45 protein-coding genes, 1 tRNA gene, 2 rRNA genes and 1 riboswitch (2 of these 49 cut by a window edge) are annotated in these 57,671 nt (G+C 52.2%); of the genes, 14 read left to right on the top strand and 34 right to left on the bottom strand.

Annotated features, from left to right (window positions below; genetic code table 11):
- The 4 genes from M1D70_RS00615 to M1D70_RS00600 all read right to left on the bottom strand — a co-directional run.
- Nucleotides 1–507 carry the 5' portion of a hypothetical protein gene (locus M1D70_RS00615; protein ID WP_009595525.1) on the bottom strand. It extends 12 nt beyond the left edge of the window, so only the first 507 of its 519 coding nucleotides appear in the window; it begins with the start codon at nt 505–507; its stop codon lies beyond the left edge, outside the window.
- Nucleotides 508–636: 129 nt separating this feature from the next.
- Entirely contained in the window at nt 637–1,308 is a 672-nt protein-coding gene (locus M1D70_RS00610; RefSeq protein WP_433937956.1) for a GNAT family N-acetyltransferase, read from the bottom strand.
- 91 nt (nt 1,309–1,399) lie between these two features.
- Nucleotides 1,400–2,071 (bottom strand): GNAT family N-acetyltransferase, encoded by a 672-nt coding sequence (locus tag M1D70_RS00605; RefSeq protein ID WP_456290370.1) that lies wholly within the window; start codon nt 2,069–2,071, stop codon nt 1,400–1,402.
- Between the two features lie 49 nt (nt 2,072–2,120).
- Nucleotides 2,121–2,978 carry a carbon-nitrogen hydrolase family protein gene (locus M1D70_RS00600; protein ID WP_009595511.1) on the bottom strand — a complete coding sequence of 286 codons (858 nt, stop codon included), beginning with the start codon at nt 2,976–2,978 and terminating at the stop codon, nt 2,121–2,123.
- Nucleotides 2,979–3,329: 351 nt separating this feature from the next.
- Here M1D70_RS00600 and M1D70_RS00595 point away from each other — a divergent pair, with 351 nt between their 5' ends.
- Nucleotides 3,330–3,839: a phosphatase PAP2 family protein gene (locus tag M1D70_RS00595; protein ID WP_456288866.1), complete on the top strand. Its 510-nt coding sequence runs from the start codon at nt 3,330–3,332 to the stop codon at nt 3,837–3,839.
- A gap of 216 nt (nt 3,840–4,055) precedes the next feature.
- On the top strand, nt 4,056–6,131 hold the full coding sequence (locus tag M1D70_RS00590) for a serine hydrolase domain-containing protein (RefSeq protein ID WP_456288865.1): 2,076 nt from the start codon (nt 4,056–4,058) through the stop codon (nt 6,129–6,131).
- Nucleotides 6,132–6,293: 162 nt separating this feature from the next.
- On the opposite strand, the gene M1D70_RS00585 is transcribed toward M1D70_RS00590, so the two are convergent.
- The 13 genes from M1D70_RS00585 to speE all read right to left on the bottom strand — a co-directional run bounded on the left by M1D70_RS00585 (nt 6,294) and on the right by speE (nt 25,557).
- Entirely contained in the window at nt 6,294–8,768 is a 2,475-nt protein-coding gene (locus M1D70_RS00585) for a glycosyl hydrolase family 95 catalytic domain-containing protein (RefSeq protein WP_456288864.1), read from the bottom strand.
- Nucleotides 8,765–9,910 carry a glycoside hydrolase family 88/105 protein gene (locus M1D70_RS00580; protein WP_456288863.1) on the bottom strand — a complete coding sequence of 382 codons (1,146 nt, stop codon included), beginning with the start codon at nt 9,908–9,910 and terminating at the stop codon, nt 8,765–8,767. The genes M1D70_RS00585 and M1D70_RS00580 overlap by 4 nt, the downstream gene beginning before the upstream one ends.
- A gap of 26 nt (nt 9,911–9,936) precedes the next feature.
- Nucleotides 9,937–11,082, bottom strand: a complete 1,146-nt coding sequence (locus M1D70_RS00575; protein WP_456288861.1) for an oligogalacturonate lyase family protein — start codon at nt 11,080–11,082, stop codon at nt 9,937–9,939.
- A 43-nt stretch (nt 11,083–11,125) separates the two neighbouring features.
- A complete protein-coding gene (locus M1D70_RS00570) occupies nt 11,126–13,204 on the bottom strand; it encodes a glycoside hydrolase family 65 (RefSeq protein ID WP_456288860.1) in 2,079 nt (692 codons plus the stop codon).
- A 22-nt stretch (nt 13,205–13,226) separates the two neighbouring features.
- Complete coding sequence (locus M1D70_RS00565) at nt 13,227–15,500, bottom strand: helix-turn-helix domain-containing protein (protein ID WP_009595513.1); 2,274 nt, start codon at nt 15,498–15,500, stop codon at nt 13,227–13,229.
- Between the two features lie 69 nt (nt 15,501–15,569).
- Entirely contained in the window at nt 15,570–17,765 is a 2,196-nt protein-coding gene (locus tag M1D70_RS00560; protein WP_456288859.1) for a glycoside hydrolase family 88/105 protein, read from the bottom strand.
- Nucleotides 17,749–18,999 (bottom strand): Gfo/Idh/MocA family protein, encoded by a 1,251-nt coding sequence (locus M1D70_RS00555; protein ID WP_456290369.1) that lies wholly within the window; start codon nt 18,997–18,999, stop codon nt 17,749–17,751. The genes M1D70_RS00560 and M1D70_RS00555 overlap by 17 nt, the downstream gene beginning before the upstream one ends.
- A 55-nt stretch (nt 19,000–19,054) precedes the next feature.
- A complete protein-coding gene (locus M1D70_RS00550; RefSeq protein ID WP_456288858.1) occupies nt 19,055–20,596 on the bottom strand; it encodes an extracellular solute-binding protein in 1,542 nt (513 codons plus the stop codon).
- Nucleotides 20,597–20,679: 83 nt separating this feature from the next.
- Nucleotides 20,680–21,549, bottom strand: coding sequence for a carbohydrate ABC transporter permease (locus M1D70_RS00545; RefSeq protein WP_009595532.1), 870 nt, complete (start codon nt 21,547–21,549; stop codon nt 20,680–20,682).
- The gene (locus tag M1D70_RS00540) at nt 21,549–22,514 is read right to left on the bottom strand and encodes an ABC transporter permease (RefSeq protein WP_456288857.1); all 966 of its coding nucleotides are present in this window, start codon (nt 22,512–22,514) and stop codon (nt 21,549–21,551) included. Before M1D70_RS00540 ends, M1D70_RS00545 begins: the two co-directional genes overlap by 1 nt.
- Nucleotides 22,515–22,859: 345 nt before the next feature.
- Complete coding sequence (locus M1D70_RS00535) at nt 22,860–23,345, bottom strand: SRPBCC family protein (RefSeq protein ID WP_009595527.1); 486 nt, start codon at nt 23,343–23,345, stop codon at nt 22,860–22,862.
- 496 nt (nt 23,346–23,841) lie between these two features.
- Nucleotides 23,842–24,711 carry an agmatinase gene (gene speB / locus M1D70_RS00530; protein ID WP_456288856.1) on the bottom strand — a complete coding sequence of 290 codons (870 nt, stop codon included), beginning with the start codon at nt 24,709–24,711 and terminating at the stop codon, nt 23,842–23,844.
- 18 nt (nt 24,712–24,729) lie between these two features.
- Complete coding sequence (gene speE, locus M1D70_RS00525; RefSeq protein WP_009595520.1) at nt 24,730–25,557, bottom strand: polyamine aminopropyltransferase; 828 nt, start codon at nt 25,555–25,557, stop codon at nt 24,730–24,732.
- A 332-nt stretch (nt 25,558–25,889) separates the two neighbouring features.
- On the opposite strand from speE, the gene M1D70_RS00520 reads away from it, so the two are divergent.
- Complete coding sequence (locus tag M1D70_RS00520; RefSeq protein WP_456288855.1) at nt 25,890–27,950, top strand: transglycosylase domain-containing protein; 2,061 nt, start codon at nt 25,890–25,892, stop codon at nt 27,948–27,950.
- 106 nt (nt 27,951–28,056) lie between these two features.
- Here the strand turns inward: M1D70_RS00520 and M1D70_RS00515 are convergent, their stop codons facing one another.
- Nucleotides 28,057–28,935, bottom strand: coding sequence for a hypothetical protein (locus M1D70_RS00515; RefSeq protein WP_456288854.1), 879 nt, complete (start codon nt 28,933–28,935; stop codon nt 28,057–28,059).
- A 408-nt stretch (nt 28,936–29,343) separates the two neighbouring features.
- On the opposite strand from M1D70_RS00515, the gene M1D70_RS00510 reads away from it, so the two are divergent.
- The 3 genes from M1D70_RS00510 to M1D70_RS00500 all read left to right on the top strand — a co-directional run bounded on the left by M1D70_RS00510 (nt 29,344) and on the right by M1D70_RS00500 (nt 33,341).
- Complete coding sequence (locus M1D70_RS00510; RefSeq protein WP_009595554.1) at nt 29,344–29,727, top strand: ArsR/SmtB family transcription factor; 384 nt, start codon at nt 29,344–29,346, stop codon at nt 29,725–29,727.
- Nucleotides 29,728–31,989, top strand: coding sequence for a heavy metal translocating P-type ATPase (locus tag M1D70_RS00505; RefSeq protein ID WP_456288853.1), 2,262 nt, complete (start codon nt 29,728–29,730; stop codon nt 31,987–31,989).
- Between the two features lie 182 nt (nt 31,990–32,171).
- Nucleotides 32,172–33,341, top strand: coding sequence for a copper amine oxidase N-terminal domain-containing protein (locus M1D70_RS00500; RefSeq protein ID WP_456288852.1), 1,170 nt, complete (start codon nt 32,172–32,174; stop codon nt 33,339–33,341).
- 92 nt (nt 33,342–33,433) lie between these two features.
- Here M1D70_RS00500 and M1D70_RS00495 read toward each other — a convergent pair whose 3' ends face one another.
- On the bottom strand, nt 33,434–33,952 hold the full coding sequence (locus M1D70_RS00495; protein WP_009595531.1) for a YwhD family protein: 519 nt from the start codon (nt 33,950–33,952) through the stop codon (nt 33,434–33,436).
- 147 nt (nt 33,953–34,099) lie between these two features.
- Between M1D70_RS00495 and M1D70_RS00490 the strand changes: the two genes are divergently transcribed.
- The 5 genes from M1D70_RS00490 (at nt 34,100) to M1D70_RS00470 (ending at nt 39,415) form a co-directional block, all read left to right on the top strand.
- The gene (locus tag M1D70_RS00490) at nt 34,100–36,091 is read left to right on the top strand and encodes a M1 family metallopeptidase (protein WP_456288851.1); all 1,992 of its coding nucleotides are present in this window, start codon (nt 34,100–34,102) and stop codon (nt 36,089–36,091) included.
- Nucleotides 36,092–36,102: 11 nt separating this feature from the next.
- Nucleotides 36,103–36,930, top strand: a complete 828-nt coding sequence (locus M1D70_RS00485; RefSeq protein WP_456288850.1) for a hypothetical protein — start codon at nt 36,103–36,105, stop codon at nt 36,928–36,930.
- A gap of 345 nt (nt 36,931–37,275) precedes the next feature.
- A riboswitch (cyclic di-AMP (ydaO/yuaA leader) is annotated at nt 37,276–37,411 on the top strand.
- A 4-nt stretch (nt 37,412–37,415) separates the two neighbouring features.
- The gene (locus M1D70_RS00480) at nt 37,416–37,889 is read left to right on the top strand and encodes a C40 family peptidase (protein WP_009595535.1); all 474 of its coding nucleotides are present in this window, start codon (nt 37,416–37,418) and stop codon (nt 37,887–37,889) included.
- Between the two features lie 507 nt (nt 37,890–38,396).
- Nucleotides 38,397–38,897, top strand: coding sequence for a GNAT family N-acetyltransferase (locus M1D70_RS00475; protein ID WP_009595510.1), 501 nt, complete (start codon nt 38,397–38,399; stop codon nt 38,895–38,897).
- Between the two features lie 161 nt (nt 38,898–39,058).
- On the top strand, nt 39,059–39,415 hold the full coding sequence (locus M1D70_RS00470; RefSeq protein WP_036662889.1) for a c-type cytochrome: 357 nt from the start codon (nt 39,059–39,061) through the stop codon (nt 39,413–39,415).
- Between the two features lie 100 nt (nt 39,416–39,515).
- Here the strand turns inward: M1D70_RS00470 and M1D70_RS00465 are convergent, their stop codons facing one another.
- Nucleotides 39,516–39,830 carry a 4a-hydroxytetrahydrobiopterin dehydratase gene (locus tag M1D70_RS00465; RefSeq protein ID WP_009595556.1) on the bottom strand — a complete coding sequence of 105 codons (315 nt, stop codon included), beginning with the start codon at nt 39,828–39,830 and terminating at the stop codon, nt 39,516–39,518.
- A 107-nt stretch (nt 39,831–39,937) separates the two neighbouring features.
- Nucleotides 39,938–40,231, bottom strand: a complete 294-nt coding sequence (locus M1D70_RS00460) for a hypothetical protein (protein ID WP_009595521.1) — start codon at nt 40,229–40,231, stop codon at nt 39,938–39,940.
- Between the two features lie 191 nt (nt 40,232–40,422).
- Between M1D70_RS00460 and motA the strand changes: the two genes are divergently transcribed.
- Together motA and motB are read left to right on the top strand one after the other, a co-directional pair.
- Nucleotides 40,423–41,223: a flagellar motor stator protein MotA gene (gene motA, locus M1D70_RS00455; protein WP_009595558.1), complete on the top strand. Its 801-nt coding sequence runs from the start codon at nt 40,423–40,425 to the stop codon at nt 41,221–41,223.
- A complete protein-coding gene (gene motB / locus M1D70_RS00450; protein ID WP_009595545.1) occupies nt 41,207–42,013 on the top strand; it encodes a flagellar motor protein MotB in 807 nt (268 codons plus the stop codon). The genes motA and motB overlap by 17 nt, the downstream gene beginning before the upstream one ends.
- A 128-nt stretch (nt 42,014–42,141) precedes the next feature.
- Here the strand turns inward: motB and rluF are convergent, their stop codons facing one another.
- Entirely contained in the window at nt 42,142–42,843 is a 702-nt protein-coding gene (gene rluF / locus M1D70_RS00445) for a 23S rRNA pseudouridine(2604) synthase RluF (protein ID WP_456288849.1), read from the bottom strand.
- Nucleotides 42,844–42,877: 34 nt separating this feature from the next.
- On the bottom strand, nt 42,878–45,172 hold the full coding sequence (locus tag M1D70_RS00440) for an ATP-binding protein (RefSeq protein WP_456288848.1): 2,295 nt from the start codon (nt 45,170–45,172) through the stop codon (nt 42,878–42,880).
- A 360-nt stretch (nt 45,173–45,532) separates the two neighbouring features.
- Here M1D70_RS00440 and tadA point away from each other — a divergent pair, with 360 nt between their 5' ends.
- Complete coding sequence (gene tadA / locus M1D70_RS00435) at nt 45,533–46,027, top strand: tRNA adenosine(34) deaminase TadA (RefSeq protein ID WP_009595555.1); 495 nt, start codon at nt 45,533–45,535, stop codon at nt 46,025–46,027.
- A gap of 77 nt (nt 46,028–46,104) precedes the next feature.
- Here tadA and M1D70_RS00430 read toward each other — a convergent pair whose 3' ends face one another.
- The 11 genes from M1D70_RS00430 to M1D70_RS00380 form a co-directional block, all read right to left on the bottom strand.
- The gene (locus M1D70_RS00430; RefSeq protein WP_456288847.1) at nt 46,105–47,190 is read right to left on the bottom strand and encodes a hypothetical protein; all 1,086 of its coding nucleotides are present in this window, start codon (nt 47,188–47,190) and stop codon (nt 46,105–46,107) included.
- Nucleotides 47,191–47,497: 307 nt separating this feature from the next.
- On the bottom strand, nt 47,498–47,647 hold the full coding sequence (locus tag M1D70_RS00425; protein ID WP_009595549.1) for a hypothetical protein: 150 nt from the start codon (nt 47,645–47,647) through the stop codon (nt 47,498–47,500).
- 104 nt (nt 47,648–47,751) lie between these two features.
- The gene (locus M1D70_RS00420) at nt 47,752–48,093 is read right to left on the bottom strand and encodes a hypothetical protein (RefSeq protein ID WP_009595528.1); all 342 of its coding nucleotides are present in this window, start codon (nt 48,091–48,093) and stop codon (nt 47,752–47,754) included.
- Between the two features lie 174 nt (nt 48,094–48,267).
- Nucleotides 48,268–48,356: transfer RNA gene (locus M1D70_RS00415), tRNA-Ser, on the bottom strand.
- A 73-nt stretch (nt 48,357–48,429) separates the two neighbouring features.
- Complete coding sequence (gene serS, locus M1D70_RS00410) at nt 48,430–49,713, bottom strand: serine--tRNA ligase (RefSeq protein ID WP_456288846.1); 1,284 nt, start codon at nt 49,711–49,713, stop codon at nt 48,430–48,432.
- Between the two features lie 194 nt (nt 49,714–49,907).
- Nucleotides 49,908–50,495, bottom strand: coding sequence for a pyridoxal 5'-phosphate synthase glutaminase subunit PdxT (gene pdxT, locus M1D70_RS00405; RefSeq protein ID WP_456288845.1), 588 nt, complete (start codon nt 50,493–50,495; stop codon nt 49,908–49,910).
- Between the two features lie 15 nt (nt 50,496–50,510).
- Complete coding sequence (pdxS, locus tag M1D70_RS00400; protein WP_456288844.1) at nt 50,511–51,392, bottom strand: pyridoxal 5'-phosphate synthase lyase subunit PdxS; 882 nt, start codon at nt 51,390–51,392, stop codon at nt 50,511–50,513.
- Nucleotides 51,393–51,556: 164 nt separating this feature from the next.
- Nucleotides 51,557–52,975 (bottom strand): D-alanyl-D-alanine carboxypeptidase family protein, encoded by a 1,419-nt coding sequence (locus M1D70_RS00395; protein WP_192570132.1) that lies wholly within the window; start codon nt 52,973–52,975, stop codon nt 51,557–51,559.
- A gap of 152 nt (nt 52,976–53,127) precedes the next feature.
- Nucleotides 53,128–54,585, bottom strand: a complete 1,458-nt coding sequence (guaB, locus tag M1D70_RS00390) for an IMP dehydrogenase (RefSeq protein WP_009595537.1) — start codon at nt 54,583–54,585, stop codon at nt 53,128–53,130.
- Nucleotides 54,586–55,005: 420 nt separating this feature from the next.
- A 5S ribosomal RNA gene (gene rrf, locus M1D70_RS00385) occupies nt 55,006–55,122 on the bottom strand.
- A 66-nt stretch (nt 55,123–55,188) separates the two neighbouring features.
- Nucleotides 55,189–57,671, bottom strand: a 23S ribosomal RNA gene (locus M1D70_RS00380); it runs 447 nt beyond the window's last position.

Raw genomic sequence — 57,671 nt, 5'->3', positions numbered from 1 at the left:
TTTCTTGGCCCATTGCTCGCGCCATTCCCCGAAACTGTTGCCCGTGATTTCCTCCAAGGTCTTTCCATCAATAGAATAAGGGGCTCCAGCTAAATCGTTCCGATCAGGGAACGAGGTTCCCCCGATGACCTTCCCCTCCGACATCATCACGAATAAGGCCGTATTCGTATTATACATGCGGTCAAGCGGATGCCCGGAAACCTTGAAACGATAAGTGACAATTTCTTTTCCGTAGTAGTTTGCCGGATCTTGGCTCTGTACACTCCATGTCTGAATATAGGGGATTGCGCCGGTACCGGGTGCGAGAAGAGATTTCTCAAGCGTATAAGTAATCGGTTTACTGGAGTGGCTTACAATCTTATAGCCCAGCGATTTCACGTAAGAGGCCGCTATCTTCTGTTCCTCGGACATGGGTTTGCCGAGATGAACGCTTAGTTGCATGAATGAATATAGGATTACGATGCTTAAACCAATACCTGCCCATAACCAAATACGATTTCGCTTCATAAGCAGCCTCCCCATTGCGTCGACCTGGCCGTTCATAGGATTAGAATACCAAAAAATTGAAATCAATGGGCGGTCAAGAAAAAGAATAGGCCTGATTCAAGAAGAATCAGGCCTGATCCATACTATAGGTTACAGCGGAAGCAAGGATACCTTCTCCCGCACGTCCAGCTTGGCTACCATGTCGTTCCAGGCTTGCGGTTTCTCAGGCAGCACCGAATAGTATCGTCTCAAGAAGTTGGCAATCAGCTCCGCAGGCAATTCATCAACAGCATCGTCGCCCGGCATGAAGCAGAAATCAAGCCCGCTCACCGCCTCGCCATCATTGTTCCAGGAGGGATGCACATAGTCGATATCCGTGCGTTTGTAACCCAGATGCGACAGGACTTCGCGGCGAACGAACGGATCCATGGGTTTCACGCCGCCGAATGCATGGTCCTGCACCCGATATGGATCGTAAATCTCGGCAAACATGCCGAACAGCTCTTTGCCGTTTGCCGCCGCCAATTGATTCAGATCCTTCAAGCGATGTTGTGCCAGGAATCGGCCGATGCCGAGCCCTTCACGCCCGATAATGGTAAAATCGGTCATCGCCACGTTCCAGTCCTCGTAATAGCGGTATTCCGTCGTACCCACCACTTCGTCCTCATGCAGGGCAACAAATACCCGAATGCCCGGATCTTCGAGCGGCTCCTTCCATAAGCTGAATTCCAGCACCTCTTCCGGAGGGAACACTTCCTTCATGAGATCGTGCATTTTGCGGAACAAGGGATCGTCGATGCTCGTAATGCGAATATATTCCATCAATTAAAAGCCTCCTTATATATGTAATGAAAATATCTTTATATTCTACGAAGATATCTGAAGCCGTAAATCACCATCCAATATAAACTCTTCACTCTCGGAACGGATTCTTCCATTCCATCAAGGCCCCGTAATTGCAGGACTCCTCATCCTCCAAATACTCTGCCGCTACCCCAACGGGCGTCCGGCCGCACAGGAGCAGGAAGGTAATTACGGGATCTTTGAGATCTCCCCGTACAACGGCATCCAAATATTCCGCGGCCGACATTTCGTGCGCATGCCGATGATAGCCGGGCATCCGTCCGCCGCCAAGCAGCCGGTCCAGTCCCCGTTCGACGGTCACGTGATACAGCGACTGAATCAGCCATTTGCCGAGTCCCAGCTTGCGAAAGCGCGGCCGGACGCAAATGTCGGCGATGTACAGCGTGTTTCCGTCCGGCTGATGCGTGCGGATGTATCCGTTATCCGTGGCCTCCGCCCAGGAGTGGGCAGGCTCCATCGGATCGTAATCCACAATGAGCGAGGTGATGGAGCCTGCGAGCATGCCATCCACTTCAACGCATAGCGCGCCCTCGGGAAACAAGGTGACATGCTGCATCAGCTGTTCCTTGTTCCACCATTGCTCCGGCGGATACGGAGGCGGGAACGTCTCGGATTGAATGGCGATCAGCTCGTCGAAGTCCGCTTCGGTGTAGCCTCGAATGACAACCGGCACCGGCCGGGCGTCGTCGAATACATAAAACTGTTGATGAAACCGGGCCATTTCCTCCACACCGCCTTTATCCTATTTTTTCAAATCATGATAAAAAGACTTACTCCCAATCTGGATACAAATCCGTACGCCGGTCACGCCATGTCGTGACGGAGCCCTTCTCGCGCACTTGATACAATAAATCCAGATCGAGATCGGCGGTAATGATCATGTCGTTGTTCAGCTCTCCCTCGGCCAGCAGGCCCTTCGGCGGGAACGGAATATCGTTCGGCGTAATGATGGCAGCCTGCCCGAAGTTGGCACGCATCAGATCCACGGTAGGCAGCGATCCAACCGTGCCGGTCAGCACCACATAGATTTGATTCTCGATGGCGCGGGCATGGCTGGTATAACGCACGCGGTGGAATCCGTGGCGATCATCGGTGCAGGACGGACAGAAAATGACGTCGGCCCCTTTGGCCTTGGCCATGCGCACGATCTCGGGAAATTCGATGTCATAGCAGGTGAGCATCGCGATGGTGCCTTTTTCGGTCTCGAATACTTCGAGCCCTTCGCCGGCCCCCATGTTCCAGCCGGTTATCTCCGAAGGCGTAATATGAATCTTCGCCTGCTCCGCAATGCGGCCGTCCGGATAGAACAGATGCGCCACATTGTAAAGCTTCCCTTCCCGGCGAATGACGTGGGTCCCGCCAATGATATGCATGTTATATTGCTTCGCAAAGCCCTGGAACAGCTCGCGGTAACGGTCTGTGAAATCCGGAAGGTCATTGATCGTTAAAGCCTGGCCCTGATCGTCCCCGATGGACATCAGCTGCGTCGTGAAAAATTCCGGAAACAGCACAAAATCGGCTTCGAACTCCTCCGCCGTTCGGATATAATGCTCCGATTGACGGGCAAAATCGTCAAAGGATTGAATCGTGTGCAGATGATATTGCACGGCAGAAACGCGAAATTTCATGCTTCTCCTCCTTATGCATGGTTAGATGCTTTCATTATATCGGATTCCGGGCTTAGAGAACATGGGAACATCAAGTCGCCGTCAATTGGAAACCATAACTTTAATCACGTCCCTTACAGTATACGGTTATCATCGAAAGTACTTATGCCGAAGAAAGCTTGAATTATGAAAAAATACTCGCCATTCATACCCACGCTTAACAATTCTCCTGTATACTGTCGTATGTAAGCCTCTTGTCTACGCGATCAATCCCGGCCCTTACAAGCATACACCCGAGCCCGTTTTGACTCAGGGCTATCAGCTTGCCAAACTATAATGTGAGGTGTTCTGTTCACAATGATAACTCGTTCGATGGATTGGCTTCAGCAACATGACCACCTTATCTTCCGCTGGTTAAACCGCAAGATCAGCAACAAAATGGTGGATTCGATGCTCGCGCTGGTCACCCATATGGGGGGTGCTATCTTTACCATTGTGCTGACACTTTCGATAGCGTTTTTTGCACCGGAGCCGTGGGATACGATGGGATGGCAGAGCTTTATCGCACTGTCCCTCAGCTTCCTGATTACGGCTCTCATCAAAAAGAAACTGCGGCGCATCCGGCCATACCAGGCATTGGAAAAAGTGAGGTTTGAAAAGAAACCGATGAAGGACCATTCGTTTCCTTCCGGGCACTCGACGGCCATATTTTCCATCATCACGCCGTTTCTGTTCGTAACGCCCTGGCTGTCATTGATCTTGATCCTGCTGGCGCTTACGGTCAGCCTGTCACGGGTTTATCTCGGCTTTCATTATCCTTCGGATTGCCTGGCCGGCTGTTTCGTCGGCACCGCTTCGGCACTCCTGATCGTGCTTAGTTAAATAACCAGGCATTACCATACGGTCCTCGCGACTAATGATGGGATGCCTGGTTTTTTTACTCCTTCTCATCTCTTCATATCTCACCTAACAACGATTCAACGCCCGGACTATATCTGATTCATCACAGATTTACGAAAAACATGAAAAAAAGTTCGAACCATTTCGGCTGGTAAATCGTACTAACTTATACATTCATAATAAGGAGGTATTTGTTCATTGAAGAAAAGATTATCACGAATGCTGGTTGCCCTGCTTGCGGTTACGATGATCCTTCCAGCCGGAGCCATGGCAGCAGATAACAGCCAGACTGCCGCTGCAGGAGGGGGTCTTGAGAAGATCGCCGCAGAGAAAGCCAAGCTGCTCACCGAGACGTATGGAACGACAAGCGTCCAATATGCCCTGATCGACAACGGCAAGATTACCGTGTCCGGGCAAGCGGGCGTCAATGATATCGAAGGAAAGATCCCGTTGACCGAAGATACGATGTATGGGATCGGCTCCACGAGTAAAGTGTTCACTGCCGCCGCGGTCATGAAATTGGTGGATGACGGGAAGATCAACCTGGATGCGCCTCTCGTTCAGTACATACCCGAATTCACGATGAAAGACGAACGCTACAAAAAAATCACGCCGCGCATGCTGCTTAACCATTCCTCCGGCCTGCAGGGCTCAAGCCTGAACAACGCGTTTTTGTTCGAAGATAATGACCCGCATGCACATGACACGCTGCTGAAGCAGTTGTCCACCCAAAACCTGAAGGCAGACCCGGGTGCATTCTCCGTGTATTGCAATGACGGATTCACGCTCGCCGAGATTCTCGTGGAAAAAGTGAGCGGCAAGGATTTTACCGCATTCATTCATGAACATTTTACCGAGCCGTTAAACATGGACCACACCAAGACATCCCAAGACACATTGGATTTAAGCCAAATGGCGGGCCTCTATTATCCGGCTCATCAAGGACAGCTGCCTAACGAGACCATCAATGTCATCGGAACCGGCGGCATCTACTCCACGGCCGAAGACCTGGTGCAGTTTGCGCAGATTTTCACCGGGGAAGCCGAGGGAATCCTCTCAGATCAGTCTGTAAAAGCCATGGAGCAGGAAGAGTATAAAAAAGGCCTGTGGCCAGAAGATGCCGATAATTCGTTCGATTATGGACTTGGCTGGGACAGCGTGAGACTGTTCCCGTTTAACCAATATGACATGAAAGCCGTGACTAAAGGCGGCGACACCATTCTATACCACGCTTCGCTCGTTGTGCTTCCGGAGCAGAACATGGCAGCTGCCGTATTATCTTCCGGCGGTTCGAGTTCAACCAACCAATTGCTGGCAAACGAAATTTTGCTGCATACGCTCAAGGAAAAAGGCACCATCAAGGAATTCAAGCCTGAAAAATCGTTCGGCAAACCGGTCCAAGCGGATATGCCTGACAATATGGCGGAATTCGCCGGTTACTATGGCGTGACGAATCAGCAGATGAAAGTCGACATCAAGGACGGCGAACTGTCCATTACCGTACCGATGGTACCGGACTATCCTGCCGAGAAATATGTATACACCGCGGACGGAACGTTTGTCAGCGCGGATGGCAGCATCAAGGTCAGCTTCGTTAAGGAAAAGAATGATCGCATCTACCTATGGGTAAGACAATATGTTTCGATTCCTGGACTGGGACAGATGGCCTTGTCGCAATATTCGGCCGAAAAAATGGAAGCAAACCCGCTGTCCAAGGAAACCGCTGCCGCATGGGCGAAGCGGGAAGGCGAAACGTTCTATCCATTGAACGAGAAATTCACATCGCTGATGTACTTCATTACGAAACCGACGGTAGAGATTAACAGCAAGAGCGGCCTGGAAGGATATCTGATCGACAAGCAGATCATCGATCCGGATACCGCAGTAAGCCAGCACCAGGTTCCGGCGATTGGCAGCCGGGATACGTCCGAATTCCGCTTCTATAAGGAAAAAGGCGTAGAGTATCTCGAGGGTGCTGGATCCCTGTTTATCAGCGGCAAGCACGTGAAGCCGCTGTATAAAGGGAAAAAATCCACCGTTACCCTGCAAGCCGACGGCTATGCCAAGTGGTATACCGTTCCTGAAGCAGCCGCAGGCAAAACCATGACGGTAACCCTGCCGGCGGAAGGCGCATTCGCCGTATACGATGAGAAAGGCACGGTCGTAAACTACACCGTGGTCAGCGGCTCCAACGAAGTTAAGCTCCCGGCTAACGGAGCTGTCGTATTCGCCGGTGCCCCAGGTTCGGCATTCGGCATCACCCTGCAGCCGTAATGAAGGTGGGCAGCGGGTTTACATGATTCCATGTCAATCCAAGATGACCTAAAAATAGAAGCACCTCAACCAAGGGCTCATTCCTTTGGTTGAGGTGCTTTTTTTCAATGAAATGGTCTTCGGCCAATTTCAGTCTCGAGGTCGGCTTACGTCTACTTCGACTTACGGGCTGCAATCGATCAACAGCTGTGACCCCGGGTGCAGACGGACCGCATGAAAAAGGGGCCCTAGCATTGATGGCTGGACGGAGGCTGCCGGGCCGGACATGGAACATTCCCCTGCCCAAGGCGGCAGGGAAACGAGGATGTCCGTCTCCCGTTCAGCCTCAAGCTTGGCGTGGAACATACCGGCATCCCGGTCCCATTCCACGGTGATCCGACCGGTATGGTATCTCCAGCCTGAGAGTCGGCCACTACGCCAGCGCTCCGGCAACGCTGGCAGGAGCTTCACCATATCCGGCGACACCTGCAGCAGCATCTCCTGTACGGCATTCACCCATCCCATGTTTGCATCGAGCTGTATCGGCGCTGCCGGCATATCCATGCATATCCCCATCCCCCTCCAATCATTATGGAGGGTAAACAGATTCGGCAGCAGACATGATTGCGCCAATGTATCAAGACACTCCAGCGCACGATCGCCTGCCCCCAGCCGCGCGTAAATGGAAGCCATATGGGCAAGCGACCAACCGCTTTGGGCTCCGAGTCGGCGCAGACGCACCGCCTTCTCAAAAGCGACGTACAGCTCTGGTGCTGATTCCCGAGTCACTTCATCACCCGGGAACAAGGGATAGATATGGGAGAGATGACGGTGATCGTATCGGTCCTCAAACGCGGGATCCAGCCATTCCGCAAGGGCTCCGTCCCCGTTCGTCCGGTAAGGCGGAATGCGTTCCAGCATTCGCATCCACCGTTCTTCCTCCGAACCGGGTCCGCCGACTAGCCGATTCGCTTGGATCAGATGGGTAAGCAGTTCCTTCATAATTGCAATATCCATCGTAGCATTGACGGTTGTCGGCATCGGGTGTGCCAGCTGCCTTCCGTCCTCCGGCATGAAATTGAGCGGCGTGTTCTCCGGCGAAACCGAAGGATACAGACGGTAGGCGCCGTCCTCACCGACAACTGCGAAGTCCTCGTAGAATTGAAGGGCTTCACGCATGAACGGCAGCGCCTCCTCTCGCAAAAACCGGACATCTCCCGTATACAAAAAATGCTCATAATAATGCCGGGCCAGCCACCCGGCCGCTCCCGTCCAGTTTAGAATGACGGGTACGATTTGATTCGGCGTTCCGATCCCTGGCGTAGTCCCAGCCGGGATGTAGATTCCGCGACAACCATACAACTTGCGGGCATTGCCGCGGAAATCGTCCATTAGGCTTCCGTAGTAGCGGAACAAAGGGGGTACTAGTTCTCCCAAGCCTCCAACATGCGCGTGCCAATACATCATTTGAATATTCTCATTCGCCATATGGTGGCACCAGACAAGCCGGTAGTCTCCGCCCCATAGGCCATATAGTCCGAACGGCCCCGATTCGGCCGCCGTCCCGCTAATAAACAAATACCTTCCATAAGCCCACATTTTACGAACGAGCGAATCGGGCGCCTCGCCCTCGTAAGCCTCCAGCAGCAGTTCCTCGTTCGAACGCACGTCCCCGCTGGTCACGTTCAGCTTCAAGGATGCGGAATGGAACAATGGACCATGAAGCTCGGCGTGGCGCTTGAGAAGCAGGTCATATTCGCAATTTTCAGGGAAGTCGCTGAGCTCACGCTCAAGCTGCTCCCATTCCTGTTCACGCTTGCCACGGATAAATACTTTCACCAGTGCCAGGGCCCGTCGGGCCTTAACAAAACTTAACATCGTTCCTTCCTTGGTTGACTGTAAACTTCCGCCTTCGCAAATAAGCCGCAGCACGGCCCCGAAATCTGTACCGTCATCATTGCGGCCGGCGTACCGGATAAACGTCCCTTTCGCCGAAGTGACCACGGATTCGGCCAGTTCCTTGAATTCCGGCGTATCCCCCAATCGGTTGCTCGGGTAGAGCGCCAATCCAATCTCTCCCGAAATACAGTGACTCGTCCCGGCTTGAACCTCGATATGCTTACCGATCCCTTTCCTGCCTTCTGGGTTTATTTCTTGGTTAGCACATCCCTCGGAGCCAATCTCGTAAACGATGGCCCTATCTGCACGGGAGACGAACAACCGCCTTACGTATCGGATCGAACCGTCCGTCCAGCCAACCGAAACCTCACCGGTCTCCATATTGAGGGTTCTTCGGTAATGGCGGAACGCCCGTGTACTGGGCATGAACAGTTTAATCGCCGCGAGCGGGAAGCGGGAGGCCAGCCTCGTCCCGTATCCCCGCTCCCGTAAAGCGTTCGCCAAGCTCCAGCTGCCCTCCGCATAGTGTCCTTCATCCATCAGCCTGCGCGTTTCGGCAAGCGTCATGCTCACGTCCGGCAGCGGATCCTTCCGGCCCCAATGCCACAACCCCTCATGATTCAGCAGCACCGTCTCTTCATGCACGCCCCCGAATACCGAGGCCCCGACCATTCCATTGCCTGAGGGTAACCCCTCACGCCACATATTACGCCACCAAGATGCGGGATACCTCATGGTCAACAGGTTCTCTTGACTCATCCTCGATGCCCGCTCTCGTCTCCCGCCTGCAGCCTCTCCATTTCGATGCTGGCCAGCAGGAGCGGTGCGACGCCCATGAGCGAGTCACTGACTACCTTTTCACTCAAATAATACTCGTATGATCCGTCACGGTATTTCCGCCCGCCCAATCCGGCGCCGTGGCATATGCCGTGAAGGTGCAGTCCTTCGGCATCGACGGTGAGAAAACGTTTCTTGATGCCGTCATAGGCACGTTCGACCACCCCGATGTCGATCTCGGCCAAATAATGAAGCCGAATGCCTTTGGCCAAGGCATAGGTCAACATGCAGGAGCCCGAAGCCTCCAAATAATTGCCCTGCCGTCCGTTGCAGTCCATCACCTGATACCACAGCCCGCTGTCTTGATCCTGGGCGCGTACGAGCGCATTGGCCATTCGTTCGAAAATGCCCATCAGCTGGCCGCGCTGCGGATGCCTTACGGGGAAATGCTCCAGTGAGTCCACTAGGGCCATCGCATACCAGCCCATGGCCCGCCCCCATACATGGCGCGAGCGGCCCGTTTCCTTGTCGCACCAGCGCTGCTCCCTGCTCTCATCATAAGCATGATGCAGCAGGCCCGTCTGCGGATTCCGCGTGCGCCGCTCGATGAGCAGCAGCTGACGTGCCGCTTCGTCGAACCATTCCGGCGCATCAAACGTTTCTGCGTACTCCGCCATAAACGGTGACGACATATAGAGGCCGTCCAGCCACATCTGAAACGGATAGATTTTCTTATGCCAAAATCCGCCTTCGTCTGTCCGCGGCTGTCCAACCAGCTGAGATGCCAGCAGCTCGGCAGCCCTGCGGTATTTCTCTTCTTCCGTCGTGCGCCACAAGGGGAGCAGATTCTTGCCTTTATTGATGTGATCGAGGTTATAGTCCTCCAGTGTATAGCCTGCTATCGTCCCGTCTTCTTGTATGAAGACGTCCATATGGCGCTTGACTGCTTCATTGAAGCGCTTCTCGCCCGTCCATTCGGCCAGGCGGCCCAGTGCACTCAAAGCCATGCCGGCCACGTAACCCCATTTGTTGGCTATATTCGGATGGTATCCGTCCACGCAAGCGGACAAGATCGTTTCTGCCACCCGGACCGGTATTCGTTCCAGGACCGTTGCTTCAGCCACGGTTGACCCCTCCCCTCTCCTTCGCTTTAGACCGATTGCGGCGGCAGCGAATCGAAATCTTCCGGCATGTCGACCAGATACAGATTGCCATAACCATTTTTATCGCTTGTAAACAAGAGTCGTTTACCGTCCGGATCAAAACGCGGATGCGCATGCACCTTCTGGGAATGAAAACTGCATCGGAGCTCGCACAGCATCCTCGGCCCTTGATAGACTCCTTTGGCGTCTTTACGCCATACGGAGAGGGTTTTGACCGACCCTTTGCCGTCGACAACGGCCTGACCGAGGCCGTCCGCATACGCATGCCACGTATCAAACCCGAAATCCGTCTCTTCCATGGCCGTATTGTCATACCGGATATTTCCGAAGAAATTGGTTCCATCCATACGGAAGCCATGGTAACCGATGGTAACGCCGTCAGGATAAAAAAATTCATGGCCGACCTTTTCTCCGGGTTCAAGGCGCTGGCGAATTCTCCAGGCCTCTCCGTTCCGAAGATCCAGTCCCCATATCCGGTGATCGACCAAATGCCACGGCCCTTCGTGGCAAAAGGTGATCAACCATGGTTCGACGGGTGATGCATTAATATGAGTTATAAAGCGATGGGCTTCATACAGGGTTTCAGGCTGCGTCTGCCCTTCCGAATCGATCCGCACGATCCGGCTGTGAGGAGCAGCCTCCATCAACTCCCTATGGCCGACATAGCCATTGCCGAGGTCTAGCTGCATGCGATGGGACAGATCCTCCTGTATGCAGGTGACGACCGAACGACCATCGGCAGGACAGCTCAGGTTGCCGATGTTGTACCCCTCTGGAGCTTCGTAGACAAGCTCTTCCTCCAATGTTGTCAGATCAAGGCGGCGTACGCTCCGACCCGTTTTGACGAAAGCGGCCCGGCCATCCGGTAACAGACACGCATCCACAAAATCATTGTCCGGGTAATCCGTCAGCTGGAGCATTTCGCCGCTGATGACATCCATGCTGTACAAGTTCGAACTGTTTTCCCTATCCGATACGAACAACAGCCGCTTGCCGCCGTCATACCATCCGTTCTCCGTAAAATATAGATGATGACTATGAGCCTTATAGTCGGTCAGCTGCACCACTTCGACTCCGGTCAATCGGTCGCGATACTGCTTACGTTCCGGCTTCCACACCGTTCCCTTGGCCATATTCAGCCCTCCTGTCCGCAAGTTGTACAAGCCGAAGACGAAGCTAAAGCCACGGCTTCAGCCCCTCCCACTGCACCGTCCAGCCGCTTGCCGGAAATCCCGGACAGTGCAGATCTTCTTCTCCTTCCCAGCCGCAGGCCATCATGGCCACCGCCGTAAGCAATCCGCCGTTACCCGGCAAATAAGCGGTCAGACCCGGGCGCTGATAGTTATGCCCGTTCGGCAAAAACGTGTTTTTCATTTCGTCCATTAACAGAAAATCGACAGCCAGATCTTGCTCGCCGAGCCGAGCAGCGGTCATGGCGCATACGGGAAAATCCCATCCCCAGGCCGATTCCCATTTCCAATCGTCCTTGACCTTCCACAAAGTACGCCGCATGGTTTCCCGGTCGACAAGCTTGCCGGGAAGCACGCCTAATGCACACAGCATGGACGGGTGGTCATGATTATTCTCCGTAAACGTGTCCGGCGCCAACTCATGCGCCAGGTAAACGCCGTCGAGTCGGGGCGGCGCCGCCAGATTATTCGCCACCTCAACCCAGCGCGGATTCGGCTGGATACCCAATCGATCAGCCCACTTTATAGCGATATCCAGGCCATATTTCCAATACTCCAGCTCATAAGGCGGGTTCACGCTTGCATTCATCGGATGGCATTCTTGAGCCGGAATGAGCGGCGGTCCGAGATCGAAGGCATCTTTTGACTCATTCCAGTGGGCAAAGGAAACCATAAAGTCAGCCGATTCAAAGACGATGTCACGGAACCGGCGCAGCGTTTCTTGTGCCGGGTCGGCCTTGTAGCACAGCTCCGCCATGGCGATCGGGTGCGGCTGCTGCCAGATCAAGCCCGGAGCGACCGGCGAGGGGCACGGAATGCCGTCGAAACCGACCATTTTCGGCCAGCGCGCTCCCTCGTATCCCTGCGATAGCGCCAGTTCGCGGGCGACCGGCAGTATACCGTTATACCAGTCCATGCTTCTCCGCAATATGGGGGCCCGGCCCCATAGCGCGAAATGGGCGGCATGCCACCAATGCATCTCCAAATGCGATTTGCCGAACCAGCTGTTGTACATCAGACCGGTCTCCTGGGGGGGCATCGAGCCCCCGCTGTGAATGGCGCATAACCATTGCGACAAGACGACGCGGCGCTCCAGCTCAAAAGCTCGCGGATCGGAGCTGCCTGCGAAGCTGACTGCGCCACCGCTCTGCCAAAACGATTCCCAATGCCGGATGCTCGCCGAAACAATAGCTTCAAAGTCAGCCACACCGGGCGACCCAGCCGCAAAGCCTACGGAAAACGTCAGCTCCTCCGGTGATTCATTGGGGGATTCATCCTGAGACTCGCCAGGATTCAGCGTGAATTCATGTGTTTCCGTCTGCTCCAGCCGGCCAATATTCCAACGCCAGCGGACCGCATAACGCTCCTCGTCCAGAGTCCGCTCCAACAGGGCCGTTCCTTTCTCCTGCCGAACGAGAACGGTATCATGCCGATGATCGCTTTCCCAATCGGGAAACACCGATTTTGCCCAAGCCGAATGAGTCATATCCGGTGCGGGGAAACGGATGAATACCTGAAGCCGCCCTTCCCGGATAAGGGGCGAGATCACCCGCACGCCCAAAATATCGGCTTCGGGGTGGCACGCCGTCGTAACTTCTACCGGCACGCCGCGAATTTCGAACTTGCTCGATAGAATGCCCGTCCACAGATCGAGCTTTTGACGGAATTGGCCTGCATCGCTGTAACCGAGCTCTTCTCCCGCTTCGTCCAGAAATCGGAACGACAGCCGGCCTAGGTGAAGACGGTGGGGATTTTGCCGCAGCCATTGGTAAGCTTCCGGCTTATCCCCCGGCTTCATCGGATAGCCGACCTGCCGGCCGTGGGTCTCGAACATCTGCAACGCTGCATCCTTCGCGGAGAACCTGCCGCGCCCCCCCGTAAAATGCCAGCCCCAGTTCGACTGGGTGCCAAGCGACACCTCATATTGTTCAGGAAAAGTCTGCAGCCCGGTAATATCGGAGGTAAACGCGAATTCCCCGTTGCCTACCGACAGTGGCGATAGCGGATCCAGCCTGTCGAATTCAGGATGATGCCGCCAAACAATCTGCTCTCTCTCCATCTCCATAGCTCCTCCCTTCCCGGCTCCTTCATTCAAACAAGGCGTCTATCCGGGTTCTCATCATATCCCGGTATTTGCCCGGGGTGATATCCTTGAATTTGCGGAAGCTGCGAATGAAGCTGTTTTCATGCTGGTAGCCCACCATTTGAGCGATATCGGATATTTTGCGGTCGGTTTTGACCAGCAGCTCGCTAGCCCGCTCCATCCGCAGCCGGGTTAAGTAGTTATAGATCGTTTCGTTTGTCTCCTGCTTGAACAGCTGGCTGGCCAAGCTGCTGCTGATGCCGGTCGATTCTGCAATTTCCGGAATGCCGATCGGATCGCCGAGGTGCTGCTCCATGAATTCGATCATCCGCTGGCACATCAAGAAATCCTTGCTGCCGATTAAACGGCGGTAACGGTCGGCCAAGACCGAAATCAGGCCGGAAAGCTCCGCCTCGATATCTTCAATGTACAGCGTGCCCAGCCGACCTGCCGGGTCCCCCTCGGGGCCTTCTCCCTCTGGGCATATCCCTTTAAGACGTTCCAGCAGCGCCTGCAGCAAGGCAAGCGCCTCCGAAGGATACCAGTAACGGCTGCGGATATCGCCAATGATACGCCCAAGCAGCTCTATAGCCCGCTCCCCTTCACCGGTCTCCACAGCAGTCATCAACTCTCGTATGCCATCTTCCTGCGGCTGCATATCCGTCACTTCGTGACTGGATACATCCTGAAACGGCACGAGCTGACCGTACCCTTTATATAAACGGTAGGTTAACGCGTTCTCCGCTTCCAGCATGGCCTGCTTTAACCGGCAAACCTCGCTCTGCGGCATGCTCACGCCAGCGGACACGCTGAATTTCAGCAAACGGGACACCGTTTCGATCGCCTCGGCCAGCGGAGGCCGAGTTTCCCCGCTCCGCGGTTGAAACAGGATAGCCATCCGGTCCGCTCCGAAATCGGCACAGGCCACCCTCCATTCGGGCTCATGCAGCTCTGCCATGATATTGGCCAAGGCAAACTTCAGCAGCGAGTGGTCACTGGCCGGAAACCTGCGCGACCACGAATCATAGCGGTCGATCGACAGCACCGCTACCGTGACGGGCGCATCCGTCCATTCCGCAAAATACCGTCTCCACTTCTCGCGGATTTCGCGTCTGCCGCTCATATGACCCGAGTGAATATCATACAAAAACTTGGAAGCCGCATCGGATATCGTCTCGCGGATCAGCTGAGACAGATGCGCATGATTGCTGAGCAGTTCGCCAGCCAGCTTTTCCAGATCGATGCGATCCGGGCTGGTCGCCTTCCCGTTGTAGGCGCTGAACAGCTGCTTAAGCCTGCGCACCGGGCGGAAGGCCGCGGAGTTTACATACAGAATGGTCAGCACGCCGAGCGCAAGTGCCGCCACCGATACATACAGCACCGTGTCTCGCACCTTTTTGGACTGTGCAAGCAAACTATCCTGGGAGACGATGGATACGTATTTCCATCCGGTCAGCGGCGATTCGATTTGATTGACCAGCAGCTTCCGACCCTCATGGGAAAAATCCCCGAAGTGGTCTTCCTTCAGCTCGTGCAGCGCCTGCCTCACCGCTTCCGGTTTGAATTCCGAATTCGAAACCGAATAAAGAATGTTATTATGCTGGTCCACGATGTACCGCATGCTGTCGAGCTGCGACAGCGCCGGCGGATTCAATTTCGCGAACAGTTCAGCATCCAGCAAATTGACCGCTACGACGCCTCTTAATCGGCCCTGGATCATGATTTTGCGGAACAGCGTCAGCTCCGACCCTTTATTGCCCGCCCCCTCGGGGACATGCCTTTTGCGGATCATCATCATGTCGTCTCCGAATTCATCAGCGATACCGGTCCACTCGGAATCCACGAATGTGAGCTTGCTCGAGCTGTATCCCTGCGGAAGCGAAATAAAGCTTCCCCGCTCGACATCGTAAACGTATATGCTGTTAATGTATTTTGAGTTGCTGATCCAGGTTGAGAGCAGTCGGTACAATGTCGATATATTGGACACCGAGTTCTGATTCTCGCTCGTCAGAAAATCGTAGATATCGTCATTCACCGCGACCTGGACCGCAATCTTGTCGCTCTCCCGGATCAAATCGTCGATATATTTCATACTGATCTGCAGCATTTGGTGCTGCGGCTCGCTGAGCTCTTCCTGAAGCACCGATTTGGAGGTGTAATATGATGTCAGGCTGACGGCCAAAATGATCATAAAAACGGAAACGGTCAAAATGAGCACCAGCCTCGCTTGCGTATGGGCCAGCGTGTATTTCAGCCACTTGCCGATCGATAGGAACATATCAACCCCCGCTTTACTACCAGAATGGTTCCATTATAGCTCACGTTCCGCTCCTGCCGTCACGCAAATTTAAGCGTTTACAATTGGGCTGGCCCGCATCAGTCCGAGCAGCTCGACTCCGGCCAACAGCACGATGCCGATTCCGTGCGTATCATTCAAGTTCCACGATAAATCGTGCTTGTAGTACGCATGCGAGGTCGACCAGCTGCTGCCCTTGCACACGCCATACACATTTCCCAGGCGGTCGATGGCCCTGCTGGTTAAACCTTCCCACCCCGCAGCGGCGGATTGCAAGTACGGATCCGGGTCCTCCAGCCAGCCGTGGCGAATCCCCCGCGCCATGCCGAAAATAAACATTGCGGTACACGAGGCTTCCTCATAGGATTCAGGGTCTGTCAGCACTTGGTGCCATAACCCGTTTACTCCCTGCACACGAAGGTACCCTTCCGCCAGCGCGCGATAAAAAAGCAGCAGTCCCTCATAGTCGGGATGGCCAAACGGAAGCACGGCAAGCAGCTCTGACAGCGAGAAAAACACCCATCCGTTGCCTCGTCCCCATACCGTCCGGGAAGGCTGCCCATGACGTACATCGTATACATGCGACATCAACTGCAGGTCGGGCAGGTATAGGTAGGACTTATACAGCAGAAGCTGGCGTGCTGCCTCGTCCAGATAGCGGGAATCGCCGGACAGCTCGGCGTATCGGCACAGGAACGGTACGCTCATGTACATATCGTCGCACCACATCGTAAGGTGCATGCTCGGGGAAACGCCGACTTCGCGATAAAGCGCCCCATCCTCAAGACGTGATTGCTTATCCATGATGTACCGGGCGATGTCGTCCGCTGCCCTATGCACCCCTTTCAAGGATCGAACTCGGTCTGCAAGGATGGCTAGCGCGCCGAAAGATCCGCAATCGTCCAGACTGTCGATGTCGGACAGCTGATTGTTCAGCCCTGCCGCACCGAATTCCTCCCGATCCCATAAGGAATATTCGTAATGCCTTGCGGAAAACTCGACATGGCGGAGCACATATTCCTGGATGTCCAGGCGATTAAGCAGCCTGCCCGTCTCCAACAAGCCGTACATCGTGACACCAAGCGGATAATTCCAGCGGCCGAAAAGCTCATTCTCCAAAAACGGCCTCACACAGGCTCCCGGTTCGCTTCCTGTCCAGAACAGCGTCTGTCCGCCGTCAACAGCAACCGTATCCAGTCCGAAATAGTCGGACAGCTCAAGTTCTGCTTCCGCACGGATCGGACCCAGATAAAGCCACTCGCCGGTCAGGCCGTGCACCCTGCGCGGCGCGGTCAACATCCCTTCAGGCGAGGCTTCGCTGACCTCGAACCCCCAGCCCTCTTGAACGTATTCGCTGCGTGCGGTAAGCTCCCCGCGGCCGGGAGGCACATCGATGGCAATACGGAATGTGCCTGCCTCCCGACTTGTGTAAACCTCCCTGCCGTTCCATTCAAACCGGACCGGTCCATAAGAGGTTCCTGACAAGGTCACCTTCTTGCCCGTTAAGGTCCGGTTGACCACGGCAGTCCAGGCGTAAGCGGCATATCCCGGCTTCCGCCCGTACATTCTCAACATTGGGCCGCCATCTGCTTCCCCACCGTGCTTTGCTGGCACGGGCAGCCACTGTGCACCCGTCCATGATTCGCTTTCCATTGAATCGGGGATGCGGGCAAGCGCCCCGTCCATCGGCATCGTCACAATCCATCCTTCCTCGCCCTCCCGCTCCATGGATGGAGCCAGAAAGTGAAACGGCTTGTTCTTGCGGTTGCTTGTGCCAAATACCGCTCCGCAGCCGTTTGGGCTCCGGCGGAATTCCAGGACGAAGTGATTCCATCCCTTGGTAAGCTGAATCCCAAGCTTCAGAGGCAATTCGCCTGCTGTCGCTTCTTCCCCTGGCGCCGAACCGAACCGCTTCCGGCCGTTATGGTACAGCCGAACTTGCCCCGTCCATTCCATCAGAAAGGGGAAGATCTGCGGTTCGGCAGCCCACAGCTTCGTCCAGGCGTAGACCACCTGGCTCCCCGTCATCTCGGGGAACGTATCCGCGATGGGGAGTTGATAGCAGTGGTCGGCCCGCTTGCGGATCGGACTCTTGCGCGTCACCCGGTAAACCGGGGCATGAGGCGGATTGTCACCGACATAACGCTGGGCAATGACCGTTAGCGCATGCTCGATGTTACTGCCCTCTGTTTGGGAAGCCAGGCTTTCCGCCGGATCAACGTATCCTTTATCATTCAATAGGCTCACTCTCCTTCCACCCGCCCAGAACATCCGCTATCGCCACCGGACGGTGTTCCTTCACGGAACGCCACACGGCTTCCCCCGTTGCCACGGAATAGGCGCCATCCACAGCCCCGGACAAAACCGGGAACGGCCTTTCCCGGTTCTCACCGAGAAACAGGTCGTTCAGCAGAAGCGGGTCGCCTCCTCCATGGCCGCCTTCCCGATGGACGACATGGATGGTTTCCTTGGAGCCGAACAACGGGAAGTAATCGATCGTCTGGATCGGTGTTGGAAAAGGGGTTCGGGACGGTGCATGATATTCGATCGTCTCCAACCGGCCTTTCGTACCGTTGATCGCCAAGCGATACCCTTCATACGGCAGCGAAAAGTTGACGGAATAGCTGAGCAGTGCGCCTCCGCTGTATTTGACGGTGGCCGCATACGTATCCTCAATATCGATCTCATCATCAAAAATACACCGGTCCGGGCGGTAGCCTGTATAAGGAAATTGCGGTCCCCCGCTATCCAGCTGACCGAGATGATCGTCCTGCACATGACGTGCGTTCCAGCGCGAATGATAAGCACAGCGGCTGGCTGTGAGGCAGGTTCCGCAATGGCGACCGTCTTCTTTGCCCGGATTCAGCTCCCCTTGGGCACCGTAATAATGGAGCGCCCCGTAGGCGAAGGCCTCGACCGGCTTTTGACCGATCCACCAGTTCACAAGGTCGAAATGATGCGTGCTTTTATGGATGGAGAGGCCTCCTGACATTTCGCGCCGGCGGTTCCACCGTTTGAAGTAGCTGGAGCCGTGATACGTGTCCAAATACCAGTTGAGATCGACGGATGTAATCCGGCCGAGTTTGCCCTCCCACACCATCTCTTTGATTTTGGCGTGAATCGGGGCATAACGGTAATTAAACGTGACCGTCACCGAGCCTTTGCTCACCCGCTCCGCATCCAACACGCGCCGCGCGTCCTTACCCGTCGTGACCATCGGCTTTTCCGTGATGACATCCAGATCCCGTTCAAGCGCGGCAACAATATAACGCGCATGCGTATCGTCGCGCCCCGCCACGATGACCACATCCGGCCGAGTCTCGTCAATCATCTTCCCGAATTCCTCTTCACCGTAAGTTCCGACGGCGGTATGCTCCGGGAAGCGGGAGCGGTACAGCTCGAAGCGGGCCGGATCGCAATCCAGTATGGCAACCAGGTCGCAGCGCCGTGCATGCGTCGTCAGAATCGGTTTGGCGAACATGCCGAGCGCACGACCGCTCACACCGCATATGGCATATTTCTTTTTCACTGTATGATCACATCCTTGAGTACCATTCCTCTACCCTCTTCGTTACTTCGTCTCCCCCTGCCTCATGCCAGCGGTCGACGAATTCATCGAACTTCTCCAGCGGCCATTCGCCGATGACGATCTTGGTTACATACTCCTGAAACAGCTTATGCGATTGAATGTCCGGGAAGCCTTCATACACGGTACTTGGAAGTCCATCCCCGGCGATCCGCTTCGCGTCCGCGGTACTCACCTCAAATATATCCTTCACCATCTGCTGCATGTCTTCCGGGATCGTCTCCTGAATCCGGATGTCCATATCCTCCTTTGTCGTCAGGTTGCGCATGCCGAGGGCCAACGGACGGCTGTCCTCGGCCGGAAGCAGCACTTTTTTGCCATCAACAACTTCATGCTGCAATCCTTCGATGCCAAAGCGGGTAAATTCATCATTCGACCGATCATAGAAGAAATCGAGCAGCTTCAAGGCGGCCGGAGCTTTATCCTGGGCCTTTGCCGGAATGATCCACTCCGGTTCGCCCATGCTCTTCTGCGTGACAAATCCCTCAAACCCATCGGCCTTTGGAAGCGGCATGCCAACGATATAAGCATCCGGTGCTTTTTGCTGCATGGCCGTGAACCGATCGCGCAGGTTGGCGGGAAGGTGGTACCAGCTGCCGACCAGATTGTTATTGATTTTAGCTGTCCATACATCGCCTTTGTTCAGAAACGTCTCGTTGTCCAGCAGCTTCTCGTCATATAACTCACGGGCAAACGCAATGGCAGCCTTCATATTGTCCGTTACGCCGGCATACTGGATTTTTCCGTCATAGACGTCCCATTCCGGACTCCCCTCCCACATCGCGACGCCGAACATGGCGAACAAATGGTCCATCCATTTGCCGAATTCGCGGCCCGTTGTAGGCAGTTCGTCCTTCAGACCGTTCCCGTTCGGGTCTTCGTTGAGGAAGGCGCGCAGCACCTCCTTGTATTCCTCCGTTGTCTTCGGCATGGACATCCCCACCTTGTCAAGCCAATCCTGGCGGATCAGCGGCGCTCTTTCCGGCACCAGGAACACTTTAGGCACATAATAGATTTTGCCGTCCGGCGAAGCGGATCGAACGACATCCCATGCCTCCTGCGGGATATTGTTCCAGACGTTCGGGGCATACTGGGGCAGCAAATCATCCAGTGCCAGCGCTCCTCCCTGGCGAATAAGGGTCTGCTCGATCCCGCCGATGGGCCGAAGAATATCGGGCAAGTCGTCGGATGCAATCATCAGATTGAGATATTCGGTCGGCTCCGATCCCGGCGGGGTCGTCACCAGCTGATATTCCACGCCGGTCCGCTCCGCCACATACTGGACATGCGGATTATCCGCGCCCGGAATCGTGCCGACGCCCATGTGGCTTTTGAACACCTTTACTTGTGTAAGTTCTTCATTTCCCTCCCCGCCCTGGCCCGCTTGCGATTCGTTGTCGCCCTTGCCGCCGCAGCCAAACAGCATGACTGCCGCAAGTGTCGCCGTGAGCGCCGGTTTCCATGCCCCTTTCTGGAAAAACCATTTCGACATAAGTAAATCCTCCCCTTTTTCGGATTGGTTGTTATATCAAACCGGCTTCAAGGCCGATTTCATATCGCCTGCCTCTCTTTGCCTTATTCCTTTAACGAACCCAGCATGGACCCTTTGACAAAATATTTTTGCAGATACGGGTACACCAGAATGATCGGGATGGTGGCAAACAGGATGGTTGCCGCTTTCAAGGTTGTCGTGTTGAAATCGTAATCCCCAAGAAACAGATTGACCGCAGCCAGCTCTTCGGGAGACTGCAGGTAAGCTCTCAGCTTCATTTGAAGCGGCCATTTCTCCGGATCCCTTATAAACAGCACCGCACGGGAGAAGGTGTTCCAGTATCCGACCGCGTAAAACAGACTGACCGTCGCCATCACCGGTTTGGATAAAGGCAAGTACATGCGGAACAATATGCCGAATTCGCTGCATCCGTCGATTCGCGCCGAATCGTCCAGTTCACTGGGAATGCCCATGAAAAAGGTCCGGATAATGATCATGTTGAATGTGCCGACCAGACCGGGAATGATGAGAGCCCACAAGGAATTCATCATGCCAAGCTCGCGAACGGTCAAAAAAAACGGGATCATCGGCGCGTTGAAAATCATCGTTAGCACAATGCCGAACATGACTTGTTTGCGGATCAGAAATTCCCGTCGTGAAAGCGGGTATGCCGTCATGACCGAAAACAGCATGCTGAGCAGCGTCCCGGCGATCGTAATATATACGGTAATCCCGAATGATGTCCACAGGCCTTTATTTTTTAATACGTGCTCCCAAGAAGCGGTCGTAAACTCCACGGGGAGCAGGAATACTTCCTTCGAATCGGCAGCTACCGGGGAGCTGAGCGATACGGCAAGCAGCTGAAGAAGCGGGAACAGCATTGTCACCGCAGCAGCGAACAGAAACACATAATTCAGCGTCTGAAACATTTTTTCTCCGAATGTCGCTTTCATCACCACAACCCCTGATCCGTTTTTCTGGCCAACCGGTTAAAAATCCACAGCAGTATAAACCCAATGACGGACTGGAACAGCCCAATGGCCGTTGTCATGCTGTATTGTCCCTGAAGCACACCCGCACGATAGACGTACGTTTCGATGATATCGCCTACCGAATACGTCATCGGTGTCAGTAAATTGTAAATCTGATCGAAGCCGAGCTCCAGGAAATTACCGATCTGCAGCAGGAACAGCACCAGAATCGTCGGAAACATCGTGGGCAGCGTAATATAGATCGTTTGTTTCCACCGACTCGCTCCATCCATGACGGCTGCTTCATATAAATTCGGATTGATGCCGGCGATGGCAGCCAAATAAATAATCGTTCCCCAGCCTACTTCCTTCCAGATCGAGGACAGGACGACAATCCCTCGGAAATACCGCTCCTCCTGCATGAACAGAATGGGTTCGTAGCCGAACCAGTCCCGCACCGCATTCACGACCCCTTGGTTGGATAACAGCTCGAAGACGATCCCGCCGACAACAACCCATGATAAAAAGTGCGGAAGATAGAACATGCTTTGCACGACCCGTTTTGCCAGCATGATGCGGATTTCATTGAACAGCAGAGCCAGCACGATCGGAGCCGGAAAACCAAAAACAAGCTGATAGAGAGCGATCACCGCCGTATTGCGCAGCACGTTGTAAAAATCCTGGTAGGAAAAAATAAATCCAAAATTGTCCAGTCCCACCCACGGACTGCCAAGGATGCCTTTGAAAATCTGATAGTCCTGAAATGCGATGACACTGCCCGCCAGCGGTACATATTTAAACACAACATAATAGAGAATTCCGGGTATGATCATGAGATACAGCATCCAATGCTTGCGGATGTTGGCTATGTACCGATTACGGGATGTCCCTGGATGCCGGGCGGTTATCAAATCCTCGCGCTTTAATTCGGGTGACTGGGCTGCCATCGTATTCGTACCTCCTTTTCGTCGATATGGTCGATGTAACGCCAATATTAACGGCTTCCGATAAATCGGCACAATCGTTCAATCCAACACGCAATGAGCAGATCGCCGATTCTTCCCACAACTACGCGTATCGTGTACCCATAAATGGAGTTGAAGTCGAACTTGAAATTAGGGAGGAGCAAGCAAACGGAAGGAGGGTAAAAAGGATTTGTTGATGGGATGGAGGATGGGTTTGGTTTCATTTCGAAAAGAAAAAACCAGCTACCTGCAGCGATAGAGAAGGTGGCTGGTTCTTCATTCAGATGTTGTTATGAAAAACATATAAGCACAAACGTAGCCGACCGTCTATTGTCCCTCCGTAGATTCGGCGAGATTCTCGAGTGTGGACCTCAAGCCTTCATCGTGATCTTCCTTCCGTACGCCTTCGGGCACATTCTCACACACGATCGTGACTTGGGTGCCTTCCGCAAGCGGCTCCAATGCCCATGTCATCTTCATAAACCCTGCATAACTGGGATCATCAGACTCAAATTCGACCAGCTGCACAACCTTCTCTTCGTGAACAAACTCCAGAAACTTTCCTTCAATGACGTCCGTATTGTCCGAAGACTTACCGGGTGCCGAGTGATCGGTATCGTTATAGGTAAGTATCATTCGATAAGTCCCACCCTCGCGGGCATCAAACGTGTCGACATGGCCTGTCATCCCTTTTGGCGGAAGCCACGAAGCCAGCGCCTCCGGATTCAAGAATGCCTGATAAATCGTAGATGGCGACGCCATAATAACCCTTGATGCCGTGTCGGTTCTCTTCTTGCTTGAAGCATTCGTCATGATGTAACCCTCCTTAATAAATCTGAATCTATCTAAAGTTTACACCATAGATTCGTCGAGGATTTCTTCTCAATTGCTCGGGCAAGCAACCCCGATACCGCGGGCTTCGATGAGGGGACGGTTGCTTTTTCTACCACAGCCGAGCGGCAGTGACAACTCGGCTGATACTCCCGGCCCCGAGCATGCCCGTCAGGGCAGCTCACGCGAGGAGGCCTCCAACAAATGCGAAAAAGCAAGCCGTCCCCGATAGCCGTTAGGCTTAGGTAGGGAGGGCTTGCTTTTTCTTTCATCGGCCGAGGAGCAAAGCCTCGGCTGAAATATGGGCGTACCAAAGGCCACGAGGACGTCCCCGCAGGGGAGACCGAGGAGTGGCCGGGAACAAGCACCAGCCCCGCTTCGATCTCCACAGCCCGCTGAACGCCAACGTTGCGGGTGTCCAGAGGGCAGCGCCCTTGGGGCCCTCCCTGGCAGGGAGGGTTTGGGTGGGTGGAATCCCCTACTTCACGAATCCCAGCAGCATCTCGCGAATCAGCTTCGCAGCCACGATCTGGGTCTGCTCGGTCGGATCGTAGATCGGCGCCACTTCCACGAGATCGCAGCCAACAACGTTCACATCGGAGTTTGCAATCAGATGTACGGCTTCCAGCAGCTCTTTCGACGTGATGCCGCCGGCTTCTGCCGTACCGGTGCCCGGTGCGGCAGACGGATCCAGCACGTCGATGTCGATAGTCACGTAGACCGGTCGGTTGCCCATGGAAGGCAATGCTTCCTTCAGCGGAGCGGCTACCTCAAACGGGTAGAAATTGATGTTCTCGCGTCCATACTGGAACTCCTCGCGGGAGCCGGAACGGATGCCGAACTGATAAATGTTCTTGCCGCCCATCATGCCCGCCGCCTTGCGGACCGGCGTGGAGTGGGACAACGGCTCTCCCTCGTAATGCTCGCGCAGATCGGCATGGGCATCGATATGGATCAGAATGAGATCAGGATACTTCTCATACACCTTCTGAATAATCGGCCACGATACGAGGTGTTCTCCGCCGAGTCCGATCGGGAACTTCCCGTCGTCCAGCAGCTTGCCTACATAATGGCCGATCACTTCAAGACTGCGACCGGCATTGCCGAAAGGCAGCATCAGATCGCCTGCATCGAAATAAGTGATATCTTCAATGCTCTTATCCAAGTACGGGCTGTACTCCTCCAAGCCAACGGATGCTTGGCGGATACGGGCCGGGCCGAAACGGGAGCCGGGACGGTAGCTAACCGTGAAGTCCATCGGCATACCGTAGATGACGGCCTTGGATCCTTCATAATCCTCGGAGCTCAGAATAAACACGTTGCCGGAATAACCTTGGTCCAGTTTCATCAGTTTATGCGCGCCTCCTTATTTCACCAAGTCTTCTACGAATTTCGGCAGCACGAAGGCGGCTTTATGCAGACGAGGCGAATAATACTTCGTATCCATCTCATCAATCGCAGACTCGTCCACTTCAAGCGGATCGTATGTTTTGCTGCCCATCGTAAAGGTCCACAGACCGCTTGGGTAGGTTGGAATGTTCGCTCCATAGACACGCACGATCGGAAAGATTTCCTTCACGTCTTTGTTGACCTGCTGAATCAGGTCCGCTTTGAACCACGGATTGTCCGTTTGCGCCACGAAAATACCGTCTTCCTTCAGCGCCTCATAGATCCCTTGATAGAATCCGCGCTCAAACAACGGAGCAGCCGGGCCTACAGGCTCGGTCGAGTCCACCATGATAACATCGTATTCGTTCTTATGCTCGATAATGTGCATATATCCATCGTTAACCAGCACTTCAACCTTCGGATCGTCCAGCTTGCCGGCGATCTCAGGCAAGTACTGCTTCGAATATTCAATAACTTTTCCATCAATTTCAACGAGTACGGCCTTCTCTACGCCCGGATGCTTGATCACTTCGCGAATGACGCCACCGTCTCCTCCGCCGACAACAAGAACCTTCTTCGGATTTGGATGCGTGTTCAGCGCGGGGTGAGCGACCATCTCATGATAGACGAATTCATCCTTAATCGTAGTCATAACCATACCGTCCAGCACGAGCATGCGCCCGAATTCCTCGGTATCGATCATATCCAATTGTTGAAACTCCGTCTTCTCATGTACAAAGGTCTCCCGGATTTTAGCCGTAATGCCAAAAGTCGGGGTTTGCTTCTCTGTGTACCATAATTCCATCGTCACTACCTTCTTTCCGCTAGAATAATGTTCAGCCGTCCAGATCCAAGCCGTAAAACTTTATTCGGGGCAGATGCCTTTAGCTTACAGTTTCACACTTTTCCTATTGTACCAAACAAATTAGATTATATTAAATCAAGCCCAAATTGCAACCAAAAGTTCCGGTACATGCGAACGGAAGCAAAAACAGCGCCCTTTCCGATGAATATCCTGACCGCTGCAGCCCCATACTGTATAGAAAAAGAAGGCAGCCAAGGAGAATTTGAGCACATTTCCATTTTTGGCGGCACAAAGGCCTTGACTCTACAAAAGGACTGGAAGGAGAACATCTGATGCCGGGGCAAAAAAAATCACCCAAGCGCAAACGTCGTTTCGTCCGGCTTGCTACATTTCTGTTCGTACTCCTTGGCATTTCCATCATCGCCGGCGGCATTCTGCTCGCCTATTTATTTATAACGCCGCTGCCGGTCGCGGAAACATCCCGCTACTCCCGTCTGCTCGACAGCCAGGGAGATTTGATCGCCACATTCTCAAGCACGGGACATACATCCGAGCAGGTGAACCTGGCCGACATATCCCCCCTCCTGATTCAGGCCACCTTGGCGGTGGAGGACCGAAAATTCTATGATCATCCCGGGTTCGATATGAAGGGTATGGCCAGGGCCGTATTGGTCAACCTGCAGCATATGGATCGCAAACAGGGAGCGAGCACGTTAACCCAGCAGCTTGCACGAAACTTATACCTATCTCATGAAAAAACATGGACACGAAAACTCAAGGAGGCCAAATTCACCGCCCAGCTTGAGATGAAATATACGAAAGATCAGATTCTCGAAATGTACCTGAACGAAATTTATTACGGTCACGGCGCTTACGGCATCGAGTCGGCGTCGCTGCTGTATTTCGGCAAATCGGCGAAAAACCTGACCTTGGCCGAAAGCGCAATGCTGGCCGGCATTCCGAAGGGGCCCACGTATTACTCGCCCTACAATCATAAGGACAACGCGGTCAAAAGACAGCAGATCGTCCTGAATGCCATGGCAGAGACCGGATTCATCACGGAGGCCGAGGCGGATAAAGCCGCTTCGGCCAAGCTTGCCCTGCTCCCGCAGGACCGGCAGGAGAATAAAGTAATTGCCTCCTACTTCCGGGACTATGTCCGGGCTCTCGTCACCAAGCAGTTGAACATCACGGACCAGCAGCTCGAACAGGGCGGCTTGAACATTTATACAACCCTGGATCCGCGGGCCCAGAAAGCAGCCGAAGAGGCCGTATCCGAGGGCATGGACAGCAAGAGCGAGCTGGAGACGGCGCTCGTATCCATCGACCCGCGAAACGGCCACATCAAAGCTATGGTCGGCGGTAAGAATTACCGCGAGAATCAATACAACCACGCGTTGGCCAAAACCAGGCAGCCCGGCTCCTCGTTTAAGCCGATTATGTATTTAACGGCCATTGCATCCAAAGAAATGACGAGCACCAGCGTGTTCAACAGCCAGCCTACCCTGTTTCATTACGATAACAATCGCAAAACGTACCAGCCCAGCAACTTCGGCGATAAATATTTTGGCGAAATCCCCATGCGGGAAGCCATTGCCGCCTCGGATAACATCTATGCCGTGAATACCATCATGAAGATCGGCCCGGATAAAGTCGCCGACATGGCGAAAAAGATGGGCATCACGAGTCCGCTGGAGCCCGTTCCTTCGCTGGCCCTGGGCACCTCGCCCGTCAGCCCGCTGGAGATGGCCTCCGCTTACGCCGTCATGGCTAACAGCGGCAAGCGGGTCTCCCCTGTCGCCGTACTGAGCATCACCGACGCGGCCGGCCGCAGCTTGTTTACGGCTCCGGAAGAGGAAGGTGAACAAGTAGTTGAGCCTTCCGCAGCTTACGTGATGACGCGCATGATGGAGGGGGTATTCGAGACCGGCGGAACGGGTAACCGCGTCTCCACCCTGATGAAACGGCCCGTGGCCGGAAAGACGGGCACGACCGACACCGACGCCTGGCTCGTCGGATATACCCCGGAGCTGTCGACGGCGGTTTGGGTCGGGTATGACAAAGGACGGGAGATCAGCAAGGTCGACGGACGGCGCGCAGCGCCGATCTTTGCGCAATATACGGAGAAGGCACTGGAGAACGTGCCGCCCAAGATTTTTCCGATCCCGGATGAAGTCGTCAGCGCGTATGTGGATCCGAAGACGGGCAAGCTTGCAGGCGCCGGCTGTCCGGACAAAATGCTGGAGGTTTTCGTCAGAGGGACGGAGCCCACGGAGTATTGCGACGAACATGAGGGCGGGGAGCCCGCTAAGAAGGCTAACCCTGCAGATGCTGCCGAGAAACAGGAGGAACGTTCCTGGTGGAAGGATTTCAAACGATGGTGGGTCGAATAAACGGATAGCCCGTCACGTCAAAAAACAGCAGGCTCTTTTTCCGGGCGTTCCCGATAAAGAGCCTGCTGTTTTTCTCTTTTTCACGATTCTTTATGTAGATGGCTTCTTATAAAATGCTCATATATTCGATCATGGAGCTGCCCAGAAGCACGATGACGAGCATGACTGCAACGTAGACCAGCAGGATCGCATACAGCGGATCCAGGCCGCCGGCCACTCTTCTCTTGTAGCCGGTCATGACGCATAACGGCACGGTCATCACGGTGCTGATAAACGCTAGAAGGATGATCACCTTGGATATATCGCCATTCAGAAACAGGAACAGCAGACTGATCGCATACAACACAAGGTATAGCGGCAGCAATGTGCCGAACCTGGCCATGACTTCTTTCAGCTTCGCAGCCGGGTTAAATGACAGCTTGACTGCAGCGAAGGTAAAGACGTTCAGCAAAAACAAGAAAATCGCAATCCATACAATAGGCTTCAGGACAAGATCTACAAACGCCCCCTCCGGGAGTCCCTGCATTTCATGATGAAGCGCTGCGTACAGCGCGAGCGGAAAGAGCACAATATAGAGCAGCATGGATACGATCGCGTTTAAGAACTGGCTGTTGTCCGTTACGGCAGCTGCGCTGAAGGGATGCCTTAGCCCCTTCAGGAAATGTTCCCCATAGAGCTGCCCGTACAATTTTAAGCTGGTCCAATAAGGATTCGGCCCCTCTTCCTCTTCGGCATGCTGGCGGCCTGCTGTAGGAAATGAAATATCCGGTGGAGTATACACCGGCAGAGCAGCTTCTCCTTGGCGCACATGAGAAATCTCCCTATTTATGCTTCCGCCTCGCCTGGCGACGCCGTAAATTTCCGACGAGGCAGCTTGCTCCTTCATGGCCGCAAAGACGGGGGAATCCTCGATAATCAGCCTGGCCCCGCATTTCTTGCAATATTTCCCATCTCCCGTTTCATATCGACATATCGGACAAGTCATACTCCGGCCTCCCCTGTTTATACACATCCGCAAATCGAAGGATAGGTATTAGATAATGTACACATTCGAGTCGAAACGATGGCCCGTACAGGATATGATGCAGCGCTTGAGGCGCCTGGGCCGAAGATACTCTTCCTGTGCGAATTTTACATCTTTTTGCTAATAGTATAAGTTGGCGTGAAATGAAATGGAAGGATTTTCTGTGCGACCGCTGCGCCTAACGCTGGAATTGGTTTATATGATATGACTTGCCGGATCATAACCTGCGCTGTGAAAAGCTTGTGAACAATCAAATATTCGTTTGAATATCATGTGTAAATCGGGTATATTATGACTAACAATCAAATCAACGTTTGAATATATAAAATAAAGAGCACTTATTGCTCCTATTTCAAGGAGGTTGATCTTATGAATGCCCGAACAATGAACGAGGATGTGGCTCTGGAGCTGTGTGAAACGGAATGTCCTTCAACCGAGAGGGTTGCTTTGTTAAAAGAAACGGTTTCGGATGATGATATGCTCGGCATGGCCGAGATCTTCAAGGCGCTGGCCGACCCGACGCGGGTCAAGGTAGCCTATATGCTGGACCGCGGCGGCGAGCTATGCGTTTGCGACGTGGCTGAAGTTCTCGGAAGCTCCACCGCAACAGCCTCCCATCATTTGCGCACGCTGAAGAACAAGAATATCGCCAAATCGCGCAAGGCGGGCAAGAATGTATACTATTCGCTAAAAGACGACCATATCCGGACTTTGCTTCATATGACGCTGGAGCACCAGAAGGAGAGGGTGTAGATGAGCACGGACAACCATCAGCAATCCAAAACATCTCCTGACGCAGGTGGCAGCAAACTTGTCGAATACAAGGTCCAGGGCCTCTCGTGCCCGAACTGCACCCGTGAAATGCAGGAGGAGATCCAGAAGCTCGACCATGGAGGCGACGCCCGGCTGAGTTATAACAGCGGAAAGCTGACCCTTTCCCCCCAGGTGAACCTAAACCGGGTAGAAACCATTTTGAAAAGTGATGGAGCCCGAATCGTTTTCGCTCCCCAGACAGCCCTTTCGGCTGCCGGCGCTGATGTTCAGCCCGCCTCTTCCCCGCACGCGCATGGTGCGTCAGATGAACACGACCACGGACGAAGCCATGGACATGGACATGAACACAGCCATGGCAGCGAACGAAAAATGAAGTGGCTGCTGTCCATCTCGGCTGCGTTTTATCTGCTAACTTTTCTATTAGAAGGGAAAGCCGCCGAGCCGGTTGTGATCGCATTATACGCAGGTGCCATGATATTGAGCGGGTATACGACTTTTTTGCGCGGACTGCGTAACCTGACCCGCTTCAAATTCAATATGGATACCCTGATGACCGTTGCGCTCGTAGGTGCCGTCATTATCGGGGAGTGGCGGGAAGCCACGCTCGTTGCCATTCTGTTCGGCCTCAATGAGCTGCTGGAAGGCTACGGCATGAACCGTGCCCGCCAATCCATGGAAGCGCTGCTGGCCGCAGCGCCGAAGGAAGCCGAGCTTTGGGTAGACGGTCAAACCAAACGCGTGCCGATCGAGAGCCTCTCTCCCGGAGACGTTGTCCGGGTAAGACCTGGCGAGAAAATTCCTTCAGACGGAGCGATAACCCAGGGAACCGGCGCGGTGAACGAAGCTGCTATAACCGGAGAATCGGTGCCTGTTACGAAACGGGAGGGCGACGCCGTCTTTGGCGGCAGCGTAAGCACCGATGGCGTGCTCTACATCGCCATATCGAAGGCCTATCAGGATTCCTCCCTGGCCAAGATCATGCATCTTGTGCAGGAGGCGCAGGACAGCAAGACGCCGACGGAGTTATTCATCGATAAATTTGCTAAATACTATACGCCCGCCATTATGATCATCGCGTTGGCTGTTGCGCTGATTCCTCCGTTGCTGCTGAATCAGCCCTGGATGACCTGGGTCTACCAGGGGCTGTCCATTCTCATTGTCGGGTGTCCTTGCTCGCTCGTGCTCTCTTCGCCGATAGCGCTGGTTAGCGGGATGACCCGTGCGGCACGCAACGGCATTCTAATTAAAGGCGGAGTCCATCTGGAGCAGCTTGGACGCCTGGAAGCCGTCGCTTTCGACAAGACGGGAACCCTGACCAAGGGCGAGCCGGCCGTCTACGCGGAAACCGTATATGATGAAGAGAAATTTTATGCCGTGGTAGGCGCGCTGGAGCAATCCTCTCTCCATCCGTTGGCCAAAGCCGTCATGAAACATCTGGAGATCAAGCAGCCGCAATGCATGTTTAATGAACCTCGACAGATAACGGTGCTGCCGGGTGAAGGCATTCGGGCTGAAATCGGAGGGAAGCTGTTCTGGGTGGGCAGCGAGGAAGTGCTGAAGCATGTGAGCGGCCCTCAAGATCAAATCCGTGCCATTGAGGATGACATTCGGAGAATGAAGGCCCAGGGGTACACGATCGTTGCCGCCGTAAGCGAGGAGCGCGTATTAGGTCAATTCGGTCTTGCCGATGAGATTAGGCCGGAGACCGCAGCCGTTGTCCGCAAGCTTCATGAGGCTGGAATCGCGGATACGGTGATGCTGACGGGCGACCATGAGCAATCGGCGCAGGCGATCGCGAAACAATCCGGCGTATCGCGGGTGTTCGCAAGCCTGCTGCCGGAACAGAAGGTTGCCAAAATCAAGGAGCTTAGATCCCGCAAAAAGACCGGCATGGTCGGCGATGGCATTAACGACGCCCCTGCATTGGCCGCTGCCGATCTGGGCATCGCAATGGGAAAAGGAACGGACAGCGCCATCGAAACCGCCGACATCGTATTGATGCAGGATCACCTTGGTAAGCTTCCCGGAGCCATCAAGACCGCAAGACGCGTCAATCGGATTATTAAATGGAACATCGGACTTTCCTTGTCGCTAAAGGCCATCGCTCTGCTGCTAACGATTCCGGGCTGGCTGACCCTATGGATCGCGATCATATCGGACATGGGGGCCACCATTATCGTTACCCTGCTGGGTCTCACCATTCTGCTTGGCAAGGATCAGGAGCTGCAATCAGGACATTGATATAAACCGGAGCTGCGTCCCTTCTGGGCAGCTCCGGTTTTTTTAGGTTCTCATGCTCCCTCTCCCCTCAGCTTTGCTTCATCGCATATATCATTTTTTACATGATTTTTCGATTTGATGAAACATTTCCCATTATTTAGTCGTTTATATAGGCGGGAGTGAAAACCAGAAGGAGGAAAGACATGAAATCCGTACAAATCATCAAACTAGCAGGTACCGCATCCATAGCATTGTCTTTAATGCTTACATCCTCATCGCTCGTAACCATTCCTGCCCATGCGGCAGCAGCCTCCACATCGCAGAGCAAGGCAGCCTGGAGCACGCTCGATGTGAAGCATAAACCTTATACGAAAAAAGGCGTCGTGTTCATTCCACTGAAGGAAGTTTCCGAACAGCTGCAGCTGCAGCTGACGATCCCTGGAAAGAACGAGCTGTACATTAACAGCCCGACCCAGTCTGTTCGCATGATTATTGGAAACTCGCGCGCCGTCAATGCCAAGGGTACCGCTCTGAAGCTTGAGGCAGCTCCGGTTGTGAAGAATGGCGTGACTTATGTTCCCGCCAGCCTGATTACCAAAGGCTTCGGCATTCAGCTTAAGTACGACAGCAAATCCGGACTTCGAACCACCTTTGATTCCTGGTCCCGATACGCTTATGCCTCCAAGGCCAATATGCTGTTCTGGGTGAATCGCGAGACCGGTATGCTGTCCATGGGGAAAGCCGGAACGACGCCAACGAAAGTCGGCATTCTCCCGGTTGAGGATATCGATCAAGTGGGCTTGAGCGCACATCGCATCAACAGCAATACCTATGTCATCGACTTGTCCAATTATTACGGAGAACCTCATATCCATGAAGGGAGATATCGGGTGCTCATTCAAGACAAGAAAATCCTGAAGCTTTCCAAAACCAATCACACCAATTTTGCCGGGATCAACTACCATTCGGACCAACTTAGCTACAAAGGCAATATCGCCATGATGAATGGCAGCACGCTGGAGCTGGTTCATCCGATGGGCAAAACGGTAAAAACCTACGATCTCGCCGCCCTCACCGGTGTTGACGATCATTTTATTGTGGAAGCGATCGAACAGGACTTCCTGCTCGTCCGTCCCTATACGAAGGCAACCCTGTATATCGTTGAACCGACAGGCAAGTCCGCAGAACTTATCTATCCCGATCTTTTGGACGAGGAGAGTATCAAGGCTATTGAGGAGATGCCGCCAAACGAAGTGGGTTTCATCGGAGACGGCCTTACGTATGACGGATATGCCGGCGGCAAGCTGAAGCTTCAATACGAAAATCCGTTTCTTGATATAAAGAAAAAGCTGACCTACGCCCTTCCATTCTAACCGTAACAATCACAAAAAGACCGGCGGATTCATTCACGAATCCAACCGGTCTTTCCTTATGTCCGTATCTAGAAAATAGCTTATTTACGGTATCATTCCGCTGTTTGAAGAGCTTCTCTAAACTCCTCCGGGGAGGCATTCCACCATTCCTCGTTACGGGAGATCAGCAGTTCGCGCAGCGCTTTCTTCTCCACGTCGCCAAGCCCATCCAGAATAATCTTGCGTTTCATCGCCGCATCCATTTTATTCACATGGTCGGCGAGGATTTTCCAGCCGCGGCGGGCTTCATGGTCGATCCACATTTCGCACGCGGTCATTCCTGCATAATGCTGTCCTTCCGCGGTACGGTCTACAGCTACCCACACGATCCACACCTGGCGTCCGTTGGGCACTTCATCCCGGTTCATGCTGAAACGGATGCCCTTCTCCACCTTGCTCTTTGCATGCATGGCTCCAATATCCACTCGCGCCTCGCCATTGTCGATGATGACAGGCGACAAACTGTTCAAATCGATGGAGCCGGATCCAAACCCCTTATGCTTACTCTTGCTATTGATAATATTCAACGCAATGGGTTTCTTCGCACCCTGCTTCTGATCTTCGTTCTCCACTGCTGCCGACCTCCTATATCAGAGCCGATTCTCACGTATCAGCCGTTAAATTGATAACCATGTCCCAATAATTTTATTTTAACTAATAATCCCCCAAAAGCAAACATATACATGCACTAGATGCTTGTCAACGGGAGGTTGTTCGATATGGTCCCACCACGTGCCAAAGTCTTTCTATCATCCCTGCTTGCCCTTGGTTTGCTTGCAGGATCGATGCCGATATTTCTGAATCCAGGGCCCTCAGCGTCTGTCCTTGCCCCAAATGCGGGCAAGCCCTCTGCCTCTGCCGTGGAGAAGGCCCCGCTCTCACCGCCTAAGGTGCAGCCTGATACTCCCGCTCCGGCCCTAAGCGACCGGCTGGTGGAATATCACATGGATGTTCGGTACGAGCCTGAGGAGAACAAGCTTAAGGGCAAGCAGACACTCACTTGGACTCACCCAGGCAAAAAAAGCGTAAATGAGCTGTACTTTCATCTGTATCCCAATGCCTTTGCTTCCGATGAAACGACCTTTATGAAGGAATCGGGCGGCAGGCTTCGTTCCGACCCCATGCCGGACGACGGGTACGGCTCCATGACCATTACCAATGTGAAAACGACGGAAGGACTGGCCCTTACCCATCGCCTTCAATTCGTCCAACCCGATGACGGGAACATCAAGGATCACAGCCTTGCCAAACTAAGATTGCCCAAACCCATCAAGGGCGGGGAGAGCATCACCATTCACATGGAATTTGAAGTCGAGCTTCCCAAAATATTCGCGCGCATGGGTACCACCGAGAATTTTATTATGGCTGGCCAATGGTTTCCTAAAGTATCGGTCTATGAACCGGCCGGACTTCGCGGAAGAGCCGAGGAAGGATGGAATCTTCATCAATACCACGGCAACTCCGAGTTCTACTCCAATTTCGGCATTTACAGCGTTCGCATCCGGGTGCCCGAAAATTACATTGTCGCCGCGACCGGATTCCCGACCAAGCCTGCCCAAAAATCGAACGGGGAAAAAATTTATCAATTCTATGCCGATGATGTGCATGATTTTGCCTGGTCGGCCTCGCCCAACTTTGCCACGGCCGAGGAAGCCTTTTCGGCACCGGGCGTGCCGGGCGTCCGCATCAAGCTGTATCTCGATCCGGCCCATAAAGACCTGAAGGACCGTTACTTTGATGCCGCCAAGTCGGCACTGGCTTCGTTTGGTAAATGGTACGGAACCTATCCTTATTCCACGTTGTCCATCGTCGTGCCGCCGGAATCGGGCAACGGTGCAGGCGGTATGGAATACCCGACGCTGGTCACGGCCTTCGGTGCCAAGAACGATTCGCCGGGTTATGAGCTCGAACGGACCGTCATTCACGAGATCGCCCACCAATATTTTTACGGAATGATCGCAAGCAACGAATTTGAGGAAGCGTGGCTGGACGAGGCCTTTGCAACCTATGCAGAAGAAAGAGTGATGGAGAAGGAATACGGCATTACCTCCAACACCGCTGCTCAAGGAGCATCGATTACCTCCCCTGCCCCGCTGAAGATGGAGTCCTGGAAATACAGCTCACACGAGAACTACGCGCTGAATGTTTACACGAGAGGCAAGCTGGTGCTGCAAGGCATTGAACGGCAGGTCGGTCCACAGATGATGGGGAAAATCATGCATACCTATGCCCAGAAATACCGGTTCAAGCACCCAACCACGTCAGATTTTCAGAAAGTCGTCGAGCAAGTAAGCAAAACCTCCTGGCAATCGTATTTTGACCAATATGTATATGGAAGCCAAATGGCCGACGTCGCCATCGATGTGATCAAAACCAAAAATGAAGGCACGTCAGACCATCCGCGGTATGAATCCACGGTCAAGATCACGAGCAAGGACGGAGATATAACCGATGTGCCTATCGTGTTCGCCTTTGAGGACGGCAAAACGGTGGAGCGAACTTGGAGCGGCAAGGACGGTAAAGTTACGTACACCCTGGAGTACAGCACTCCGCTCGCCTGGGCTATGGTTGATCCGAAATACTCCATTGTTCTGGAGAATAGACACATCAATAACTATATGAAGGCAGGAATGGATCCGAAAGTGGTCACACGCTGGAATCTCAGTATTACCAAGCTTGTGGAGACGTTGTTCGGCAGCCTGTCATGGTGAGGGGGGAGCACATGAAAAGTTATGCAGGCCAAGGCTGGATCAGTGTTAAAGACCAATTATACGTCTCCATTCTGCTGTTCTTGTACCGCATGCTGTGGGGATATTGCCTGTACCGGCTTGTAAAATCGGCAGTCGTCCCCCTGCTGATGCGGTATCCGGATTCTGCCCCTAACGAGCTTAGTCGCCTGTTATTCTTCTACGAGGGCGAGATGAGTCTATCGTTAAGCGGCACGGTCCATACCTATGGTTGGCTTCTGGCCGCTCTGCTCCTGATCCGGATGGTATGTACCCCGCTCATTCGGGCAGGCATCTTCTATAACCTCCATCAGGAGGCCAAGGGCGAGCGCGGATTATTCTTCTTCACCGGCATGCAGAAGCTGTGGAAGCCCGTTACGGTATTCTATCTGATCGAACTTGTTCTTACCTTTGTGCCCGGATACTGGATTCTGCCCAAAATCCTTCCGATACTGCTGAACGGGATCCATGAGCCGGTTCTGCTGCTTCGTGCGCTGCCTCATGCAGCCGGCTGGTTTCTGTACGCCTATCTGATTCGCCTGTTATTGCTCTATATGCAATTCGGCCGTACGGACAATTCCGGCATGATCAGCTCCGTTCTTGCGCTCTTCCGCCGACTGGGCACGGCCGTGCTGTTATCCCTTACCGTTGGCGGATCAGCCTGCGTCATTCTTTTGCTCCTGAGTTCGGCATCGCTCTTCTGGGCCGGATTGATCGGCTTGATTATTCAGCAAGCCTCCTATTTTCTAAATGGACTTTTCCAAATTTGGGCAATTTCCGCCCAATACCATTTGTGGCGGGATTCTTCCTCGCAGCATGCCTAATCGTTACATTTCGTTACCATCTTATGATGAACAAGCTCGTAAATATGCTGTAATCGGAAGCGACACATTTCTCTCTCGGATTTGATTTTACAAAGAATAGGAGCCCATTTTTCCTCAATATTACATTTTCCGATGGCCAAATTACAAAAAAACCTGATCCCGCAAGACGGGGACAGGTTTTTTTGTATAAAAATGAGCTTTCCTCATTTGCCAAATTGTTAATACTCTGCTAAAATAACGAATATGTTAGTAACAACTTTGTCATCTTTACTGTAACTTTTTGCTGGAACTATGTAATTTCGTTAGCATGTTGGAACGTCAGACGTCTATGAATGGGTTCATCAACATTTTAAGGAGCCGAATTCCCATGATTGGGAAGCGGGGGATCCGTTTTGGGTGAATTGATCTCGCAAGAGAGGGATCATAGGGGACCTTCAACCGAACCCTTAAGCTAACCTCGCAGGCAATGGAAGGAGCTTTTTGTTTTGAAAAAGAAGTTAACGGCCATTTCTCTAGGCCTGGCCCTCGCACTCACATTAGGGACCGGAAGCGCTTTCGCCGATTCCAAATTAAATACTGCAATCAAACCAGCCATTGGTGTCTCTTATAAAACAGGTGGAACCACAACGAATGGTTTTGACTGCTCCGGATTCACCAGCTATATCTACAAGAAACTTGGTCTGAGCCTGCCACGCACGTCTGCAGCTCAATACAAAGTCGGTACGGCCGTAGCCAAGAGCAAGCTGAAAGCTGGCGATCTCGTGTTCTTCAACACATCCGGCAGAGGTGTATCTCATGTGGGTATTTATGTTGGGGGCGGCAAATTCGCTCATTCCTCATCCTCGCGCGGCGTCATCATCAGTCCGCTGAGCCAGAGCTATTACGCCAATCGATACGTAGGTGCTAAGCGAGTCATGAGTCAGTCTACGTACAAGTCTGTAGCTGTGAACTACAATTAATTATTGGAACTTCATTGGTTTATCCTTTACAAGAAGCCCTGGGCGTATGAGATTGTGCCGATCTCATCCAGCGGCTTTTTCTTTTGTCTGCTCTGTGTATACCTTTATAACGTTTGGGACAACGAAAAAGTTCCCACTTTTCGAGAAAAAAAGAAAATTATTATGCGAATTCACTTCGCTTCCTCATGTCGTTGCATCTTCTACCCTTTATATACCCTCCTCTTCCTTCATTAAACACCCTAATGGAAAAATATTGATTTTATTTTCTGAGGACCACTACGAGCAGCGATACGTAGGTGCCAAGCCCATCATGAGCAATGATCAGAATGAAAAGTCGACCGGAGAATCCTCCTAAGCTTCGATGGGTCTTATCCTCATCCTGCCTATACATACCCTTTTGCCCGTCAATGGAGGCCTACTTCTCTCGGACTGGCTTTTTGATGCGGCTAGAATGTTTGAGAAATGGGGTATAATTTAATTTGTAATTACGACAGGGGGACTTTGCCAATGGATGCAGCACCGATTTCATTTCACACGGTGGTCATGCTTGAAGAGCATGCGAAAGAAATATGCGCCTGGACCTATCCTCCTCCCTATAACATTTACGGTTTTCTTCCATGGGAGCAGATGAAAGGGCTTGGGATCGAGTTTGGCGATCCGGACATCCGCCGGGAGCAGTACATTTCGATTTTGGATGAACGGAAGACACTATGGGGATTTGCCCAGCTGTTTCCGATGCATGAGGTTACGCGAATCGGGCTGGGCATGCGGCCTGATTGGTGCGGGCGCGGAATGGGTAAACGGTTTATGCAGACGATTGTCCGGGAAGCGAGGCGGAGGCGGCCTGCCGATGAGATCGACCTGGAGGTAATGACCTGGAATGAACGCGCGATCCGCGCATACGAAAAGGCGGGGTTTCATATCACCGATACGTACGAGCGCCTTACGCCGACGGGAAACGCCCTTTTCCACTGCATGGTGTATGAGCCTCCGGCAAATGAGGAATAGTAATCTTTGTCTATATGAAAAGGCACAATTTTGTGTACTTTTTATGAAGGTGCGCGGTATAGTTGCTTTTTTTGTCACAACTGGCTATGCTGTCTATGGATGTTGGTTTATAATGGAGACAAGTGCAAAAGTGCAGTATACATAGAAGGGACGATATGACGATGCAAAAATGGATCATGAGCGGATTGTTCTTCGTCGCATGTGCGTTGGCTATTGCGCTGATGTTTACGCTCCCAGGCAAGGAACAGGTAGCTCAGGAAGAGAAGCCGACTATGCCGGAAGTGACTCTGGATGCTGCCACAGCGGAAGCCACACTGAAAGCAAGCTGCATCAGCTGTCATGGTGACCAACTTCAAGGCGGCGCTGGACCGGCTTTGAATCAAGTAGGCGGACACATGGATGCGGACGCGATCTTCAACGTTGTAACCAAAGGCCGTAAGGGTATGCCTTCCTTTAAGGATCAACTTAAGCCTGAAGAAATCGCAAACATCGCGCTGTACCTTGCTGAGAAAAAATAAATCAGCTTATACGCAAAACACGCTTGAACCTGGAGAACCTCCCGGCGCAAGCGTGTTTTTACATATTGGGGAGCTATGACCGGATGGATCCCTCTCCCGTCTATTGTCCCGACTTGCCGTCCTTGGAACGGCTTTTCTCATAGGCCTCGTTAAACTGCTGCGCTTCCTTAATATCCACAGCCGTAATGCCGCCGTCGTCCCAGGAAGTGAGACGCAGCGTAACGACTTTGTAATCTATGGTGATATAGGGGTGATGTCCGAAAGCTTCCGAAATAGCTGCCACTTCATCAACAAAAGCGATTCCCTTCATGAAGGAGGAGAAGGTATACTTCCTGACGATCCATCTCCCTTGTTCAAATTCCCAACCCTCAAGCTTTTCCAGATGAGCCTCTACTTCTTGCTGCGTATAAAGCATCTTTTATCTTCCTCCCCGAAAAAAACCTATCGTAAAGCCGACTGTCACGTGTATGGGCTTCTGTCATCTATTCTATTCTGCCCTGTTTCCGATGATAACTGGAGTGATTACACAAGAGCCACAAAGGCCAACTCTTCTTCACCGATCAAAATATGTATTCGATGGTTATTCTGGTCATGCATGACCACGCCGCTGCCGACGCTAATCACCGGCTCCGTGCCCAGCGCATAGAACAAATCCTCTGCCAACGCCTCATGAACCTCATTCCGCTCGGCTTCGCCCAAATTGCCCCAATCCTCCGCTTCCATTTCAAAGAAAACGTAGCTGTCGGAAATTCGCCCGACGGCTTCGGTCAATTCCGCGAGGATTTCGCCGTAATCCCTTCCGTGCTTCACACCCATCTCAATCACTCCTTTCCTTACCGTACTAAGCTTCGTTTCCCTTCCTTCCATTATACCGGAAATTACAACTAAAAAAAAAAGCCCGACCTGACGATAAATAGGATAACGCCCCACAAAAGGGGCCCGGTTCTCCATGAGAGCCGTTCTGACGAATGGATTCGTTATTTTATTTCTCACGGATGAGGTGTGGTATGGAAATTTCAACAATTATAGGCTTAATCATCGGTATCGTCGCGGTACTGGTGGGCATGATTCTTAAAGGTGCCTCCCTTCTCGCTTTGTATAACCCGGCAGCCTATCTAATCATTCTTGGCGGTACGGCAGCAACTTTATTCATCGGATTTCCGTTATCCGAGCTGAAAAAGATTCCGAAGCTGGTCAAAATGACCTTCGTGAAACAGAATCTGATGGACAAGACGGACATGATCAAGCTGTTCATGGAATGGGCTTCGATTACGCGCCGTGAAGGTCTGCTGGCTCTGGAAACCAAAGTCGATGAGATCGATGACAGCTTCCTGCGTAACGGAATGCGCATGATTATCGACGGCAACGACCAGGAATTCGTGCGCGATGTATTGATGGAAGATATCAACGCCACGGAAGAGCGCCATCGTTCCGGCTCGCTGATCTTCTCCCAGGCAGGTATGTATGCACCTTCCCTCGGGGTACTCGGAGCCGTTATCGGTTTGATCGCTGCACTATCCCATATGGAAGACATGGGCGAGCTTGCCCATGCCATCGGAGCTGCGTTTATCGCTACCCTGCTCGGTATCTTCACCGGTTATGTCATCTGTCACCCGATTGCGAACAAACTCAAGCGCCTATCCAAGCGCGAGGTTGAAATCCGCCTGATGATGGTAGAAGGCCTGCTGTCCATTCAATCCGGTGTATCCACCATTGCAATCAATCAGAAGCTCTCCGTGTTCCTGACACCGTCCGAACGGGCTGAGCTCAGCGAGAGGGAGGCTGGTGCTAGTGAGCAAAAAGACTAGACACGAGCCGCACGAGGAGCATGCCGACGAATCCTGGCTTCTTCCGTACGCTGACCTGCTGACATTGCTTCTGGCCCTGTTCCTGGTGCTGTATGCCATGAGCGCGACGGATGCACGCAAATTTCAAGAAATGAGCGAAGCCTTCAGCGTTGCTCTCACCGGCGGAACCGGCGTGCTGGATTACAGCAAGACCGAGCCCAGCGACACCCCGCCGAATATTAACGATCATAAAGCGACAACCCCTTCCGTTCCTGCAACAACGCCCGACCAACGTCGTGCCGAGTTGATGCGCCAGGAACAAGAGGATCTGGAGAAGCTGAAGAAGCAGCTCGATAATTATATTAAGAATAACGGTTTGACCTCAGAGCTCAGCACCAAGTTAAACCACTCCCAGCTTGTCATTACGATCCGGGATAATGCGCTGTTCCCGTCCGGCGAAGCCGTGGTGAAGCCGGAGGCCCGTAAACTGGCCAAGGCCATATCGCAAATGCTTCACAAATTCCCGGATTATGAGATCATTGTTTCCGGTCATACGGATAATGTGCCGATTTCCAACAGCAAATATCCGTCCAACTGGGATTTAAGCTCGGATCGGGCATTGCAGTTCATGAAGATTCTGCTCACCAACTCGGAACTGGATCCTAAACGGTTCATGCCGATCGGTTATGGGGAATACCATCCGATCGCCGATAACAACACCGCTGTTGGACGAGCGAAGAACCGTAGGGTTGAGGTATCCATTATACGTAAATACCAGGATAGCGCAACGTTTACCAGCGTTAATGAATAACCGGCAAAGGAACGGTCTGGTCTAACCGACTATAACACACCCTAAACAACCGATGCATCTGGCCTCCAGATCCCATCGGTTGTTTTCTTTTTACACAAGGGATTCACAAACCCGGTACACTATAATTGCTACTCGAGCTTATAGTTCAGCAGCCGGCCAAGCTCTTCCTTCTCTTTGTCATTAAGATCGCGCCATGAGCCGATACGTTGGCTGCCAAGTCGGATATTCATAATCCGGATTCGCTGCAGCTTGCGAACCTCATAACCAAAAGCGCTGCACATTCTGCGGATTTGCCGATTTTTCCCCTCCGTCAGAATGATTCGGAATACGCGTTCGGACATTCGCGTGACCTCGCAGGGGAGCGTTATCTCCCCCAAAATTTTGACGCCGCCGGCCATTCCGCGAAGGAAGGATTCCGTTACCGGACGGTCCACCGTCACAATATATTCTTTCTCATGTTTTCCTTCGGAGCGAAGGATCTTATTGACGATATCTCCGTCATTCGTTAACAAGATCAGTCCTTCGGAGTCCTTATCCAATCGTCCAATGGGAAAAATCCGTTCGTTATGGCCTACGAAGTCTACAATATTGCCCTTAATATGCGACTCGGTGGTGCTCGTAATCCCGACCGGCTTATTAAGAGCAATATATACATGCTTCTTCTTGTCCTGAAGCGGCTTTCCCTGGATCCGCACATCGTCGTCTTCCTCGGCCTGGCTGCCCAATACCGCAACCACGCCGTTAATGGTGACCTTCCCGCTCTCCACCAGCTTGTCCGCTTCACGACGCGAGCAATAACCCGTTTCGCTGATAAATTTATTGATTCTCAAAGATGCCATCCCCTTATCTGTAACTACTTCATGTTCAGCCTTCGATTGTTTTCTGCGGTACCGCAGGCAGGACAATACTTACTCTCGTGCCTACGCCAACTTCACTCTCGATTTCCATCGTTCCCCGGTGGCCCTGGATAATGCGCTGGCTTACCATCAACCCGAGGCCTGTGCCCGTTTCCTTATTCGTAATAAACGGTTCGCCAAGATGCGGCATCATGTCTTCCGGAATGCCTTGACCTTCATCCCGAATATCGATCTGTATCTGATCGACCTGCGGGCGTGTAAGCCTAATCCATATATTGCCGCCTTCCGGCATGGCTTCAATGGCATTCTTGAGCAGATTTATGAACACCTGTTTGAGCTGGTTCTCTTCACAATGCACAAAGGTCGGTTCTTCAATAAAATCCAATTTGAACTCGATGCCGTACAGATGCGCCTGGCTGTCGAGGAAGGAGATGACATCCCCCATAATGATGCCCACGTCCCTCTCCTGGAAATTAATCGCCTGTGGCTTGGCTAATATCAGAAATTCACTGACAATCAGATTGATTCGGTCCAGCTCGGACAGCATCAGGTCGATATGATCGGGATTCGCTTGGTGAGTCTGCTGTTGAAGCTGCAAAAATCCTCGGAGGGTCGTAAGCGGATTCCGGATTTCATGCGCAACCCCTGCAGCCAGCTGCCCCACGGTATTGAGCTTCTCCGAACGCCGCAGCAGTTCCTCAATCCGATTGCGTTCCGTCACATCGCGGGATACGCTAATCATGGAGGTAACCTCGCCGTTCTCGTCCCGCACAAGCGAGGTGCTGATGCTCACTTCAATCGTGCTTCCATCCTTGCGCAGACGGACCGTCTCCACCGGCGGAAGCCGCTCACCAGCCCGCAAACGACGGATGCGTTCCTTCTCCTCTTCCTCTTTGGCCGGAGGCACAAGCGCAAGCTTCCGCCCGACCACTTCGTGCGCCTTCCAGCCGTATAATTGCTCAAACGCTTTATTCACGCTAATCACGCGTTCATAGGTATCGGTTGTATGAATGGCATCGGCCGTCTGATTGATAACGGACTCTAAATATTCTTTAACGGACTGGTTCTCATCGACCATCTGCTTCAACTGGCTCGTGTAGGTACCCAGATTGCGGGTCATGGCATTGATGCGGCCTGCAAGCTGCCCCAGCTCGTCCCGGCTGCTAACCTCGAGTCTACGATCGAAGTGACCATCCGATACATCGTTTACGGTGCCCAGGATGGCCTGAATCGGCTTCGTAAAATAACCCGCTACAATGTAACTGCCAAAAATCACGATTTCGAGCAAAACCAGTGAAATAGCCACCAGACTGATCATCTGCTCCCTCATCACGGAAGAGATGGCTTCATAATCCATGACGACACTGATCACGCTGGTCGGTTTATTTTCGGACAGGATGGGAATGAAGCTTTTTAACACCTTCTTATTATTGATCGTGCTGACAAACACCACATTGTCGCTGGTAGACACGGCCCTCTGCACGGCTTCCGTATCTTGATCCAGGCTCCCATAATTGTAGGTGCCGAACGTAATCGGACGATTGCGGAGCTTGCGGTGAACTTCGTCCGTTCCATCCTCCCTCATATATTCATTGCCAAACGTTTCAGGGTTGATGCCCGTCACTTCCAATATCCGCGGATTCGATTTCAATGTCTCCTCCACCACAGTGTTCGGGCTTGTGATCTTCACAAAATCCTTGATATTCGAATTCCGGATGTAGGGATCGATAATATAATTCCGCTTGCCATCATAATAGTATCCCCATTTATCAATGAACTCCGGATTGGATGTGGAGAACTCGAACGGTCCGGACCAGAAATGCTCGGCGCGCTGCCCCTCCGTAACGGATACCACTTTGCCATGCTGGAACAATTCCAGAAATGCGGTATGCCAATAACCCCAGTTTTTTGTGGAAAGGCCGATTTCGTCTTGGGAGGAGGAACGGGCAACAACGATATCATCGTTGGCTCGAACCAGCAGCGAAATGTGGGTGACACCGATCTCCTTACTTAATTCGGCCAATTGCTGATTGGTTATATTGTTAATATCGGGATCTAAGGCCTTTGCCGCATTGACTGCGGCGACCTTCAGCATATCACCGAAAATGTTATCCACATACGCAGAGCTAAAGCCGGTTTGCTGAACCGTAATGGCGATCTGCGTAGCGGCCATCACCATTTTGGTTTCACTATCCTGCTGCAGGTTTTCCTGGGTCGTGTAATAATTCAGCGTAATGTTAAGCAGAAGGATAAATAATACCGATATGGACATGATCATCGATAATTTCGTCTTAATCGACAAGTGGCATCTTCACCTTTCTGCTGTCACATCGACGACTTGTAAATATATACCCTCATGATACCTTGATCACGAACGTTTGAAAAGACAAGCCGTGCTGCGGCTGACGGGTTTTTTCCGCAATCGCATTGCTATTGAAATAAGGAATCCTTACAATATAAGAGGCTAATCCTGATAACAAAACGACGTATCCACAGATTGCGCACAAATACACAACTTATCTGGGGATAATGTGCATAACTTTGTGTATAAATTTTTAGTTATCCACAATTCTGTCCACATCATGTTAACAAACGAATAAATGTTCGTTGAACATTGGGTATAAATACAGGGTTTTAGCGGGCTGCGAAAGGAGACTTTAGGTTGATATCAAATTCAATAGACCCACTGGCTGTGGATAACGAAAATCATGAACGCTGGATGCGAGAAGCCATCGCGGAAGCTCGGAAGGCCGAAGAGCTTGGTGAAGTTCCTATTGGCGCTGTCATCGTACGGGGCGATGAAATTATTGGCCGTGGATATAATCTGCGTGAAACGACTTACGATGGGACGGCTCATGCCGAGATGGTCGCGATCCGGGAGGCAAGCCGACACCTTGGAGCCTGGCGGCTGCTCGACTGTCGATTATACGTGACGCTGGAGCCTTGTCCCATGTGTGCGGGCGCCATCGTCCAATCCCGGGTACCGCAGCTCATCTACGGCACGGGCGATCCCAAGGCAGGCTGTGCGGGCACACTGATGAATCTGCTTCAAGAGCCGCGCTTTAATCATCGGACGCACGTGGTAGATGGCGTGCTGCAGGAAGAATGCGCATCGTTGCTGACTCAGTTCTTTCGGCGTTTACGCGGGAAAATATGATGCTTATGTACGAAATAGGAACTAACACAGAAAACCCGGCCATGACGGCCGGGTTTTGTTGTCTGCGATGAATAATATTAGTAAGTGCTCATTTGGCTCATGGATTCCTCAAATTGCTCCATCGTAATGACGTCAGCTTCTTTTGGAATACCGATTTTGAACTCTTGTTTCGCGTTGATGTTGTTGTATTGGGTGCTACCCTTCACAGCCAACTTCACGTTCTCATTGGTTTCTGGATCATTGAAATCAACGTTCAGCACAACATCTTGGTACGCAGGGAAATCTTTTTTATCGATAGCCGTGTTGATATTGAATGTATTGATCTTCAGGTATTTCTGCATTTCTTCCAAGCCCGCTTTGAATTCGTCTTGGTTGACGTTGGACACTTCAGCTTTGGCAGCATCGATGTCTTCTTGGGTCAGACCCAGCAATTCGCGGTACTCGTCTTTAGCCGCAATATCAACAACCTTAGGTGCAACCTTATTTACCATAATATCCAATGCTTCATTCAGGTTATCATTGGTTACAAAGAATTGTACCACTTGTTTAGCGTCAACACCTTCTGGAAGGCCGGCATCTTTAACATTGATCTCTTTGAAGTATTTTGCTTGATCATATTCGCTCAGCAAAGCTTCAAGGATTTCGTTAACGAATTTTTGGGACTTCTCGGTATCCAGGGTTTCTGGGTTAAATGTTTCGCCGGATTGCTCAGCAAGCTCTTTCATGTCCATCACGAGGAATTTACCAACAACGTCTTCCGGGAACGGCAGCATAGGAATGCTTGGCACTTTAACGTAGATTTTCTCTTTCGTCATCACCATATCAATGTTGAAGGACATCGCCATGTCACCCTTCAAATTGATACCCATGTTCATTTCGGTTTGCATTGGCTCAGCCTGGTAGATCCCGTCCAGTGTAACCTCTGCATTCTTCAACATCGTCATCGCCTGTGTTACGCTTGGATCGCCTTCAACTGCAGGTATGTTAACTTGAAGGTCTTCAATGACAAATTTGCTCTTCATTTCGTAGGATGTCATCTTCATCGCGTTCGTAGCAGCATTGGTCATTGCCGCCTTAGGCTCTTCTTTCTTGGCGCAGCCGGAAAGCACAACTGTCACCGTGAGCAGCAGTGTCAGCATGATCGCTGCAAACTTCTTGTTCATTAAAATTTCTCTCCCCTCTAACAGTCAAAAAAATAACAGACCTTCTAATCATAAACCATTTAGCCAAAATGAGAAACACTTTCTGGAATATTTACTGAAATTTTATTTCCTTTCTTTTTCCATCCATCTTAATTTCAAACTTCTTAACATGCGAATAAGGTGGGGCCCCAAAATATTACACTTGAACACTAATACGGAAGTTGGATGCAAAAGGTTTCAAATCGAAAAAAAGAACCTCCTGTCGAATGACAGAAAGTTCTCTCGATTCTTGCTTTTTGGCGTCTTCGTATTCTGCTCCTAAAGGCTGTTAGCCCTCCGGATTATAATGGCCATCCTGCTTGCGGATCTTCGCTCTGTGCGAGCCTGACAGCGGCTCCTGGCCGCCCCGGTCATGGTCCTTTCGCTGCCTTGGTTGTTCCTGTGCTTCAGGCACCGGAATCGACTTTGGTTTACTCATCTGATAGCCCTCCATTTCATGGATCACAGCGATTGTTCTACGCAATCGGCCTTGATGCTCCGGCCTAAAAGGAGCATCACAGCTTTCACATTCATTCATGGAACTTAGTGATGCGTGATTTGCTGCAGCGTTTGAGCACACTCATGAATATGACGCGTATAATCGCCCACCATGCCCTGTATGTTCTCATTGCGCTCATCCGTCGTCGCGCCGTCACGCTCTACATCGATCAGAGCGACCTTCACTTCCCGGGAATCCACATAGGTGCATTGAAAATCAAACGAATATTCCTGACGACCTGCTGCGCCAATGTGAATGCGGATGGCGTTCGGATCTCCTTCGTCTGCTGCCACTTCTGCACGATCCCCCGGTTTGAGTATGGTCGGCAGCCTTTCCTGCCAAGCATTGACCAGCGTCGACTGGTCGACATTCAGTTCTGAGTTCATGTTCACACCTCCCCTTCTCTATAAATTGCGATAACAGGCGCTGTTTTATACAGCAAGTCCCCCAAGCATAAAGTGCTATAGATCCGAAGCTTCCATGCATTTCTCTGCCAAACAAGGCATGGAGGCCATAAAAAAACCGTTCCCCTAAGGAAACGGCTTACGTTTGTATATGTATGGCGGAGAGGATGGGATTCGAACCCATGTGGAGTTGCCCCCTAACGGTTTTCAAGACCGCCCCGTTATGACCGCTTCGGTACCTCTCCATGTGGAAATGATCGCTGCAAAATGAATCACGTGCAAAAATCATTATACCACAAGTCAACCTATGTTATCAACTTATTTCTTAGGTTCGATAATGCTAACATTCCCCATGTAAGGGCGAAGCACTTCCGGAATGACAACGGAGCCGTCGGCCTGTTGATAATTCTCCAGAATGGCCGCAACCGTACGCCCTACCGCGAGCCCGGAACCATTCAAGGTGTGAACAAACTCCGGCTTGCTCTTCGGCTCCGGACGGAAGCGAATATTGGCACGGCGTGCCTGGAAATCTCCAATATTCGAGCAGGAAGAGATTTCACGGTATACGCCGCTCTCCGGAAGCCATACTTCCAGATCATAGGTCTTCATGGAGCCGAAGCCCATATCCCCGGTACATAGCGTCATGACGCGATAAGGGAGATTCAGCAGCTGCAGCACACGCTCCGCATCCGCCGTCATTTTCTCGAGCTCATCAAACGATGTTTCCGGATGTACAATCTTCACCATCTCGACCTTATTAAACTGATGCTGACGAATAAGTCCCCGGGTGTCGCGTCCTGCCGCGCCGGCTTCCGAACGGAAACAGGAGCTGTATGCGACGTAATATTTAGGCAGCTCTTCGCTATTTAGGATTTCCTCACGATGGTAGTTCGTTACAGGAACCTCAGCCGTTGGGATCAGGTAATAGTCGGTATCGCTAATTTTGAATAAATCCTCTTCGAATTTAGGCAGTTGACCCGTTCCGTACAAGCTGTCCCGGTTGACGATATATGGAGGCAGCATTTCCTCATAGCCGTGTTTGTCGCTGTGCAGATCCATCATGAAACTGATTAAGGCACGCTCAAGCCGTGCACCCAAACCCTTGTAGAACGTAAACCGGGAACCCGTAACCTTCGCGCCTGCTTCAAAGTCCAAAATACTCAGGTTCTGGGCAATCTCCCAGTGAGCCTTAGGTTCGAAATCAAAAGCTTTTGGCTCCGCCCAGCGGCGAATTTCCACGTTCTCTTCCTCCGAGGCGCCGATCGGCACGCTATCGTGGGGAATATTCGGAATCGCCAAAGTAAGCTCGGATATACTGGCTTCCAGCTCTCGAACTTCCTCATCCATTGCTTTAATCTGGTCTGACACTTGGCGCATCTCCAGAATCAGCTCATCTGCGTTTTCGCGATTTTTCTTCAGCTTGGCTACTTCAGCCGACACGGTGTTGCGGCGATTCTTCAAACTTTCGCTTTCCTGCAGCAATTCCCGGCGCCGGGCGTCAAGCTTAGGAAAATCCGCAATCAAATCGAGCGATTTGCCTCGATTCTTCAGCGCTTCTTCAACACGACTGTACTCGCTGCGCAATATTTTTACGTCTAACACGGGAAACCCTCCTAAAGTAAAACATCCATCAAGTATATCGAAGCAGCTGCCCTACCTGTTGATAAAAAGCCTTGGGACAAGGCTGCATTGTACGTTGTTGCATACGATACATCTTATTGCATTTCAGCGAAAAAGACAACTTGACTCCTACATACTGCCAAAGAGTCAAGATGTCTTCTACTGAAACTATTACGTTACGCCTGTGGCGCCGTCGCTCGGGAGCGAACCATCTCCACAAAATATTGATGGAGCCGGTAATCGTCTGTCAGCTCCGGATGATAGGAAGCCGCAAGCAGATGCCCTTGTCTGGCTGTGACGATCTCATCCTTATACGTGGACAGAACCTCAACGCCCGGTCCCACTTCCAGAATGAGCGGAGCGCGGATGAAGACGGCTCGCACCGTTTCATCGATGCCCTTCACCGGCAAATCGGTCTCGAAACTTTCACGCTGACGTCCGAATGCGTTCCGCGCCACCGTGATGTCCATCAGCTTCAAATGCGCCTCTTCGTCGCCTTGAATTCGCTCGGCCAGCACAATCAGTCCGGCGCAGGTTCCGAATATCGGTTTGCCTTGGGCTGAAAACTGACGAAGCGCATCCATAAAATCATACTTTCGCATGAGCTTGCCAATCGTCGTGCTCTCACCGCCAGGGATAATCAAGCCGTCAATGCCGTCCAGCTGCTCGACCTTCTTGATCGGCACCCCTTCGGCGCCAGCAAGCGTAATGCTTCGAATATGCTCTGCAACGGCACCCTGGAGTGCCAGTACGCCGACCTTCATGTTACCCCTTCTCTCTTACCAGCCGCGATCCTGCATGCGCTCAGCCGGACTAAGCTTGGATATCTCGATGCCTTTCATTGGAGCACCCAGGTTCTTGGATACTTCAGCAATCAATTTATAATCATCATAATGCGTCGTCGCTTCAACGATCGCACGAGCAAATTTCTCAGGGTTTTCGGATTTGAAAATACCGGATCCTACAAAAACGCCATCAGCGCCCAGATGCATCATCAATGCGGCATCCGCAGGGGTGGCCACGCCACCGGCGGCAAAGTTAACGACAGGCAGCTTGCCCGTCTCATGAACGCCTTTCAGGAGGTCATAGGAAACACCGAGGTTTTTGGCTTCGGCATATAGTTCGTCCTTCGACATGTTGCGAACCTTGCGAATCTGGCTGTTGATCAAGCGCATATGGCGAACAGCTTCCACGATATTGCCTGTTCCCGGCTCGCCCTTCGTACGGATCATGGATGCGCCCTCGCCGATGCGACGCAGCGCCTCACCGATATCTTTCGCGCCGCATACGAACGGTACGGTGAAATCCCATTTGTCGATGTGGAACACTTCATCCGCAGGCGTCAGCACTTCACTCTCATCGAGGTAATCCACGCCGAGAGATTCAAGCACTTTCGCTTCAACGTAATGACCGATACGAGCCTTGGCCATAACTGGAATGGATACGACTTTCATGACTTCCTCAACGATGGTTGGGTCAGCCATCCGTGCTACTCCCCCAGCAGCGCGAATATCGGAAGGAACGCGTTCCAGCGCCATAACCGCCGTAGCACCGGCAGCTTCAGCGATTTTCGCTTGTTCCGCATTCATGACGTCCATAATGACGCCGCCTTTTTGCATTTCCGCCATACCTCTTTTTACAGTAGATGTTCCTGTTTCCATGTCCCCTAGCCTCCCGATTATATGTTGTATCTCATCGCCATTTAGAGCATTCCCTGACGATATGGTCTATACCCGTATGGTGCATACTTGCAATGAATCTAACTTGATATTTTACCGCATCAAAATCAAATACACAACCCATTTACTCGGAATTTATCGGCTGCTTAGAAAAGATTTTTGATGGAATCAAACAAATCCGCGAAAAAGTCACCGATCGCACGGAGGAACAGCTTGAACCAGCCAGCCTTCTCTACCTCGTCTGCCGTGATGAGATTCACCGTTTCGGTCTGGGTTTCCTTCATGCCTTCGATTTTGTATGAGTAGGTTGCCGTGCCCACCTTCGTATCCTTAGCGACAGGCGCCGTCACGCTGGAAGAATCCAGTTTGGCTTCGAAGGTAATGTTCTTTCCGCTAGAGCCTTTAGGCACAACAAATGTGAGGGCTTTATCGGTCACCAGCCCAGCTTCCTTACCTTTGCCCTTCTTCACTTCGACGGTTTCAAACCCTTGCACGGTTGCTCCGGCTGCTTGGACTTCCTTCACTTCGAAGTTGTCAAAGCCGTAATCAAGGACTTTTTTGGTTTCCTTAAAGCGAGCCCCTTCGGATTTCGTTCCCATAACCACGCTGATCAAGCGCATGCCGTCACGCTCAGCGGTACCGGCAAAGCAATAACCCGCCGCATTGGTATGACCGGTTTTCAAACCGTCCAAACCTTCGTAAGCATAGGCCTTGAAGTTCGTAATGCTTTTGTTGGCCTCCAGCATCCAGTTGTAGTTGATGATCGGACTCGTATCCCGCGGCCGGAATTTATGCGATTGAATGGCTGTAAATCTAGCAAAGTCAGGATGATCCTCGACGATATACTTGGCAAGTAATGCAGTATCCATTGCCGACATTACGGTTTCTTTATCTTCTGCAGGACGGTATTTCTCAGGCATATCTGCACGGCTAAGGCCTGTGGAATTAATGAAGAAAGCGGTCTTCAATCCCATCTTTTTCGCCGTATCGTTCATCATGGTAACAAACTCTGCTTCGGAACCAGCGATATGTTCAGCCAATGCTACCGTTGCATCATTCGCCGAGCCGACAGCCATGGCTATGTAGAGCTCTTCCACTGTATGTTGGTCGCCTTCAGCTAAAAATATCCGTGAGCCCACGGTTTTTTCAGCATTTTCCCCTACCGTGACTACGTCATCCCAAGCTAACTCGCCTTGTTTTACCTTCTCTGCCACGATATATTCCGTCATCATCTTCGTCATGCTTGCCGGCGGCAATGCTTCATCCGCATTTATGGATAACAGCACCTGGCCCGTAGATGGCTCGATCAAGACGGCAGAGCTCACTTCCAAGCCCAACTGATCGACCGATGGCACTTTGTCCGGCTTCGCATTATTCGTCGCAGCCTTGTCCGTTGCCGCTTTGTCTTCCGTAGCTTTGGTTGTATCCGCTGTAGCCAGCATATTAGGCGCAGCGAGCGAAACCGCAGGCGCAGCAGAGAAACATAGTATATTAAAGAGCATCAAGGATGCCAGCGTTCTTTGAATTCGTTGTCGCTTATTCTTCTTTATAGACTTGTCTATCAATGGAATTACTCCCCTCTAATTCTCAATAAGTCATTAACTTGTTCTATTCTATCATAGGGGGGGTATCAAAAAAAGACAAGCTAGATGAATTTCATCCAGCTTGTCCAGGAAATAAATGACATATACTGTGTATCCTTATTCTTATCCGTGAATTACAAGGAATAGTTAGGCGCTTCTTTGGTGATTTGAATATCATGCGGATGGCTCTCGCGGAGACCAGCCCCGGAAATGCGGATAAATTGGGTATCATTCCGCAGCTCCTCCAGGTTTTGCGTTCCGCAATACCCCATGCCGGAACGCAATCCACCGATCAGCTGGTGGATGGTATCTGCCAATGGCCCTTTATAAGCTACACGGCCCTCGATGCCTTCCGGTACCAATTTCTTGTCATCATCTTGGAAATAACGGTCTTTACTGCCTTGTTTCATGGCAGCAAGGGAACCCATGCCCCGATAAGCCTTGAAACGGCGTCCTTGGTAGATCTCGGCTTCGCCCGGGCTTTCTTCCGTTCCTGCAAACATGCTGCCCAGCATAACGGCACTGGCGCCGGCTGCGATGGCTTTTGTAATTTCTCCGGAGTATTTGATACCGCCGTCTGCGATAATCGGTACGCCGTACTCTTTAGCAACCGTTGCGCAGTCATAGATGGCCGTGATTTGCGGTACGCCAATGCCGGCAATAACGCGGGTCGTACAGATGGATCCAGGACCGATTCCCACTTTAACGACGGATGCACCGGCTTCGATAAGCTCTCGCGTACCTTCGCCTGTAGCCACATTACCCGCGATAATGGTCAGCTCCGGATACAATTCGCGCAGTTTGCGTACGGAATCAATAATATTGATGTGATGACCGTGAGCGGAATCAACGGTTATGACGTCTACACCGGCTTTCACAAGCGCTTCTGCTCTTTCGAAGGTATCTTTGGAGATTCCGATCGCTGCACCTACAAGCAGGCGGCCCTGAGCATCCTTAGCTGCTCTAGGGAACTGAATCGCTTTCTCAATGTCTTTAATCGTGATAAGTCCCTTAAGAACATTATCGTCGTCCACCAAAGGCAGCTTCTCGATTTTATGCTTCTGCAGGATCATTTCGGCATCCTGAAGGGTCGTTCCAACCGGAGCGGTAACCAGGTTCTCGCTGGTCATCACTTCGCTGATAACCGTATTGTAATCATGAACAAAACGAAGATCACGATTCGTCAAAATCCCGATCAGCTTATTGTTCTCATCCACGATCGGAACCCCGGAAATCCGGAATTTGCCCATGAGTTTCTCAGCGTCGGATACAAGATGATCGGCATGAAGCGAGAATGGATTGGTGATGACTCCGCTTTCCGAGCGCTTCACCCGATCTACTTCTTCCGCCTGTTGTTCAACCGTCATATTTTTATGAATAATGCCGATTCCGCCTTCTCTAGCAATGGCAATGGCCAAAGGAGCTTCCGTAACGGTGTCCATACCTGCACTAATGAGCGGGATGTTCAATTTCACGTGCTCGCTCAATTTGGTGCTAACATCCACTTCTTTTGGAAGTACCTCGGATTTTCTAGGAACCAACAATACATCGTCAAAAGTGAAGCCTTCCTTGCTAAACTTATCTTCCCACACCTGGGTTATTCCTCCTTTTTGTCGTCTTCCTGCGGACTACAACTACTGTCAGAGCTGGACCGGACGGCATTTTCAAGTATTTTCAGAAATATATTATTGCCATCTTAGCAAAGGGCCCATAGGCTGTCAAGGATTGAATTGGCCCTTTTCCTGAAGTTCGCAAGTATCCATCCAGCGCGTTGTCCTGTCTTTTTGGAGTGGACAAACCAACAGCTTTCTTCTATTAAATGGAGACTTATCCACGTTTAAGATTAACCTGCCATATTGCATCCCTTTAGGCATTATCACGGAGACGATGCATGACTGTCGTTTAGTATCACCCAAGCCGGCTCGAGATAGTCCAGAAATCAGAAATCCACGTTTCGGCATATAGGAAAAGACCGCTATCGAATTACTCGATAACGGTCTTTATGGTTGTTCGCTTGGCGACGTCCTACTCTCCCGGGACCCTTCGGTCCAAGTACCATCGGCGCTGGAAGGCTTAACGGTCGTGTTCGGTATGGGAACGCGTGGAACCCTTCCGCCATCGCCACCAAACGGTTCAGATGCTTGATCACCTGAAAACTAGATACGAAACGAATTTGCAACTCATTGAAATATATTTTGGATAAGCCCTCGACCGATTAGTATTGGTCAGCTCCATGCATTGCTGCACTTCCACCTCCAACCTATCTACCTCGTCGTCTTCAAGGGGTCTTACATACTGGGAAATCTCATCTTGAGGGGGGCTTCACGCTTAGATGCTTTCAGCGCTTATCCCGTCCGTACGTAGCTACCCAGCCATGCTCCTGGCGGAACAACTGGTGCACCAGCGGTACGTCCATCCCGGTCCTCTCGTACTAAGGACAGCTCCTCTCAAATTTCCTACGCCCACGACAGATAGGGACCGAACTGTCTCACGACGTTCTGAACCCAGCTCGCGTACCGCTTTAATGGGCGAACAGCCCAACCCTTGGGACCTACTTCAGCCCCAGGATGCGATGAGCCGACATCGAGGTGCCAAACCTCCCCGTCGATGTGGACTCTTGGGGGAGATAAGCCTGTTATCCCCAGGGTAGCTTTTATCCGTTGAGCGATGGCCCTTCCATGCGGTACCACCGGATCACTAAGCCCGACTTTCGTCCCTGCTCGACTTGTAGGTCTCGCAGTCAAGCTCCCTTATGCCTTTGCACTCTTCGAATGATTTCCAACCATTCTGAGGGAACCTTGGGGCGCCTCCGTTACTCTTTAGGAGGCGACCGCCCCAGTCAAACTGCCCGCCTGACACTGTCCCCGTACCGGATCACGGTACCAGGTTAGAACCTAGATACGATCAGGGTGGTATCCCAACGTCGCCTCCACACAAGCTGGCGCTCATGCTTCAAAGGCTCCCACCTATCCTGTACAGATCGTACCCAAATCCAATATCAAGCTGCAGTAAAGCTCCATGGGGTCTTTCCGTCTTGTCGCGGGTAACCTGCATCTTCACAGGTATTAAAATTTCACCGGATCTCTCGTTGAGACAGCGCCCAAGTCGTTACGCCATTCGTGCGGGTCAGAATTTACCTGACAAGGAATTTCGCTACCTTAGGACCGTTATAGTTACGGCCGCCGTTTACTGGGGCTTCGGTTCACAGCTTCGGGACTAATCCCTAACCGCTCCCCTTAACCTTCCAGCACCGGGCAGGCGTCAGCCCGTATACTTCGCCTTACGGCTTCGCACAGACCTGTGTTTTTGCTAAACAGTCGCTTGGGCCTTTTCACTGCGGCCCCCTCGGGCTATTCACCCTACCGAGGCACCCCTTCTCCCGAAGTTACGGGGTCATTTTGCCGAGTTCCTTAACGAGAGTTCTTCCGCGCGCCTTAGAATTCTCTTCTCGCCTACCTGTGTCGGTTTGCGGTACGGGCACCTTCACCTGACTAGAGGCTTTTCTTGGCAGTGTGAGATCATGACCTTCGCTACTATAATTTTCACTCCCCATCACAGCCCAGCCTTATCGATGTGCGGATTTGCCTACACATCAGCCTCACTGCTTGGACGGACATCCATCAGTCCGCGTCACTACCCTCCTGCGTCACCCCATCGTTCATAACGGTTTACGGTGGTACAGGAATTTCAACCTGTTGTCCTTCGATTACGCCTTTCGGCCTCACCTTAGGTCCCGACTTACCCTGAGCGGACGAGCCTTCCTCAGGAAACCTTGGGCTTTCGGCGGATCAGATTCTCACTGATCTTTTCGTTACTCATACCGGCATTCTCACTTGTATGCTGTCCAGCGCTCCTTACGGTACACCTTCAACCTACATACAACGCTCCCCTACCCCTGATGCAAGCATCAAGCCATAGCTTCGGTGGTGTGTTTAGCCCCGTTACATTTTCGGCGCAGAGTCACTCGACCAGTGAGCTATTACGCACTCTTTAAATGGTGGCTGCTTCTAAGCCAACATCCTGGTTGTCTGTGCAACTCCACATCCTTTCCCACTTAACACACACTTGGGGACCTTAGCTGATGGTCTGGGCTGTTTCCCTTTTGACAATGGATCTTAGCACTCACTGTCTGACTCCCGGATATAAGTCTATGGCATTCGGAGTTTGACTGAGCTTGGTAACCCTTGCGGGCCCCGCACCCAATCAGTGCTCTACCTCCACGACTCTTCATTCCGAGGCTAGCCCTAAAGCTATTTCGGGGAGAACCAGCTATCTCCGAGTTCGATTGGAATTTCTCCGCTACCCCCACCTCATCCCCGCATTTTTCAACATACGTGGGTTCGGGCCTCCAGTGCGTGTTACCGCACCTTCACCCTGGACAGGGGTAGATCACACGGTTTCGGGTCTACGTCCACATACTACATCGCCCTATTCAGACTCGCTTTCGCTGCGGCTACGGCTTCTCGCCTTAACCTTGCATGGGAACGTAACTCGCCGGTTCATTCTACAAAAGGCACGCCATCACCCTTAAGAATCGGGCTCTGACTTCTTGTAAGCACACGGTTTCAGGTTCTATTTCACTCCCCTTCCGGGGTGCTTTTCACCTTTCCCTCACGGTACTGCTTCACTATCGGTCGCTAGGGAGTATTTAGCCTTAGCAGATGGTCCTGCTGGATTC

This window comes from Paenibacillus sp. AK002, from assembly GCF_053903045.1.
The sequence above is the reverse complement of the archived record's forward strand: the minus strand, read 5'-3'. Positions and strand labels throughout refer to the sequence as shown.

What these genes read in the sequence shown, in the direction of transcription:
- M1D70_RS00485 (WP_456288850.1), top strand. Translation starts at nt 36,103, where the DNA reads ATGAAAAGTTATGCAGGCCAAGGCTGGATCAGTGTTAAAGACCAATTA.
- M1D70_RS00550 (WP_456288858.1), bottom strand. Translation starts at nt 20,596, where the DNA reads ATGTCGAAATGGTTTTTCCAGAAAGGGGCATGGAAACCGGCGCTCACG.
- M1D70_RS00490 (WP_456288851.1), top strand. Translation starts at nt 34,100, where the DNA reads ATGGTCCCACCACGTGCCAAAGTCTTTCTATCATCCCTGCTTGCCCTT.
- M1D70_RS00600 (WP_009595511.1), bottom strand. Translation starts at nt 2,978, where the DNA reads ATGAAATTTCGCGTTTCTGCCGTGCAATATCATCTGCACACGATTCAA.
- M1D70_RS00430 (WP_456288847.1), bottom strand. Translation starts at nt 47,190, where the DNA reads ATGAACAAGAAGTTTGCAGCGATCATGCTGACACTGCTGCTCACGGTG.
- M1D70_RS00540 (WP_456288857.1), bottom strand. Translation starts at nt 22,514, where the DNA reads ATGGCAGCCCAGTCACCCGAATTAAAGCGCGAGGATTTGATAACCGCC.
- M1D70_RS00570 (WP_456288860.1), bottom strand. Translation starts at nt 13,204, where the DNA reads ATGGAGATGGAGAGAGAGCAGATTGTTTGGCGGCATCATCCTGAATTC.
- speE (WP_009595520.1), bottom strand. Translation starts at nt 25,557, where the DNA reads ATGGAATTATGGTACACAGAGAAGCAAACCCCGACTTTTGGCATTACG.
- speB (WP_456288856.1), bottom strand. Translation starts at nt 24,711, where the DNA reads ATGAAACTGGACCAAGGTTATTCCGGCAACGTGTTTATTCTGAGCTCC.
- M1D70_RS00545 (WP_009595532.1), bottom strand. Translation starts at nt 21,549, where the DNA reads ATGAAAGCGACATTCGGAGAAAAAATGTTTCAGACGCTGAATTATGTG.
- M1D70_RS00425 (WP_009595549.1), bottom strand. Translation starts at nt 47,647, where the DNA reads ATGAGTAAACCAAAGTCGATTCCGGTGCCTGAAGCACAGGAACAACCA.
- M1D70_RS00575 (WP_456288861.1), bottom strand. Translation starts at nt 11,082, where the DNA reads ATGGCCAAGGGAACGGTGTGGAAGCCGGAACGTAAGCAGTATCGCGAC.
- M1D70_RS00475 (WP_009595510.1), top strand. Translation starts at nt 38,397, where the DNA reads ATGGATGCAGCACCGATTTCATTTCACACGGTGGTCATGCTTGAAGAG.
- pdxT (WP_456288845.1), bottom strand. Translation starts at nt 50,495, where the DNA reads ATGAAGGTCGGCGTACTGGCACTCCAGGGTGCCGTTGCAGAGCATATT.
- M1D70_RS00515 (WP_456288854.1), bottom strand. Translation starts at nt 28,935, where the DNA reads ATGACTTGTCCGATATGTCGATATGAAACGGGAGATGGGAAATATTGC.
- M1D70_RS00595 (WP_456288866.1), top strand. Translation starts at nt 3,330, where the DNA reads ATGGATTGGCTTCAGCAACATGACCACCTTATCTTCCGCTGGTTAAAC.
- M1D70_RS00535 (WP_009595527.1), bottom strand. Translation starts at nt 23,345, where the DNA reads ATGACGAATGCTTCAAGCAAGAAGAGAACCGACACGGCATCAAGGGTT.
- pdxS (WP_456288844.1), bottom strand. Translation starts at nt 51,392, where the DNA reads ATGGAAACAGGAACATCTACTGTAAAAAGAGGTATGGCGGAAATGCAA.
- M1D70_RS00470 (WP_036662889.1), top strand. Translation starts at nt 39,059, where the DNA reads ATGCAAAAATGGATCATGAGCGGATTGTTCTTCGTCGCATGTGCGTTG.
- M1D70_RS00520 (WP_456288855.1), top strand. Translation starts at nt 25,890, where the DNA reads ATGCCGGGGCAAAAAAAATCACCCAAGCGCAAACGTCGTTTCGTCCGG.
- M1D70_RS00465 (WP_009595556.1), bottom strand. Translation starts at nt 39,830, where the DNA reads ATGCTTTATACGCAGCAAGAAGTAGAGGCTCATCTGGAAAAGCTTGAG.
- motA (WP_009595558.1), top strand. Translation starts at nt 40,423, where the DNA reads ATGGAAATTTCAACAATTATAGGCTTAATCATCGGTATCGTCGCGGTA.
- M1D70_RS00510 (WP_009595554.1), top strand. Translation starts at nt 29,344, where the DNA reads ATGAATGCCCGAACAATGAACGAGGATGTGGCTCTGGAGCTGTGTGAA.
- M1D70_RS00565 (WP_009595513.1), bottom strand. Translation starts at nt 15,500, where the DNA reads ATGTTCCTATCGATCGGCAAGTGGCTGAAATACACGCTGGCCCATACG.
- M1D70_RS00460 (WP_009595521.1), bottom strand. Translation starts at nt 40,231, where the DNA reads ATGGGTGTGAAGCACGGAAGGGATTACGGCGAAATCCTCGCGGAATTG.
- M1D70_RS00585 (WP_456288864.1), bottom strand. Translation starts at nt 8,768, where the DNA reads ATGAGTCAAGAGAACCTGTTGACCATGAGGTATCCCGCATCTTGGTGG.
- M1D70_RS00500 (WP_456288852.1), top strand. Translation starts at nt 32,172, where the DNA reads ATGAAATCCGTACAAATCATCAAACTAGCAGGTACCGCATCCATAGCA.
- M1D70_RS00605 (WP_456290370.1), bottom strand. Translation starts at nt 2,071, where the DNA reads ATGGCCCGGTTTCATCAACAGTTTTATGTATTCGACGACGCCCGGCCG.
- M1D70_RS00420 (WP_009595528.1), bottom strand. Translation starts at nt 48,093, where the DNA reads ATGAACTCAGAACTGAATGTCGACCAGTCGACGCTGGTCAATGCTTGG.
- M1D70_RS00505 (WP_456288853.1), top strand. Translation starts at nt 29,728, where the DNA reads ATGAGCACGGACAACCATCAGCAATCCAAAACATCTCCTGACGCAGGT.
- M1D70_RS00555 (WP_456290369.1), bottom strand. Translation starts at nt 18,999, where the DNA reads ATGTTCGCCAAACCGATTCTGACGACGCATGCACGGCGCTGCGACCTG.
- M1D70_RS00610 (WP_433937956.1), bottom strand. Translation starts at nt 1,308, where the DNA reads ATGGAATATATTCGCATTACGAGCATCGACGATCCCTTGTTCCGCAAA.